Origin of the sequence: Micromonospora sp. NPDC048169 (assembly GCF_040652815.1) — a bacterium.
GTDB lineage: Bacteria > Actinomycetota > Actinomycetes > Mycobacteriales > Micromonosporaceae > Micromonospora.
In genome coordinates this window covers 173015-229421 of the sequence record NZ_JBEZMS010000001.1, presented here as the reverse complement: position 1 = coordinate 229421, position 56407 = coordinate 173015, and the positions used below count along the sequence as shown (strand labels likewise).

The 56407-nt window shown below is 74.0% G+C and carries 55 protein-coding genes (2 of these 55 cut by a window edge); 12 read left to right on the top strand and 43 right to left on the bottom strand.

The annotated features are described in order from the left end of the window. A protein-coding gene (locus AB0D28_RS01020; protein ID WP_357380855.1) for a DUF2470 domain-containing protein crosses the window boundary here: on the bottom strand, window positions 1-629 show its 5' portion. The gene continues 103 nt to the left of window position 1, outside the view; the window shows 629 of its 732 coding nt (coding positions 1-629); its start codon is at window positions 627-629; its stop codon lies off the left edge, out of view. Window positions 630-696: 67 nt separating this feature from the next. On the opposite strand from AB0D28_RS01020, the gene rpsD reads away from it, so the two are divergent. Continuing rightward, window positions 697-1305, top strand: coding sequence for a 30S ribosomal protein S4 (gene rpsD, locus AB0D28_RS01015; RefSeq protein WP_357380853.1), 609 nt, complete (start codon window positions 697-699; stop codon window positions 1303-1305). Window positions 1306-1371: 66 nt separating this feature from the next. Here rpsD and AB0D28_RS01010 read toward each other — a convergent pair whose 3' ends face one another. Next, window positions 1372-3162 carry an ABC transporter ATP-binding protein gene (locus AB0D28_RS01010; RefSeq protein ID WP_357380851.1) on the bottom strand — a complete coding sequence of 597 codons (1791 nt, stop codon included), beginning with the start codon at window positions 3160-3162 and terminating at the stop codon, window positions 1372-1374. Continuing rightward, window positions 3159-5003 carry an ABC transporter ATP-binding protein gene (locus AB0D28_RS01005; RefSeq protein WP_357380849.1) on the bottom strand — a complete coding sequence of 615 codons (1845 nt, stop codon included), beginning with the start codon at window positions 5001-5003 and terminating at the stop codon, window positions 3159-3161. Before AB0D28_RS01005 ends, AB0D28_RS01010 begins: the two co-directional genes overlap by 4 nt. 215 nt (window positions 5004-5218) lie before the next feature. Between AB0D28_RS01005 and AB0D28_RS01000 the strand changes: the two genes are divergently transcribed. Continuing rightward, window positions 5219-5848 (top strand): TIGR03085 family metal-binding protein, encoded by a 630-nt coding sequence (locus tag AB0D28_RS01000; protein WP_357380846.1) that lies wholly within the window; start codon window positions 5219-5221, stop codon window positions 5846-5848. Window positions 5849-6115: 267 nt separating this feature from the next. Next, window positions 6116-7942, top strand: a complete 1827-nt coding sequence (locus AB0D28_RS00995) for a long-chain fatty acid--CoA ligase (protein ID WP_357380844.1) — start codon at window positions 6116-6118, stop codon at window positions 7940-7942. Between the two features lie 53 nt (window positions 7943-7995). Here the strand turns inward: AB0D28_RS00995 and AB0D28_RS00990 are convergent, their stop codons facing one another. Both AB0D28_RS00990 and AB0D28_RS00985 read right to left on the bottom strand, forming a co-directional pair. Then, window positions 7996-9306 (bottom strand): low temperature requirement protein A, encoded by a 1311-nt coding sequence (locus tag AB0D28_RS00990; RefSeq protein WP_357380842.1) that lies wholly within the window; start codon window positions 9304-9306, stop codon window positions 7996-7998. A 72-nt stretch (window positions 9307-9378) separates the two neighbouring features. Continuing rightward, complete coding sequence (locus AB0D28_RS00985; RefSeq protein WP_357380840.1) at window positions 9379-10830, bottom strand: PLP-dependent aminotransferase family protein; 1452 nt, start codon at window positions 10828-10830, stop codon at window positions 9379-9381. A 59-nt stretch (window positions 10831-10889) separates the two neighbouring features. Here AB0D28_RS00985 and AB0D28_RS00980 point away from each other — a divergent pair, with 59 nt between their 5' ends. Further along, window positions 10890-11525: a hypothetical protein gene (locus AB0D28_RS00980; protein ID WP_357380838.1), complete on the top strand. Its 636-nt coding sequence runs from the start codon at window positions 10890-10892 to the stop codon at window positions 11523-11525. 115 nt (window positions 11526-11640) lie between these two features. Continuing rightward, window positions 11641-12102 (top strand): hypothetical protein, encoded by a 462-nt coding sequence (locus tag AB0D28_RS00975; protein ID WP_357380836.1) that lies wholly within the window; start codon window positions 11641-11643, stop codon window positions 12100-12102. Window positions 12103-12108: 6 nt separating this feature from the next. Here AB0D28_RS00975 and hisF read toward each other — a convergent pair whose 3' ends face one another. From hisF to hisD, 12 genes are all read right to left on the bottom strand, one after another. Beyond that, complete coding sequence (gene hisF / locus AB0D28_RS00970) at window positions 12109-12876, bottom strand: imidazole glycerol phosphate synthase subunit HisF (protein WP_357380834.1); 768 nt, start codon at window positions 12874-12876, stop codon at window positions 12109-12111. Between the two features lie 88 nt (window positions 12877-12964). Further along, complete coding sequence (locus AB0D28_RS00965) at window positions 12965-13972, bottom strand: NADP-dependent oxidoreductase (protein WP_357380832.1); 1008 nt, start codon at window positions 13970-13972, stop codon at window positions 12965-12967. Window positions 13973-14024: 52 nt separating this feature from the next. Then, window positions 14025-14450 (bottom strand): organic hydroperoxide resistance protein, encoded by a 426-nt coding sequence (locus tag AB0D28_RS00960; RefSeq protein ID WP_091045350.1) that lies wholly within the window; start codon window positions 14448-14450, stop codon window positions 14025-14027. A gap of 1 nt (window position 14451) precedes the next feature. Then, window positions 14452-14898 carry a MarR family transcriptional regulator gene (locus AB0D28_RS00955; protein WP_357380830.1) on the bottom strand — a complete coding sequence of 149 codons (447 nt, stop codon included), beginning with the start codon at window positions 14896-14898 and terminating at the stop codon, window positions 14452-14454. Between the two features lie 81 nt (window positions 14899-14979). Next, window positions 14980-15396, bottom strand: a complete 417-nt coding sequence (locus AB0D28_RS00950; RefSeq protein ID WP_357380828.1) for a Rid family hydrolase — start codon at window positions 15394-15396, stop codon at window positions 14980-14982. After that, complete coding sequence (priA, locus tag AB0D28_RS00945) at window positions 15393-16121, bottom strand: bifunctional 1-(5-phosphoribosyl)-5-((5-phosphoribosylamino)methylideneamino)imidazole-4-carboxamide isomerase/phosphoribosylanthranilate isomerase PriA (protein ID WP_018785235.1); 729 nt, start codon at window positions 16119-16121, stop codon at window positions 15393-15395. Before priA ends, AB0D28_RS00950 begins: the two co-directional genes overlap by 4 nt. Before the next feature lie 19 nt (window positions 16122-16140). Next, complete coding sequence (locus AB0D28_RS00940; RefSeq protein ID WP_357380826.1) at window positions 16141-16461, bottom strand: hypothetical protein; 321 nt, start codon at window positions 16459-16461, stop codon at window positions 16141-16143. A 31-nt stretch (window positions 16462-16492) separates the two neighbouring features. Then, window positions 16493-17113, bottom strand: coding sequence for an imidazole glycerol phosphate synthase subunit HisH (gene hisH / locus AB0D28_RS00935; RefSeq protein WP_357380824.1), 621 nt, complete (start codon window positions 17111-17113; stop codon window positions 16493-16495). Next, the gene (locus AB0D28_RS00930) at window positions 17113-17274 is read right to left on the bottom strand and encodes a hypothetical protein (protein WP_357381191.1); all 162 of its coding nucleotides are present in this window, start codon (window positions 17272-17274) and stop codon (window positions 17113-17115) included. The genes hisH and AB0D28_RS00930 overlap by 1 nt, the downstream gene beginning before the upstream one ends. A gap of 5 nt (window positions 17275-17279) precedes the next feature. Further along, complete coding sequence (gene hisB / locus AB0D28_RS00925; RefSeq protein ID WP_357380822.1) at window positions 17280-17891, bottom strand: imidazoleglycerol-phosphate dehydratase HisB; 612 nt, start codon at window positions 17889-17891, stop codon at window positions 17280-17282. Beyond that, entirely contained in the window at window positions 17888-18961 is a 1074-nt protein-coding gene (locus AB0D28_RS00920) for a histidinol-phosphate transaminase (protein WP_357380820.1), read from the bottom strand. The genes hisB and AB0D28_RS00920 overlap by 4 nt, the downstream gene beginning before the upstream one ends. After that, window positions 18958-20283 carry a histidinol dehydrogenase gene (hisD, locus tag AB0D28_RS00915; RefSeq protein WP_357380818.1) on the bottom strand — a complete coding sequence of 442 codons (1326 nt, stop codon included), beginning with the start codon at window positions 20281-20283 and terminating at the stop codon, window positions 18958-18960. The genes AB0D28_RS00920 and hisD overlap by 4 nt, the downstream gene beginning before the upstream one ends. A gap of 108 nt (window positions 20284-20391) precedes the next feature. Here hisD and AB0D28_RS00910 point away from each other — a divergent pair, with 108 nt between their 5' ends. After that, a complete protein-coding gene (locus tag AB0D28_RS00910; protein ID WP_357380816.1) occupies window positions 20392-21096 on the top strand; it encodes an LON peptidase substrate-binding domain-containing protein in 705 nt (234 codons plus the stop codon). Here AB0D28_RS00910 and AB0D28_RS00905 read toward each other — a convergent pair. The 25 genes from AB0D28_RS00905 to mraZ form a co-directional block, all read right to left on the bottom strand. Next, entirely contained in the window at window positions 21062-21949 is an 888-nt protein-coding gene (locus tag AB0D28_RS00905) for a DUF2567 domain-containing protein (protein ID WP_357380814.1), read from the bottom strand. The genes AB0D28_RS00910 and AB0D28_RS00905 overlap by 35 nt on opposite strands. Before the next feature lie 48 nt (window positions 21950-21997). After that, complete coding sequence (locus tag AB0D28_RS00900; RefSeq protein WP_357380812.1) at window positions 21998-23527, bottom strand: ATPase; 1530 nt, start codon at window positions 23525-23527, stop codon at window positions 21998-22000. A 140-nt stretch (window positions 23528-23667) separates the two neighbouring features. Continuing rightward, entirely contained in the window at window positions 23668-24513 is an 846-nt protein-coding gene (locus AB0D28_RS00895; protein WP_357380810.1) for a hypothetical protein, read from the bottom strand. 1 nt (window position 24514) lies between these two features. After that, window positions 24515-25459: an RluA family pseudouridine synthase gene (locus tag AB0D28_RS00890; RefSeq protein WP_357380808.1), complete on the bottom strand. Its 945-nt coding sequence runs from the start codon at window positions 25457-25459 to the stop codon at window positions 24515-24517. Next, window positions 25456-26082 carry a signal peptidase II gene (gene lspA, locus AB0D28_RS00885; protein WP_357380805.1) on the bottom strand — a complete coding sequence of 209 codons (627 nt, stop codon included), beginning with the start codon at window positions 26080-26082 and terminating at the stop codon, window positions 25456-25458. The genes AB0D28_RS00890 and lspA overlap by 4 nt, the downstream gene beginning before the upstream one ends. A gap of 67 nt (window positions 26083-26149) precedes the next feature. Next, on the bottom strand, window positions 26150-26569 hold the full coding sequence (locus AB0D28_RS00880; protein ID WP_091268039.1) for a TraR/DksA C4-type zinc finger protein: 420 nt from the start codon (window positions 26567-26569) through the stop codon (window positions 26150-26152). Between the two features lie 224 nt (window positions 26570-26793). After that, entirely contained in the window at window positions 26794-28299 is a 1506-nt protein-coding gene (locus AB0D28_RS00875) for a potassium/proton antiporter (protein WP_357380803.1), read from the bottom strand. A gap of 22 nt (window positions 28300-28321) precedes the next feature. After that, window positions 28322-28630: a DUF167 domain-containing protein gene (locus AB0D28_RS00870; protein ID WP_357380801.1), complete on the bottom strand. Its 309-nt coding sequence runs from the start codon at window positions 28628-28630 to the stop codon at window positions 28322-28324. Window positions 28631-28632: 2 nt separating this feature from the next. Then, on the bottom strand, window positions 28633-29319 hold the full coding sequence (locus AB0D28_RS00865) for a hypothetical protein (protein ID WP_357380799.1): 687 nt from the start codon (window positions 29317-29319) through the stop codon (window positions 28633-28635). A gap of 72 nt (window positions 29320-29391) precedes the next feature. Next, the gene (locus tag AB0D28_RS00860; RefSeq protein WP_357380797.1) at window positions 29392-30192 is read right to left on the bottom strand and encodes a DivIVA domain-containing protein; all 801 of its coding nucleotides are present in this window, start codon (window positions 30190-30192) and stop codon (window positions 29392-29394) included. A gap of 41 nt (window positions 30193-30233) precedes the next feature. Beyond that, on the bottom strand, window positions 30234-30539 hold the full coding sequence (locus AB0D28_RS00855) for a YggT family protein (protein WP_357380794.1): 306 nt from the start codon (window positions 30537-30539) through the stop codon (window positions 30234-30236). A 25-nt stretch (window positions 30540-30564) separates the two neighbouring features. Beyond that, a complete protein-coding gene (gene sepF, locus AB0D28_RS00850; RefSeq protein ID WP_357380792.1) occupies window positions 30565-31266 on the bottom strand; it encodes a cell division protein SepF in 702 nt (233 codons plus the stop codon). Window positions 31267-31459: 193 nt separating this feature from the next. After that, entirely contained in the window at window positions 31460-32206 is a 747-nt protein-coding gene (locus AB0D28_RS00845) for a YggS family pyridoxal phosphate-dependent enzyme (protein ID WP_357380790.1), read from the bottom strand. Between the two features lie 9 nt (window positions 32207-32215). Further along, on the bottom strand, window positions 32216-33331 hold the full coding sequence (ftsZ, locus tag AB0D28_RS00840; RefSeq protein WP_357380788.1) for a cell division protein FtsZ: 1116 nt from the start codon (window positions 33329-33331) through the stop codon (window positions 32216-32218). 247 nt (window positions 33332-33578) lie between these two features. Further along, complete coding sequence (locus tag AB0D28_RS00835; RefSeq protein ID WP_357380786.1) at window positions 33579-34397, bottom strand: FtsQ-type POTRA domain-containing protein; 819 nt, start codon at window positions 34395-34397, stop codon at window positions 33579-33581. Further along, window positions 34394-35875: a UDP-N-acetylmuramate--L-alanine ligase gene (gene murC / locus AB0D28_RS00830; RefSeq protein WP_357380784.1), complete on the bottom strand. Its 1482-nt coding sequence runs from the start codon at window positions 35873-35875 to the stop codon at window positions 34394-34396. Before murC ends, AB0D28_RS00835 begins: the two co-directional genes overlap by 4 nt. Before the next feature lie 31 nt (window positions 35876-35906). After that, complete coding sequence (gene murG / locus AB0D28_RS00825; protein WP_354870154.1) at window positions 35907-37013, bottom strand: undecaprenyldiphospho-muramoylpentapeptide beta-N-acetylglucosaminyltransferase; 1107 nt, start codon at window positions 37011-37013, stop codon at window positions 35907-35909. After that, window positions 37013-38455, bottom strand: coding sequence for a putative peptidoglycan glycosyltransferase FtsW (locus AB0D28_RS00820; RefSeq protein ID WP_357381166.1), 1443 nt, complete (start codon window positions 38453-38455; stop codon window positions 37013-37015). Before AB0D28_RS00820 ends, murG begins: the two co-directional genes overlap by 1 nt. A gap of 163 nt (window positions 38456-38618) precedes the next feature. Further along, window positions 38619-39746: a phospho-N-acetylmuramoyl-pentapeptide-transferase gene (gene mraY, locus AB0D28_RS00815; RefSeq protein ID WP_357380781.1), complete on the bottom strand. Its 1128-nt coding sequence runs from the start codon at window positions 39744-39746 to the stop codon at window positions 38619-38621. Then, window positions 39743-41152: a UDP-N-acetylmuramoyl-tripeptide--D-alanyl-D-alanine ligase gene (gene murF, locus AB0D28_RS00810; protein WP_357380779.1), complete on the bottom strand. Its 1410-nt coding sequence runs from the start codon at window positions 41150-41152 to the stop codon at window positions 39743-39745. The genes mraY and murF overlap by 4 nt, the downstream gene beginning before the upstream one ends. Continuing rightward, on the bottom strand, window positions 41149-42711 hold the full coding sequence (locus AB0D28_RS00805; RefSeq protein WP_357380777.1) for a UDP-N-acetylmuramoyl-L-alanyl-D-glutamate--2,6-diaminopimelate ligase: 1563 nt from the start codon (window positions 42709-42711) through the stop codon (window positions 41149-41151). Before AB0D28_RS00805 ends, murF begins: the two co-directional genes overlap by 4 nt. A gap of 52 nt (window positions 42712-42763) precedes the next feature. After that, window positions 42764-44977, bottom strand: a complete 2214-nt coding sequence (locus AB0D28_RS00800; protein ID WP_357380775.1) for a penicillin-binding protein 2 — start codon at window positions 44975-44977, stop codon at window positions 42764-42766. A 3-nt stretch (window positions 44978-44980) separates the two neighbouring features. After that, window positions 44981-45562: a hypothetical protein gene (locus AB0D28_RS00795; RefSeq protein WP_357380773.1), complete on the bottom strand. Its 582-nt coding sequence runs from the start codon at window positions 45560-45562 to the stop codon at window positions 44981-44983. Continuing rightward, complete coding sequence (rsmH, locus tag AB0D28_RS00790) at window positions 45559-46668, bottom strand: 16S rRNA (cytosine(1402)-N(4))-methyltransferase RsmH (RefSeq protein ID WP_357381164.1); 1110 nt, start codon at window positions 46666-46668, stop codon at window positions 45559-45561. Before rsmH ends, AB0D28_RS00795 begins: the two co-directional genes overlap by 4 nt. Before the next feature lie 204 nt (window positions 46669-46872). Next, on the bottom strand, window positions 46873-47304 hold the full coding sequence (mraZ, locus tag AB0D28_RS00785; RefSeq protein WP_073831045.1) for a division/cell wall cluster transcriptional repressor MraZ: 432 nt from the start codon (window positions 47302-47304) through the stop codon (window positions 46873-46875). Between the two features lie 355 nt (window positions 47305-47659). Between mraZ and AB0D28_RS00780 the strand changes: the two genes are divergently transcribed. The 5 genes from AB0D28_RS00780 (at window position 47660) to AB0D28_RS00760 (ending at window position 52401) form a co-directional block, all read left to right on the top strand. Continuing rightward, window positions 47660-48907: a MurT ligase domain-containing protein gene (locus tag AB0D28_RS00780; RefSeq protein ID WP_357381162.1), complete on the top strand. Its 1248-nt coding sequence runs from the start codon at window positions 47660-47662 to the stop codon at window positions 48905-48907. Beyond that, window positions 48897-49619: a glutamine amidotransferase gene (locus tag AB0D28_RS00775; protein WP_357380771.1), complete on the top strand. Its 723-nt coding sequence runs from the start codon at window positions 48897-48899 to the stop codon at window positions 49617-49619. Before AB0D28_RS00780 ends, AB0D28_RS00775 begins: the two co-directional genes overlap by 11 nt. Beyond that, window positions 49616-50335, top strand: coding sequence for a VTT domain-containing protein (locus AB0D28_RS00770; protein ID WP_357380769.1), 720 nt, complete (start codon window positions 49616-49618; stop codon window positions 50333-50335). Before AB0D28_RS00775 ends, AB0D28_RS00770 begins: the two co-directional genes overlap by 4 nt. A 118-nt stretch (window positions 50336-50453) precedes the next feature. Then, complete coding sequence (locus AB0D28_RS00765; protein WP_357380767.1) at window positions 50454-51647, top strand: hypothetical protein; 1194 nt, start codon at window positions 50454-50456, stop codon at window positions 51645-51647. 94 nt (window positions 51648-51741) lie between these two features. Next, on the top strand, window positions 51742-52401 hold the full coding sequence (locus AB0D28_RS00760; protein ID WP_357380765.1) for a phosphotransferase: 660 nt from the start codon (window positions 51742-51744) through the stop codon (window positions 52399-52401). Window positions 52402-52446: 45 nt separating this feature from the next. Here the strand turns inward: AB0D28_RS00760 and leuS are convergent, their stop codons facing one another. Beyond that, window positions 52447-55287 carry a leucine--tRNA ligase gene (leuS, locus tag AB0D28_RS00755; RefSeq protein ID WP_357380763.1) on the bottom strand — a complete coding sequence of 947 codons (2841 nt, stop codon included), beginning with the start codon at window positions 55285-55287 and terminating at the stop codon, window positions 52447-52449. 393 nt (window positions 55288-55680) lie between these two features. Between leuS and AB0D28_RS00750 the strand changes: the two genes are divergently transcribed. Further along, window positions 55681-56407, top strand: partial view of a MoxR family ATPase gene (locus tag AB0D28_RS00750; protein ID WP_357380761.1) — the 5' portion only. The gene runs 329 nt beyond the window's last position; 727 of the gene's 1056 nt are visible here — the first part of the coding sequence; its start codon is at window positions 55681-55683; its stop codon lies beyond the right edge, outside the window.

Below are 56407 nucleotides of genomic sequence, written 5' to 3'. Positions count from 1 at the left end.
CCGGGCCGCCCGTGCGCGACCACCAGCCCGTACCTGTCGATCCGGACCACCCGGGGCGTGCGGTCGCCGGTCAGGGCCAGCCGCCGCCGCAGGTAGTCGCCGACCTGTTCGCCGTGGTGGTCGGTCAGGTCGGCCAGCAGCTCGGCCTCGACCGGGTGCAGCGGGTCCGGTTCGGCCTCCGCGTACGCCTCGGGGTCGATCCGGCGCACGCGCCCGGCGCGTTCCCAGCGGGCCTCGGCCACCTCGAATCGGTGCAGGTGGAACCGGCTGCCCACGTCGAGCAGGTCACCGACCGGGTCGGTGGTGGCGAAGTCGACCGCCGCGTCGCGCGCCTCGTCCCCGTCCAGCCGCGTCGCCCAGCCGGACACCCAGGCCCGGCCGAGCGAGGGCGCCCCGGCGGCGGGCGGCAGGTCGAGCACGTCGAGCACGGTGGCCACGTCGGTGTCACCGGACGGCGGCACGAGCGCCGCGGCGAGGTCACTGACGACGGGCACGAGCAGCAGGACCCGCCCGTCGGCGTCGACGGCGTGCCGGGCCTGGTGCGGGCCGGGCTGCCGGGCCAGGTGGATGAGGGCGGGCAACCGGCCCGCGACCAGGGTTCGCACGATCTCCGCCGGGCTGGGTCGCATGATCCCGACCTCCTCAACATAGGTTAGGCTTGCCTAAGTAGAAGGCTAGACGATCGGAGACCTCCGCGTGAACCACCCCCGGCCCAAGGCCCGGCTCTCCCGCGCCCTCGGCATCCCGCTGACCCGCAAGTGCGTGCGGTACTTCGAGCGACGCCCCTACCCGCCGGGTGTGCACGGCCGCTCCCGCCGCACCACCTCCGACTACCAGGTACGGCTGCTGGAGAAGCAGCGGCTGCGCCACCAGTACAACGTCAGCGAGGCCCAGCTCCGCCGGCTGTTCGACGAGGCGGCCCGGGGCGCCGGCAAGACCGGCGAGACGCTCGTCGCGCTTCTGGAGCGGCGCCTCGACGCGGTGGTGCTGCGGGCCGGGCTCGCGCGCAGCGTCTACCAGGCCCGCCAGCTCGTCGCACACGGCCACATCACCGTCGACGGGCGCAAGGTCGACCGGCCGTCGTACCGGCTGCGGCCCGGCCAGGTGGTCGGCGTACGCGAGCGCAGCCGCGCGCTGCCGCCGTTCCAGCTCGCCGCCACCGGTGCGCACGCCGACGCGCAGCCCCGGCCGTACCTGTCGGCGCAGCCGGCCGAGCTGCGCGCCACGCTGGTGCGCGAACCGGCCCGGCACGAGGTGCCGGTGGTCTGCGACGAGCAGCTCGTGGTGGAGTTCTACTCCCGCTGACCGCCGCTCCCGAGCAGACCCGCCAGGATCAGCGGGTCTGCTCCAACCCTGGTGGACCCGCCAGAATCAGCGGGTCTGCTCCAACCAGGACGCGTACAACAGCGCGTACACCGAGTCCGGGTCGCGGACCAGCTCCTCGTGCGGGCCGCGCTGCACGATCCGGCCCCGGTCCACCACGATCACCTCGTCGGCGGCCTGCGCGGTGGACAGCCGGTGCGCGATGGCGAGCGTGGTCCGGCCCCGGGTCACCGCGTCCAGCGTCCGCTGCAGGCGGACCTCGGTGGCCGGGTCGACCGCGCTCGTCGCCTCGTCCAGCACCAGCAGGTCCGGGTCCGCGACGTACGCCCGGGCCAGCGCCACGAGCTGCCGCTCGCCGACGCTCAGCGCCTCCCCGCGCTCGCCGACCGGCGTGTCCAGCCCGGACGGCAGCCCGTCCAGCCAGTCCGACAGGCCCAGCTCGGCGAAGGCGGCGGTGAGCCGCTCGTCGGTCAGGTCCGGGCGGGCGAAGCGGACGTTCTCCCCGACCGTGGCGTCGAACAGGAAACCGTCCTGCGGCACCATCACCACCCGGGAACGCAGCGAGTCGAAGCGCACCTGACGCAGGTCCACCCCGGACAGCAGCACCGCCCCCTCGGTCGGGTCCATCAGCCGGGTGAGCAGCTTGGCGAACGTGGTCTTGCCGCTTCCGGTCTCGCCCACCACCGCCACCCGGCTCTTCGCCGGGATGTCGAGCGTCACGCCGTGCAGCACCGGCGGCCCCCCGGGATAGGCGAACGTCACACCGGCGAACCGGGCGTCCAGCGGCCCGGGCGGCAGCTTCCGGCCCTGCTCGCCCGGGTCTGCCACGTCCGGTGAGACGTCCAGCACGTCGAGCACCCGGCGCCAGCCGGCGATCGCGTTCTGCGCCTCGTTCAGCACCTCGGTGGCGATCTGCACCGGCTGGATGAACAGCGTGACCAGGAACAGGAACGCGGTGAGCTGGCCGACAGTGAGCGTGCCGTCCACGCCGAGGCTGACCCCGACCACCACCACGCCGGCCAGCGCCAGCCCGGCGGCCAGCTCCCCCACCGAACTGCCCATGATGCTGATCCGGATCGCCCGCTGCTGGGCCACCCGCTGCCCGTCGATGGCCGTGTCCAGCCGCCGCGCGGTGCGCCCGGCGATGCCGTACGCCCGGATCACCGGCGCGCCCACCACGCTCTCGCCGATCGCGCCGAGCAGCGTGCCGGTGCGCTGCCGCACCAGCCCGTACGCTCCGGCGAGGCGGCGCTGCAACTGCCGGATCACCAGCACCGCGGGCGCGAACGCGACGAGCACCACGAGCGTCAACTGCCAGGAGTACGCGAGCATCACGGCGGTGGTCACCAGCAACTGACCCAGGTTGACGATCAGGATCACGCCGCCCCACTGGAGGAACTGGGTGATCTGGTCGACGTCGCTGGTGACCCGGGAGACCAGCGAACCGCGCCGCTCGGACTGCTGGTGCAGCATGGAGAGGTCGTGCACGTGCCGGAACGCCCGGGTACGCACCCCGGCCAGCGCGGTCTCGCTCACCGTGAACAACCGGCGCATCATCAGGTAGCCGCACGCGGTGGTGAGCACCAGCACCCCGGCGGTGATCGCCACGGTGAGCGAGATGACGTTCAGGTCGAGGCCGCCGACGATGCCGTGGTCGATACCGCGCTGCACCGCCACCGGCACCGCGACCCGGCCGACCATGTAGACCAGCGCCAGCGCCAGCGTGCCGGCCAGGCCGGTACGCAGCTCCGGGGAGAGCGCCAGCCCGCGCCGCAGCGTCCGCCAGGTCGACTCGGCGGCCTCGGTGTTCCGGTCCGCCTCCGCCGTCGTCGCGCTCACCGGTCCACCTCCAGGCCCGAGGTCAACGGGGTGACCTCGTCGTACGTCCGATTCTGCTCGCGTTCCTGCTCGGCCTGCTCGTACGCGGTGACCAGGTCGGCGTACCCGGGCACGGTGGCCAGCAGCTCGGTGTGGGTGCCGCGCGCCACCACCCGGCCCTGCTCCACGTAGATCACCTCGTCGGCGAGGGCGATGGTGGCCCGGCGGTACGCCACCACCAGGATGGACGCCGGGGCGCCGCCGTCGGCCGGTGCGCGCAGACCGGCCAGGATGGCCGCCTCGACCCGTGGGTCGACGGCGCTCGTGGCGTCGTCGAGCACCAGCAGCCGGGGTCGCCCGGCGAGCGCCCGGGCCAGCGTCAGCCGTTGGCGCTGCCCGCCGGACAGCGACGTGCCCCGCTCGCCGACCATGGTGTCCAGCCCGTCCGGCAGCGCCGCGACGAAGCCGTCCGCCTCGGCCAGCCGCAGCGCCGCCCACACCTCGTCGTCGCCGATGCCGGCCCGGTCCAGCGCGATGTTGGCCCGGACCGTGTCGTCGAAGACGAACGGCACCTGCGCCACGAGTGCCACCGTCTCGGCCAGCGACGCGGCGGTCAGCTCCCGCACGTCCACGCCGTCCAGCATGACCCGCCCGGCGCCCGGGTCGACCAGGCGCACGGCCAGCGAGGTGATCGTGGACTTGCCCGCGCCGGTGGGGCCGACCAGGGCGACCGTCTTCCCGGCCGGCACGGTGAACGTCACCTCGCCGAGCACCTGGGCGCCGGGCAGGTGCGCCTCGGCCGGCTCGTACGCGAAGTGCACGTCGTCGAAGGCGAGGGTGGCCGGCTCCCGGGTGGACCGGTCGAGCGTCCTCGTGCCGTACGGCATCTCGCCGGTCGCGTCCAGCACCCGGCGGACCCGGTCCCATCCCGCGACGCTGCGCGGCAGCTCGGCCAGCACCCAGCCGATGGCACGGACCGGGAAGGCCAGCACGGTGAACAGGAACGCGACGCTGACCAGCTCGGTCACCGTGAGCGCGCCCTGCCGCAGCCGCAGCGCGCCGACCACCAGGACGGCGAGCGTGCCGAGGCTGGGCAGCGTCTCCAGCATCGGGTCGAACACGCCCCGCAGCCGGCCGACCGAGATCAGCGCGTCGCGCAGCTCGCCGGCGCGGGAGGCGAAGCGGGCCGTCTCCTGTGCCTCGCGGCCCATCGTCTTGACCACCAGAGCGCCGTCGAAGCTCTCGTGCGCGATGCCGCTGACCTCGGCCCGCAGCCGCTGCGCCCGGGCCTGGCGGGGTGCCATCCGGCGGGAGTAGACCACGTTGAGCGCGAACAGCGCGGGGAACACCGCGAGGCCGACCAGGGCCAGCGCCCAGTCGGTGAAGAACAGCGAGACCACCGCGCCGACGAGCATCACCAGCGTGCCGACCGCGAACGGCAGCGGCGCGATCGGGTACCAGGCCGCCTCCACGTCGGAGTTGGCGTTCGAGAGCAGCGTGCCGGTGGAGTTGCGGTGGTGCCAGGAAAGCGGCAGTTCCAGGTAGCGGCGGGTGACCCGGCGGCGGTAGGCGGCCTGGAGCCGGTACTGCATGTAGCCGGCGCCGAGGCGGCGGCCGAAGATGCCGACGACCCGCAGCACGCTGATGCCGAACAGCGCGGCGGCGGCGAGCGCCAGCCCTCCGCCGGCCACCTCGCCGCGCTCCACGGCCGGCACGACCACCTCGCCGACCACCGCGCCGACGACGTACGCGCTGGCGATCACCAGGAGGCCGAACAGCACGCTGCCGCTGACCGCGACCGCGAAGATCCGCGGCTGTTCCCGGATGGCCCGGCCGAGCACCCGTAGCCCTCTGCCGAGCACGTCCCGACTTGTCCCGCTCGCCACGCTGTCCCCCGCCGTAAGCCGCAGTTTTCTCCCCCATCCTTACCGTTCTCCGGCGCTCACGCCGACCCGGCCGGGATATGTCCGCCGTCACGTTCGCACGGAGCTGGGCGGACACCGGCCGGATCGATCGCGCGCCGGGGTCCGGCCGGGCGTGGCGCGCCGATCGGCCGGGACGGGCCTACCATCAGGGGATGCCGCGGTACGCCCGAACGGAGCGCGAGGCGCTCGCCGACCTGATGCTCGAACTGGGACCGGACGCGCCGACCGTCAACGAGGGGTGGACCACCCGTGACCTGGCGGCGCACCTGCTGGTGCGGGAGCGCCGGCCGGACGCGGCCGGCGGGATCCTGCTGCCGCCGCTGCGTGGATACGGCGAGTCGGTGCGCCGGCGGATCGCCGCCGGGCCGTACGCCGACCTGATCGCCCGGGTACGCCGCCCCCCGGTGTGGAGCCCGGTGAGCAATCCCCTCACCGACGAGCTCGCCAACGGGATGGAGTTCTTCATCCACCACGAGGACGTGCGACGGGCCCGGCCCGGCTGGCACCCGCGCGAGCTGCCGGCCGGGCAGCAGGCGGTGCTGTGGAAGCGGGCGTCCCTGCTGGCCCGGATGGCGCTGCGGCGGTTCCCGGCCGAGGTCCTGGTGCAGGCGCCGGGGCACGGCGAACTGCGGGCCGGCGGTGGCGGCGAACGGCTGCGGGTGGTGGGCGCGCCGGGTGAGCTGGTGCTGTTCCTCACCGGGCGGCAGCGGGTGGCCCGGGTGCAGGTGGACGGCCCGGCCGAGAGCGCCGAGCGTCTGCGTACCGCCGAACTGGGCCTGTGACCGACGAGCGGTGACCGCTCGCCCGCCGGCTGTCGGAGGTGGACGCCGGGAGATCGACGACTGTCACCGCGACGCCGCGCCCCGGGCCACCGGCGACCGGTTCCGCGCCGCCCGGCCGGCACGCCTGAGCCGGTTCCAGCAGGCGGGACCGGCGGCTACGCGGCCGATCAGGGCTAGCCGCTGGCCGGGTGCAGGCAATACCCTTCGGTAACCGCAGACCGACGTGACCCCCGTCACGTCCCTCCACCCCTGAAGGCGGCTACAGCGATGGCTCTCGATGTACCGTACCGTTCCGTACCGGACATGTTCCTCAAGCGCGTGGCGGACTCCCCCGACCGGCACGCCTTCGCCCACCCCGCACCCGACGACTCGGGCCCGGTCTGGCTGACGTGGGAGCAGGTCGGGCAGCGCGCCAAGGCGATAGCCGCCGGGCTGCACGGGCTCGGTGTCGGCCTGGAGAACCCGGTGGCGATTCTGGCCAACACGCGCCTGGACTGGGTGCTCGCCGACTTCGGCATCATGTGCGCCGGTGGTGCCACCACCACCGTCTACCCCACCACCGAGCCCGAGGACGCGGTCTACATCATCGCCGACTCCGGCTCGAAGGTGCTGTTCGCGGAGAACGAGGCGCAGGCGGCGAAGATCGCCGGGGCGGATCTTCCCGCGTTGACCCACGTGGTGCTCTTCGACGGCACCCCCGACCCGGCGGCGGCCGTCCCGCAGCTCACCCTGGCCGAGCTGGAGGAGCGCGGCGCCGCGGCGCTGAGCGCCGAGCCGGACCTGATCGACACGCTCGTCGCCGGCATCGGCCCGGACCACCTGGCCACGCTCATCTACACGTCGGGCACCACCGGCCGCCCGAAGGGCGTGGAGCTGCTGCACGGCGGCTGGTGCTGGGAGGGCGTGGCGCAGGCAGACCTGGGCCTGCTGCGCGTCGACGACCTGCAATACCTGTGGCTGCCGCTGTCGCACTCGTTCGGCAAGACGCTGCTCTGCGGCGCCACCCACGTCGGCCTGCCCACCTACGTCGACGGCCGGGTGGACAAGCTCGTCGACCTGCTCGGCGTGGTGCAGCCGACGCTCATGTGCGGTGCGCCCCGGGTCTTCGAGAAGGTCTACAACAAGGCGGTCACCACCGCGCAGGGCGCCGGTGGCGCCAAGGCCAAGATCTTCGCCTGGGGCGTCGGGGTGGGCAAGGAGAAGGTCGCGCTGGAGCAGGCCGGCAAGCCGGTCCCGGCCGGGCTGCGGATGAAGTACGCGCTCGCCGAGAAGCTCGTGTTCAGCAAGCTCCAGGCACGGCTCGGCGGCCGGATGCGGGTGCTGGTCTCCGGCGCGGCGCCGCTGAGCAAGGAGATCGCCACCTTCTTCGCCGCCGCCAACCTGCCCATCTCCGAGGGCTACGGGCTGACCGAGACCAGCGCCGGCGCGTTCGTGAACCCGCCCGACGGGCTGAAGATCGGCAGCGTGGGCCGGGCCATGGGCGACCTGGAGTGCCGGATCGACACCGACGGTGAGGTCCTGCTGCGCGGCAAGCCGGTCATGCGCGGCTACCACAACCTGCCGGAGGAGACCGCCGCCGCGTTCACCGATGACGGCTTCTTCCGCACCGGCGACATCGGCACGCTCGACGCCGACGGCTACCTGCGCATCACCGACCGGAAGAAGGACCTGGTCAAGACGTCCGGCGGCAAGTACGTCGCGCCGTCGCACATCGAGGGCATGTTCAAGGCGGTGTGCCCGTACACCTCGCAGGCGGTGGTGATCGGGCAGGCCCGCAACTACTGCACCATGCTCGTCACGCTCGACCCGGACGCGATCAAGGGCTGGGCCGCCGGCACCCCGCTCGATGGCAGCGACTACACCACGATCGTCACCTCGCCGCAGGCGCGGGAGATGGTCGAGGGCTACGTCGCCGAGCTGAACGGCAGGCTCAACCGCTGGGAGACGATCAAGAAGGTGACGATCCTTCCCCGCGACCTCACCATCGAGGACGGCGAGGTCACGCCGTCGCTGAAGATCAAGCGCCGCAGTGTGGAGACGAACTTCGCCTCCGAGATCGACAAGATGTACGAGGGGACGCTCGCCGAGCTGTAGTCCGCACCGCGCCGGCCGTGCCCCACCGTCCCGGGGCACGGCCGCGTGCGTTCTCAGAGGTGCCCCTCCCGCCACCGGCTCTGCTCGGCCTCGGCGGCGATCTGCTCCTCCAGCGCGAGCCGGCGTACCCGGCGCCGGCGGTCGTCCTCCCCCCGGGTCTCCCAGGCGACGCCGGCGCAGGTGAGCACCGCCAGCGCGGCGAGCGCGTTCAGCTCGTGGAGCCGGGCGACGGCCGGGACGGCCGCGGCGAGCACCAGCACCGTCACCAGCAGCGGCGTCCGTGCCCGGCGCTCCGCCAGCCACCAGCACCCGGCGAGGCTGAGCAGGTAGATCCCGACGCCGCCGAACAGGACCCCGGCCCAGAGGACCCCCAGCTCCGGACCCCACGCGGGCGTCGTCGGTGAGGCGGCCTCGGCCAGCAGATCCTTGAGGCCGAGGGCGAAGAAGATGATCCCGGCGACCATCGGCAGGTGCAGGAACGTGTAGACGGTGCGGGCCAGCCGCAGCCGTGCGGCGGGGTCCCGGGCCTGGTGCAGGGCCTGTTCCAGCGCGAACCTCAGCGTGTCGAAGTACGCCCACCACAGCGCCGCCACGATCACCACGCCGAGCAACGCGGCGACCGCCACCGGGCCGGTGAGCGGCAGCCCGCGCTTCGGGCCGAGCCCGAGCGCGATGAGCGACTCGCCGAGCGCGACGAGCACGATCAGCGCGTGCCGCTCCGCCCAGTGCCCGGCCGAGATCACCACCCACCACTGGCGGGCGAGGATCGCCCCGGCGATGTACTCGACGAGCAGCGCCAGGGTCCAGAGCGCCAGTTGCAGCCCCACCGCGAAACGCCCGTGCGCCAGCCGGCCGGGCAGGGTGCCGGCGACGACCAGCAGCACCGTGGCCACTGTCGGGGCCAGGAAGCGTATCCGCAGTCCCCGGCGCCGGGCCGGGTCGGCGCGGTCGGCCCAGGCGAAGACGGTGAGCTGGGCGGTCCGGATCACGAAGTAGCACGCGGCGAAGACGAGCGGCCCGGGCAGCCAGCCCTCGCGGTTGGTGGCGAACGCGCTGGGTGTGCTGAGCACGAGCAGGAACGTCGCCGCCACGGTGACGACGCCGACCAGCGGCAGCATCCCCTGGTCGGCGCGGAACGCGTTGCCCATCCGGGCGAAGCCGGTCCACGACCACCAGAGCAGCGCCAGCACCAGCAGGAACCGGTAGAGGTTGACCGGCGTGAACACCGACGCGGTGAGCGTGGTGACGCTCAGGAACGCGAAGACGAAGACCAGGTCGTAGAAGAGCTCCACCCAGGTGGTCCGGGAACCCGGCGCGCTGCGCCGCACCGCCAGCGACCACCGGACCGCGTCCCCGTCTCCCACCCGGGCAGTGTGCGGGCACCGGCCCGCCCTCAGCCGGGGTTCGAGCGGATCACCACCGGATCGGGCGGGCGGTCAGGCGATGACGCTGGGTTCCCGCCACTGCGGGCGGCTGGTCCGGTCCAGGTCGTAGCGGACCGCGGCGAGCCGCCCGACCGCCTCCACCAGCTCGGCGGCGGGAAGCGTGAAGGGCAGCCGCAGGAAGCGCTCCAGCGTCCCGTCCAGGCCGAACCGGGGTCCGGGCGCCAGTCGTACGCCGACCTCCTCGGCCGCGCGGGCCAGCGCGCTGGAGATGGGACCGTCCAGCTCGGCCCAGAGCGTGACGCCGCCGCCGGGCACCCGCACCCGCCAGTCGGGCAGCCGGTCGGCGAGCGCCGCGACCAGGGCGTCCCGCTGTGTGACGAGCTGGGCCCGGCGGGCGGCCACGATGGCCGGCGCCTCGGTGAGCAGGTGCACTGCGACGAGCTGGTCGAGCACCGGGCTGGCCATGTCCACCCCGACCCGGGCCGCGGCCAGCCGCTGCACCTGGGGCGCGGAGGCGCGTACCCACCCGATCCGCAGCCCACCCCAGTAGGGCTTGCTCATGCCGCCGATGCTGATCACCCGGGAGTGCCTGTCGAAGACCGCCACCGGGGGCGGCAGCGTGGTGTCGTCGAGCGGCAGGTCGACGAAGGACTCGTCGACCACCAGGTCGGTGCCGGCCGCGTGGGCCGTCCCGACCAGCCGCTCGCGCAGGTCGGCCGCCATCAGGTGGCCGGTCGGGTTCTGGAACTCGGGAATCACGTACGCGAGCTTCGGCCGGGTCTGCCGCAGGCTGCCGAGCAGCAGTTCGGCGTCCCAGCCCTCGTCGGACAGGCCGTGCGTGGCGATCCTGGCCCGCCGGGCGGAGAGCGCGGCGAGCGCGTTGGGGTAGGTGGGCGACTCGACGAGCACCGCGCCGCCGGGCGACAGGGCCAGCCGCAGCACCAGGTCCAGCGCGTGCTGGGTGCCGTTGGTGACCATGATCTGCTCCGGGCTGGTGGGCAGGCCACGTTCGGTGTACCCGCGCGCCACCGCCTCGCGCAGCTCGATGATGCCGGTCGGGTGGTAGCCGGCGCCGCTGAGGTAGCGGGGCAGGTCCTCGGCCGCGGCCCGGGCGGCGGGGACGAGCTGCGGGGGCGCGGACAGCGCGGCCACCCCGAGGTCGATCATGTCGCGGTCGTCGAGCGGCGTCCACAGCCCGGTGCTGGCCACCCGGTGCCCGCCGGGCAGCATGGTCCAGCTGCCCGCGCCCCGGCGGCTGGCCAGGTGGCCGCTCTCCCGCAGTTCCCGGTACGCGGCGGTGACAGTGGTCCGGCTGATCCGCAGCGCCTCGGCCAGTTCCCGCTCGGCCGGCAGGCGTACCCCGAGGGGGAGGCGCCCGTCGGCGAGCAACCCGCGGACGGCGCCGGCGAGCGCGGCGTAGTCGGGGCTGCGCCGACGGCCTGGCAGTGCGTGCCACTGACCGAGGAGTCGCGCCAATTGGACGCCGCGCACCTGGCTGGTCATGGCCACACCCCCGAAATTGGCACCCTCGACAACCACGATTGGCACCTAGGGTGGCATGCATGGCACAGCTTGGCAATCTCCGGCACCGGCCGGTACGACGGCTCGCCCAGCTCTACGCCGGACTGGTCCTCTACGGCCTGAGCATGGCGCTGATGATCCGCTCCGAGCTGGGACTGGACCCGTGGGACGTGTTCCATCAGGGACTCGCCCGGCAGACCGGCCTGTCCTTCGGGACCGTCACCATCGCGGTCGGCGCCCTCGTGCTCGTCCTCTGGATCCCGCTGCGGCAGCGACCCGGCCTCGGCACGGTCAGCAACGTCGTGGTGATCGGCCTGGTCGTCGACGCTGCCCTGGCCGTGCTGCCGGCCGGCGACGGCCTGCCGGCCCGCGTCGCGCTGCTCGTCGCCGGGATCGTCGCCAACGGCGCCGCCACCGGGCTCTACCTGGGCGCCGGGCTCGGCCCCGGCCCACGCGACGGGCTGATGACCGGCTTCGTCGCCCGCCACCCCCGCTTCTCGGTCCGGCTGGTCCGCACCGTCATCGAGGTCACCGTGCTGGCGCTCGGCTGGCTGCTCGGCGGCACCGTCGGTCTCGGCACCGTGGCGTACGCGCTGACCATCGGCCCGCTGGCCCAGTTCTTCATCCCGGTCTTCGCGCTGCCGCCACGCCCGGCGGCCGGTGCTTACGCTACGTGATCATCACCGGGCCGACCGCCACGGCCGGGACGCCGCGCAACGCGTTGAGCTGCGGCGACACACAAGCGGGAAACCAGGTGTTTCCTCCGCCGTCGCGGCCGGGCATCATTCCTGCATGGGGGAGAACGGATGGCGTTGGAGCGACGCCTGGATCTTCGTCGCGCTTGTCATCGCCAGTGGCGCCGGCCGGCACCGGCGGGCCGCCGCGACACGCAGGCCGGAGGGTGTCCGCCTGGCCGACGTCCTCTCCACCGCCGACCACCTCAACCAGGCCATCCCCGAACGGCACGAGGTGGAGGGCGCGGTCCGGCGGCTGGTCGGCGCGGGTCTGGTCAGCGTCGCCGACGGCTGGTTCCGGGTCACCGCCGACGGTGAGCGGCTCTGGCGCACCCGCCCCAGCGCCGGGCTCGGCACCACGGTGGACACGGTGCAGGGCGTGCTGACCCGGCGGCACCCGCCCGCCGAGAGCGAGTGGCACCTCGACGAGAACGACCACGCCGCCGCCGTGCAGGAGTACGTGGTCCGGTCGATCCCGATGCCGCGCCGCTCCCCCGAGGGGCACCCCGGCCGGCAGTGACCCGCCTCAGCGCACCGGGTGCCCGGCGCCGCGCAGCGCGTCCTTGACCTCGCCGACGGTGAGTTCGCCGAAGTGGAAGACGCTCGCCGCGAGCACCGCGTCCGCACCCGCGCCGACGGCCGGCGGGAAGTGGGCCACCTCGCCCGCGCCGCCGCTGGCGATCACCGGCACGTCGACCACCTCGCGGACCGCCTGGATCAGCGGCAGGTCGAACCCGGCCTTGGTGCCGTCGGCGTCCATCGAGTTGAGCAGGATCTCGCCCGCGCCCAGCTCGGCGCCGCGCGCCGCCCACTCGACCGCGTCCAGGCCGGTGCCCCGCCGTCCGCCGTGCGTGGTCACCTCGAAGCCGCTCGGCGTCGTGCCGTGCGGTGCGCGGCGCACGTCCAGCGAGAGCACCAGCACCTGCCGGCCGAACCGGTCGGCGATCTCGGCGATCAACTCCGGCCGGGCGATGGCGGCGGTGTTCACGCCGACCTTGTCCGCCCCGGCGCGCAGCAGCGTGTCGACGTCGGCGACCCGGCGGACACCACCGCCCACGGTGAGCGGGATGAAGACCGACTCGGCGGTGCGCCGCACCACGTCGAGCATGGTCCCCCGGTCGCTGGACGAGGCGGTGACGTCGAGGAAGGTCAGCTCGTCCGCGCCGGCCCGGTCGTAGGCCGCCGCCAGCTCCACCGGGTCGCCGGCGTCGCGCAGGTCGAGGAAGTTGACCCCCTTGACCACGCGCCCGGCGTCCACGTCCAGACACGGGATGACCCGTACCGCCACCGTCATGCCCCGAGCCTAACGAACGCGCGGGCGGTGGTGACCCGCCGGTGAGGCCGGTCACCACCGCCCGCTGCGGTGTGTGCGTTCGCGCCGGTCAGAGACGGACCAGCATCTTGCCGAGGTTCTCGCCGCGCAGCAGGCCGAGGAACGCCTCGGGGGCCTGCTCGATGCCGTCGACGATCGTCTCGTCGTACGACAGCCGGCCCTCGCGCAGCCAGCCCGCCACCTCCCGCACGAACTGCTCTCGCAGGTGACCGTGGTCACTGACGAGGAAGCCGCGGAGCGTCAGCCGCTTGCCGATCACCAGCGCCAGGTTGTGCGGCGCGGCGGGCGGCTCGGTGGCGTTGTACTGCGCGATCATGCCGCAGATGGCGGCCCGGCCGTGCGGGTTCATCGCCCCGATCGCCGCCTCCAGGTGCTCGCCGCCGACGTTGTCGAAGTACACGTCGACGCCGTCCGGGGCGGCGGCCTTGAGCTGCTTGGACACCGGCCCGTCGTGGTAGTCGAAGGCGGCGTCGAAGCCGAGCGCGGTGAGCCGCTCGACCTTCGCCGCCGAACCGGCGCTGCCGATCACCCGGCCGGCGCCGCGCAGCTTCGCGATCTGGCCGACCATGCTGCCCACCGCACCGGCCGCGCCGGAGACGAACACGGTCTCCCCCGGCTTCATCGCGGCCACGTCGAGCAGCCCGGCGTACGCGGTCAGCCCGGTCATGCCGAGCACGCTCAGGTGCGCGGTGACCGGCGCCAGGTCGGGATCGACAGTGCGTACGCCCTTGGCGTCCACGAGCGCGTACTCGCGCCAGCCGAGCCCGTGCAGCACCGTGTCACCGGGCTTGACGCCCCCGGCCTCACCGGACACGACCTCACCGATCGCGCCGCCGTCCAGTGGGGCGTCGAGCGCGAACGGCGGCACGTACGACTTGACGTCGTTCATCCGCCCGCGCATGTACGGGTCGACGGACATGAACCGGTTGCGGACCACCACCTGTCCCGGGCCCGGCGTCGGCACCTCGGTGGTGACCAGCCGGAAGTTCTCCGCGGTCGGCCAGCCGTCCGGCCGGGACGCCAGGTGGATCTCCCTGTTGACGCTCGCCTCGCTCACCAGACCTCCTCGGTTCGCACTGCGGGGCTCCGCTGCGCCGCGCTCCTCGTGCTCACCGGGCCTCGCGGACCGTGCGCGTCACCTCGACGTTGCCACGGGTCGCGTTGGAGTAGGGGCAGACCTGGTGGGCCGCGTCGACCAGCTGCTCGGCGGCCGCGCGCTCGACCGCGGGCAGGTCCACCACGAGCGTCACGGCGAGGCCGTAACCGCCGCTGCCGTTCGGGCCGATGCCCACCTCGGCCTCGACGACCGAGCCGGAGACGTCCGCCTTGGCCTGGCGGGCCACCACGCGCAGCGCGGAGTGGAAGCAGGCCGCGTAGCCGGCCGCGAAGAGCTGCTCCGGGTTGGCCGCGCCGCCGGCGCCGCCCATCTCCTTCGGTACGGCGAGGTCCAGCTCGACCGTGCCGTCGGAGGTCCGGACGTGACCGTCGCGGCCGTCGCCGGTGGCGCGGGCGGAGGCGGTGTAGAGCACCTGCATGTCACTGCTCCTTCTGTCGGTGGATCGTCTCGGTGACCCGGGTGAGGATGCCGTGGAGGAAGACCAGCTCGTCCTCGGTGAGCCCGGTGGCGGCGGCCACCCGCCGCGGCACGTCACCCATCCGCTCCCGCAGGGCCCGGCCCCGGTCGGTGAGGCCCACCTCGACCCGGCGCTCGTCCGCCGCCGATCGGGTACGCACCACCAGACCGGCCGCCTCCAGCCGCTTGAGCAGCGGGGAGAGGGTGCCGGAGTCGAGCCGGAGCTGACCGCCGAGCTCGGAGACCGTGGGGGCGTCGTCGTCGCGCTCCCAGAGCACCAGCAGCACCAGGTACTGCGGGTAGGTCAGGCCGTGCTCGTCGAGGATGGGCCGGTAGACGTCGGTCAGGGCGCGCGACGCCGCGTAGAGCGCGAAGCACACCTGCCGGCGCAGCACCAGATCATCGGTCACCGTGGAACCGTAACGCACAACTAAGTTGTGCACAACCGATCGGCGCGTGGTCCGGGGCGCGCGACGCGCCCCGGACCACCGTCAGCCGACGGGGAGATACGCCTCCAGCTCGACCTCGACCAGGAGATCCGGGTCGATCAGCCCGGCCACCACCACCATCGTGGCCACCGGGCGCACCGGGCCGAACACCGCGTTGTGCGCCCGGCCCACCTCGTCGGCGTAGAGCCGGTCCGTGACGTACATCCGGGTCCGCACCACGTCCGCCGGCCCGGCGCCGACCTCGGCCAGCGCGTCCAGACCGATCCGGATCGCCTGCGCGGTCTGCGCCGCCGCGTCACCGGCGTGCGCCACCCGGCCGTCAACTGTGGAGGTGCAGCCGGCGGTGATCGCCAGCGCGCCGGCCCGCACCACCCGGGAGTAGCCGTACAGCGCCTCCCACGGGCCGCCCGAACCGAGCCGGGTCACCACCCCGGCGTCGGCGGGCGGCTCGGTCGTCACGCGCCGGCCCGCAGCGTCGCCAGCGCCTCGGCGACGGTGAACGCGCCCGCGTAGAGCGCCTTGCCGGCGATCACGCCCTCCACGCCCACCGGCTCCAGCGTGGCCAGCGCCCGCAGGTCGTCAAGCGTGGACACGCCGCCGGAGGCGATCACCGGCGCGTCGGTGCGGGCGCACACCTCGCGCAGCAGGTCCAGGTTCGGCCCGCGCATGGTGCCGTCCTTGGTGATGTCGGTGACCACGTACCGCGCCGCGCCCGCGGCGTCGAGCCGGGCCAGCACCTCGTACAGGTCACCGCCGTCGCGGGTCCAGCCGCGCGCCGACAGGGTACGGCCGCGCACGTCCAGCCCGATCGCCACCCGGTCGCCGTACTCGCCGCAGATCCGGTCGCACCACTGCGGGTCCTCCAGCGCGGCGGTGCCGATGTTGACCCGGGCCGCCCCGGTGCCCAGCGCCGCCCGCAGCGACTCGTCGTCGCGGATGCCGCCGGACAGCTCCACCTTCACGTCCAGCTTGCCGACCACCTCGGCGAGCAGCGCGGCGTTGGAGCCCCGCCCGAACGCGGCGTCCAGGTCGACCAGGTGGATCCACTCCGCACCGTCGGACTGCCAGGCCAGAGCCGCGTCCAGCGGGTCGCCGTACGCGGTCTCGCTACCGGCGGCGCCCTGCACGAGCCGGACGGCCTGGCCGTCGGCGACGTCCACGGCGGGCAACAGGGTGAGGCTCAACGCTTCTCTCCTCGGGTCCTCAACGACGGTCCAGCGCGATCACCACGATCGCGGGCAGGACCAGCAACAACAACACGACCAGCACCAGCCGCAGCGCGAGGTCGTCCACCAGACTCCAGATGGCGACCACCGCGGTCGCGGTGAGCACCAGGATCGTCGCCCGCTCGCGGCGGGTGTGCCGGCGCAGCCGGCCGGTACGCCCGCGCCGCAGCGACGGCGTCAGGCGGCGTACCAGAGAACGACGCCGCTCCCGGCGTGCCACCCGGCGGGCGCGGACGGCGCGCGCCCGCTCCTGCTCGGCCTCGCGCTCCGCGCGGCGGCGGGCCCGCTCCTTGCTCACGCCGACGCCCGCGTGCCCGCCAGCGGGCCGGTCACAACGTGCCGAGCCAGTTGCGCAGCAGCGCGGCCCCGGCGTCGGCCGACTTCTCCGGGTGGAACTGCGCGGCCGAGAGCGGCCCCCGCTCCACCGCCGCGACGAAGTCCGCGCCGTGGTGCGCGGTCGTCACCGTCGCGCCCGCCTCGGCCAGCGCCGCCGGGTCGGTCACCCCGTAGGAGTGGACGAAGTAGAACCGGGTGTCCTCCGGCAGGCCGGCGAACAGCGCCGAGCCGGCCGGCGGCCGCACGGTGTTCCAGCCCATGTGCGGCAGCCGCCGCGCGGGCAGCCGGGTCACGCCCCCGGGCAGCAGCCCGAGCCCCTTGGTGACCACGCCGTGCTCCTCGCCGTGCCCGAAGAGGATCTGCATGCCGACGCAGATGCCCAGGACCGGCCGCCCGGCGGCGACCCGGTCGGCGATGACCGGCCCGGCGCCCAGCGCCTCGATCCCCGCCATGCACGCGGCGAACGCGCCGACGCCCGGCACCACCAGGCCGTCGGCCGACGCGGCGGCGTCCAGGTCGTCGGTGACTGTCACGTCGGCGCCGGCCCGCGCCACCGCGCGCTCGGCCGAACGCAGGTTGCCCGAGCCGTAGTCGAGCACCACCACCCGTGCCATCAGCTCTCCCCCGGCAGCAGCCAGAGCACCCCGGCGGCGGTGGCGAGCACGGCCAGCAGGCCGGTGATCACCACGGCGGCGCGGGGGGCGCCCTGCTTGAGCAGCGACCACGTCCCGCCGAGCAGCAGGCCGGCCAGGATCAGCAGAAGAGTGGGCAGCACCTTCATTAGAGAGCGCCCTTCGTCGACGGCACCACACCCGCGTTCCGCGGGTCCAGGGCGGTGGCCTCCCGCAACGCGCGGGAAACGGCCTTGAACTGCGCCTCGACCACGTGGTGGGCGTCCGGGTGGCCGCCGAGCCGGGCCGCGCGCAGCACGTCCACGTGCAGCGTGATCCGGGCCGACTGGCCGAACGACTCCCAGATGTGCCGGGTCATGCTCGTCGGGTAGACCGGCCCGATGTACGGCGCCAGCGCCGGCTCGTCGTGCACCACGTACGGGCGGCCGGACAGGTCGACGGCGGCCCGGACCAGCACCTCGTCCATCGGGACGGTCGCCGATCCGTACCGCCGGATGCCGGCCTTGTCGCCCAGCGCCCGGTCGAACGCGGCGCCCAGCGCGAGCGCCGTGTCCTCCATCGTGTGGTGCGCGTCGATCTCCAGGTCGCCGACGGTGTGCACGGTCAGGTCGAAGCCCCCGTGCCGGGCGATCTGGTTGAGCATGTGGTCGTAGAAGCCGACTCCGGTGGAGATGTCGGCCTTGCCGGTGCCGTCGAGGTCGATCTCGACGAGCACCTTCGTCTCGTTTGTGACCCGCTCGATCCGGGCGATCCGGCTCATGAAACTCTCTCCATCGCGGTGAGGAATGCGTCGGTCTCGGTCGGGGTGCCGGCGGTGACGCGCAGCCAGCCGGGCAGGCCGACGTCGCGTACCAGGACGCCGGCATCGAGCAGGGTACGCCAGGCCACCGCCTGGTCCCCCGCGACGGCGAACAGCACGAAGTTGGCGTCGCTGTCGGCCACCCGGTGGCCCCGGGCGCGCAGCTCGGCGACGATCCGGTCCCGCTGCTCCTTGATCGCGGTCACGGTGCCGAGCAGGGCGTCCCGGTGCGCCAGCGCCGCGCGGGCCGCGGCCTGGGTGAGCGCGGACAGGTGGTAGGGCAGCCGGACCAGCTGCACCGCGTCCACCACCGCCGGGTCGGCGGCCAGGTAGCCGAGCCGGCCGCCGGCGAAGCCGAACGCCTTGCTCATGGTGCGGGTCACCACCAGCCGCGGGTGGCCGGGCAGCACGGCGAGCGCGCTGACCGTGCCGGGGCGGGCGAACTCGGCGTACGCCTCGTCCACGATCACCATGCCTGGTGCCTCGTCCAGCACGGCGGCGACCACCGCCGGGTCCAGCGCGGTGCCGGTCGGGTTGTTCGGCGAGCAGAGGAACACCACGTCGGGCCGGTGCTCGCGGACCTGGGCCACCGCCTCGTCGGCGGTGAGCCCGAAGTCCGCGCCGCGCGGGGCGGGCACCCACCGGGTGCCGGTGCCGAGTGCCAGCAGGGGGTGCATCGAGTACGCCGGGATGAAGCCGAGCGCGGTGCGCCCGGGACCGCCGAACGCCTGGAGCAGCTGCTGCTGGATCTCGTTGGAGCCGTTCGCCGCCCACACGTTCTCGGCGGTGAGCCCGTGGCCGAGGTAGGCGGCCAGGTCGGCGCGCAGCGCCACGGCGTCCCGGTCCGGGTAGCGGTTGAGGTCACGCAGCTCGGCGGCGACCGCCTTGCCGATCGCCTCGACCACCGGCTCGGGCAGCGGGTAGGAGTTCTCGTTCGTGTTCAGCCGTACCGCCACGTCGAGCTGCGGCGCCCCGTACGGCATACGCCCGCGCAGGTCGTCGCGGATCGGCAGGTCGTCGAGCGTGGTCACGACGCGCCGCCCTCGCCGAACCGGACGCTGACCGCCTGGCCGTGCGCGGGCAGGTCCTCCACCGTCGCCAGCGTCACCACGTGCGGCGCCACGTCGCGCAGCGCGTCCTGCGTGTATTCGACCAGGTGCACGCCGCGCAGGAACGACTGCACGGACAGCCCCGAGGAGTGCCGCGCGCAGCCGCCGGTGGGGAGCACGTGGTTGGAGCCCGCGCAGTAGTCGCCGAGCGACACCGGCGACCAGGCGCCCACGAACACCGCCCCGGCGTTGCGGACCCGCAGCGCCCACTCGCGGGCGTTCTCGGTCTGGATCTCCAGGTGCTCGGCCGCGTACGCGTCGACCACCCGCAGTCCGGCCTCCAGGTCGTCGACCAGGACGACGCCGCTCTGCTCGCCGCGCAGCGCGGTGCCGATCCGCTCGGCGTGCTTGGCCGCCGGCGCCTGCCGGGCCAGTTCGGCGTCGACCGCGTCGGCCAGCGCGGTGGACGGGGTGACGAGCACGCTCGCCGCCAGCGGGTCGTGCTCGGCCTGGCTGATCAGGTCGGCGGCGACGTGCGCCGGGTCGGCGGTGTCGTCGGCCAGGATCGCGATCTCGGTCGGGCCGGCCTCGGCGTCGATGCCGACCACGCCGCGCAGCAGCCGCTTCGCGGCGGTGACCCAGATGTTGCCCGGACCGGTGATCATGTCGACCGGCTCGCAGCGCTCGTCGCCGGCCGGGTCGACGCCCGCGCCGTAGGCGAGCATGGCGACCGCCTGGGCGCCGCCCACCGCGTACACCTCGTCCACGCCGAGCAGCGCGCAGGCCGCGAGGACCCGGCGGTCCGGCAGGCCGTCGTTGTCCTTCTGCGGCGGGCTCACCACCACCAGCGAGCGCACCCCGGCCGCCTGGGCCGGGACCACGTTCATCACCACCGTCGACGGGTACATGGCCAGGCCGCCGGGGACGTAGAGGCCGACCCGGTCGACCGGCACCCACCGCTCGGTCACCGTGCCGCCGGGCACCACAGTCGTGGTGTGGTCGGTGCGGCGCTGGTCGGCGTGCACCTTGCGGGCCCTGGTGATCGACTCCAGCAGCGCGGCGCGGACCTGCGGGTCCAGCTCGCCCTCGGCGGCGCGGATCGTCTCGACCGGCACCCGCAGCCGCTCCGGGGAGACGCCGTCGAACCGTTCGCTGGCCTCCCGGATCGCCGGGTACCCATGGTCCCGGACCGCCTCCACGAGCGGGCGGATCCGCTCGACCGCCACGGAGACGTCGAGCTGGGCACGGGGCAGCAGGCGGCGCGGGTCACGGACCCCGCCGCGCAGGTCGATCCGATTCAACACGCCTGCGAGTCTAGGCCGCCGACCGGGCCACCGGCCGGGCCCGCCCGCACGCCGGGACGGTGAGCCGGGACACGCGCGGGCGGGCGCGTTGGCGATACGCTCGATCACGTGAGCGCACGGCTGCCGGTGTTCCCGCTCGGGACCGTCCTCTTCCCCGGGCTGGTCCTTCCGCTGCACATCTTCGAGGAGCGCTACAAGGCGCTGGTGCGCCACCTCGTCGGGCTGCCCGAGGGCGCGCCGCGCGAGTTCGGCGTGGTGGCGATCCGGGCCGGCTGGGAGGTGGCGCCGGCCGGGCCGCCGGGGCTTTCCGGGCCGGCCGGTGGCGAGGTCACGCTGCACGAGGTCGGCTGCACCGCCGAGCTGCGGCAGGTCACCGAGCTTGCCGACGGCGGCTTCGACATCGTCACTGTGGGGCGGCGACGGTTCCGGGTCGCCGAGGTCGACGCCTCCACCGAGCCGTACCTCACCGCCGAGGTGGAGTGGCTGCCGGAGCCGGACGGCCCGGACGAGACCGCCGACCTGCTCGCGGCCCGGGTGATCTCGGTGTTCCGGCAGTATCTCGGGCTGATCCGGCCCGAGCAGCAGGAGATCACCGAGCAGCTGCCGGAGGATGCCACGGTCCTGTCGCACCTGGTCGCGGCGACCGCCGCGCTGACCGTCGCCGACCGGCAGCGGCTGCTCGCCGTCGACGACACGGCCGGCCGGCTCCGCGCCGAGCTGCGCCTGCTCAACCGGGAGACGGCGTTGCTGCGGCGGGTGCGCGCGGTGCCGGTGCCGCTCAGCGAGCTGGCTGGTCCCCCGGCGCCGAACTGAACCCGGGCGGGGGCGGCGGCCAGGCGGCGTCGGGCTCCGGCTCCGGCCGCAGCGACGGCCACCGCGACCAGCCCGCCAGCAGCGTGTACGTGACTGCGGCGCCGAACGCGGCGAGCAGCAGGTTACCGTGCGGCAGCGGCAACGGGCCGTACCAGTCGACGCCACCGGCGCGCAGGTCGACCGGCTTGGTGAACGCGGTGCCCGGCGGCGCGGTCTCCACCAGCCGCTGGAACGTCGACAGCCCGATCCGGCGGCCGACCTGCCAGGCAACCACCGCCGCGCCGATGCCGCCGAGCGTCACCGCGAGCAGGCCCGCCGGGCCACGCCGGCGGCGCAGCAGCACCCACAGTGCGATGGCGGCGAGCACGCCGAAGCCGAGCGTCAGGAGGCTGAACCAGCCGTCCGCGGCGATCGGCTGCTCCGGCTGCGGCGTGGTGTAGACCGCGCCGGCCGGGGTCTGGCGTACCGGGGTGGCCGGCGCCAGCCACGCCCAGAGCAGGCCGAGCGGTACGCCGAGCGCGGTGAGCAGCCCGACCACGCCGAGCGCGGTGAGCAGCGGACGGCGCGACCGGGCGGCACCGGGCAGTTCCGCCGCCACGAACGGATGCCCGGCGAGCGGGTCGGCGCCGGGGGCGGTGACCGGTGTGCCGGCCGGCACCGGCAGGCCGCCGGGCCAGCCGGGCGGCTGAGCGGCCCCGGGCCACACGTCGCCGCCGGGACGCGGGGCGGTGCCGGGCAGCGGGGCCTCGCCCGGCCGCGGGGCCTCGCCGGGACGCGGGGCGTCGCCCGGCCGCGGGGCCTCGCCGTCGCCGCGCTCGCGCGCCCGCTCGGGCTCACTGGTGTCCGGACTCACGCGTTGATCCTCTCAGGCCCGGGCACGACGCGGGGCGGTGGTCGGCGCTCAGCGCGCGAACGGTTCCAGCATCACCGCTGCCGCCTTGAGCCAGGCGTCGCGGGTCTCGGCCTGGAGCTGGTGGTACTCGATCGAGGATCCGGTCTCCAGCGCCGGGTCGTACGGCACCACGGCGACCGCGCGGGTACGGGTGGCGAAGTGCCGCTCCAGGTCGTCCTGCAGCGAGGTGCGCCCCGGCGTCGGGCAGGAGATCAGCGTGACCGCGTTGTCGGCCAGCTCGCCCATGCCCACCTCGTGCAGCAGGTCGAGCATCCAGTCCGCGCTGAACGCCGCGTCCTCACGCGGCACGGTGGTCACCACGAGCTGGTCGGCGGCCTGCATGACGGTGCGCCAGTTGGGGCTCTCCACGTTGTTGCCGGTGTCCACGCAGACCACCTCGTGGGTGCGGCGCAGCAGCTCCAGCACCCGCTTGACGGTGAACTGGTCGAGCCGCTGGGCGAAGCGCGGGCTCTCCTCACCGGCCAGCACGTCGTACGAGCCGTCGGAGGCGTGCCGCAGGTAGTCGTCGAGGTGCGACAGCAGCGTGTTGCCCTCGAGGATCTCGATCTGCGCCAGGTCGTGGATCAGGTGGCGGATGGTGCGGGCGTGCCGGGCGCTGCCGGCCCGCAGACCGAGCGTGCCGCGCAGCTCGTTGTCGTCCCAGGCGAGCACGCCGCGCCCGCGTACGCTGCCCACCGTGGCGGCGGCGAGCACCGTCGCCGTGGTCTTGTGCACCCCGCCCTTGGGGTTGGCGAAGGCGAGCACCCTCGGGGTGCCCAGCTCGCGGCGCAGCACGCTGGTCGCCCGTTCCACCTCCGGGTCCGGCTCCGGGGCACGCCACTGCGCGTGGGACGCCTCGGCCCGGCCGGAGCGCCCCTCCAGCGGGCGGCGTGGCGCGGGCACCACCGGCTCCGGGGCCGGCGGCGCGTCGGGCCGGTAGCGGCCCCGGTCGAGCAGCGCGTAGCGGGACTCGGCCGGCGGCGGCGCGGGCCGGTAGCCACCGTCGAGAAGGGAGTACCGGGACTCGGCCGGCGCCTCGGCCCGGCCGAGCGGCTCCGGGCGGGCGGGCTCGGGCCGCCAGGACGGCTCCGAGCGCGGCTCGGCGGTGAAGGGCTGCTCGGGCGCGAGCGACGGGTCGGCACGCCGGGGCGGGTCGGGCGGGTAGGGCTGCCCGGCACGCCAGGACGGCTCCGGGTCGCTGCGGTAAGCCGGGTCGGCCCGGTAGGCCGGCTCGCCGTCGCGGCGGGGATCGGCGCGGAAGGCCGGGTCGACCCGGAACGTGGCCTCGGCCCGGTAACCGGGCTCGGCGCCGTACGACCCGTCGGGGGCGCGACCGACGGCTGTGGCGCGACCGGTCCAGCCGGTGCCCGCGCCACGACGCGGCAGCGGGTCGGGCGGCGGGGCCGGTTGCTCCTCGACGTGCCGGTCGGCGTCGGCGTGCTCCGCGCCGCGACCGCCGAGCCGGGCCCGGTCGAGCAGCGCCCGCCACCGCGGTGCCGGCTCGCCCTGCCGACCCCAGCCGGTCTCGCTGCCGTCCAAGGATTCGCCCTCCCCCAGCCCATCGATCTCCGCCTGACAGGCTACGAACGAAACCCTATTCGGACCACTCCCCGCGCCGCACATCGCCCGTCGGCCCGCCGCACGATGGGATCCGCCGGGTCGCCGCGTGCCTGGACGTCTCAGGAGGTGGGAGCGGGATTGGGTGCCCCGGAACCGGCGGGTGGCGCGGGGGCGGTCGGTGAAGGTCCGCTCACCGTCCGTGCGGCTTCCGACGAATCGCCCATTCCGCCTGCCTCCGCGTGCCAGGTGTCGGCCGGTGGCCGGGCCACGTCACGCTGCTCGGGCAGCGGCGGGGTGAACACGCTCCGGTCCAGGCGGCGCACCTCCGGCGCCGGGTCCACCACCCGGACGCCGGGCCGGCCGGCGAGCGCCCGCAGGGCGTCCGGCGCGGCACTCACCACCGCGGCGTAGACGCAGGCGCAGCCCGTCCGGTACGCCGCCGCCTCGCGGACGGCGACGTCGGCGCCGCCGTCGTACACCCGGCGCAGTTCCGGATCGGCGGTGGCGGCGGCGCGGGAGCGGTAGTCGGCGGCCTCCCGGTCCTTGCGCCCGGCGACGCCGGCCATCCCGGCCACCACGTCCCGCGGCAGGCGCAGCGCCGCGATCCGGACGATCTCGGTCTGCCGGCCGGGCAGCGGCACCCGCGCCACCACCGCCGAGACCCGCGTGCCGTCCAGCACGGCGGCCGCCCGCGCCGGGGTCAGATAGTCGCCGAACGAGACGAGCGCGTAGCCGTCGGGCGCGTCGAGGCGGGCCAGTTCGTCCCCGGCGGCGCGCAGGTACTCCGGGATGCTCGCGCCGCCGGTCACGCCCACCCTCGTGACCTCGCCGACCGTGCGGTCGCTCGCCGGACGGTCCCGCCGCTGCGCCACGGCGACCACCAGCACCACGAGCGCGCAGGCCAGCGCGAGCCAGGTCAGCGCGGCGGACCGGGACCGGCGCGGCGGCGCGGGATGGTCGCTCACGTCAGTCGCGCAGGATCTCCAGCGCCCGGGCCAGGTCGTCCGGGTACTCGCTGACGAACGTCACCGCGTCGCCGGTGCCCGGGTGCGCGAAGCTCAGCGAGCGGGCGTGCAGCCACTGCCGGGACAGCCCGAGCCGGGCCGACAGCGTCGGGTCCGCGCCGTAGGTCAGGTCGCCCACGCAGGGGTGCCGCAGCGTGGAGAAGTGCACCCGGATCTGGTGCGTACGCCCGGTCTCCAGCCGCACGTCGAGCAGGCTGGCCGCCGGGAACGCCTCGATCGTGTCGTAGTGGGTGATGCTCGGCTTGCCGCCGGAGACCACCGCCCAGCGGTAGTCGTGGTGCGGGTGCCTGTCGATCGGCGCGTCGATGGTGCCGCTCGACGGGTCCGGGTGGCCCTGCACCACGGCGTGGTAGCGCTTCTCCACCTCGCGGTACTTGAACGCCCGCTTCAGCGAGGTGTACGCGCGCTCGCTCTTGGCCACCACCATGATCCCGGTGGTGCCCACGTCGAGCCGGTGCACCACGCCCTGCCGCTCGGCGGCGCCGCTGGTGGAGATCCGGTGGCCGATGCCGGCCAGCCCGCCGATCACGGTGGGGCCGGTCCAGCCCGGGCTCGGGTGCGCCGCCACCCCGACCGGCTTGTCCACCACCACGATGTCGTCGTCGGCGTACACCACGGTCAGGCCGGGCACCGCCTGCGGCACCACAGTCGGCGGGGCGGGCGGCGCGGGCAGCGTGACCTCCAGCCACGAGCCCGCCTTGACCTTGTGCGAGTTGGGCCGGGCGACGCCGTCGACGAGCGCGTCGCCGGCGTCGATCAGACCGGCGGCGGCGGTGCGGGAGAGCCCGAACAGGCGGGACACGGCCTGGTCCAGGCGCATGCCGTCGAGGCCGTCGGGCACGGGCAGGGAGCGGGTGTCGCCGCCGGCGGCGAAGGCGGAGGTCATGCGCTCTCCCGCTGCTCGGCCGTGGTGGCGTCGTCGCGCTTGTCGTCGCGCTTGTCGTCGCGCTTCTGGTCACGCAGCCGGGAGCCGTCGCGCTGCCGGCCGGTCAGCTCCAGGAAGACCGCGAGCACCACGCCGCACACCAGCGAGCTGTCGGCCAGGTTGAACACCGGGTAGTACTCGCCGTACGGCCCGAACAGGCTGATCATGTCGACGACGTGGCCGACGAAGTGCCCCGGCGCGCGGAAGATCCGGTCGATCAGGTTGCCCAGCGCGCCGCCCAGCACCAGGCCCAGCGACACCGCCCACGGCAGCGAGCGCAGCCGCAGCGTCATCCAGGCGATCCACCCGATCACCACGAACGTGATGATCGGGAAGACCCAGGTGTGGTCGGAACCGATGCTCCAGGCCGCGCCGCTGTTGCGGGTGAGCGTGAAGTAGACGGCGCCGCCGAGCACCGACACCGGCTCCCGGCCGGGCAGCTCGCTGAGCGCGAGCTGCTTGGTGCCCAGGTCCGCCAGGAGCGAGAACAGGGAGACGCCGAGCAGCAGCGTGACCGCCCTGCGGCGGGGCGTGCCGGCGCCTGTCTCGGTGGTGCCGGACCCGGCGGGCGGTGCTGCGGTCATCTGCTCCCCATCGACGCTCGCGACGGTGGCGGTCACCGTCTGCCGTTCGGCCGCCGGGGAGCGGTGATCAGCGCCGCTCCTCCAGCTGCTTGCAGCTCACGCAGAGGGTGGCCGACGGGAACGCGGCGAGCCGCTCCACCGGGATCGGGTTGCCGCACCGCTCGCACCAGCCGTAGCCACCCTCGTCGAGCCGCTCCAGCGCGCGCTCGACCTGCGTGATCCGCTCCTTGATGCTGTTGGCGAGTGAGATCTCCTGCTCGCGCTCGAACGTCTTGGTCCCGGTGTCGGCCTGGTCGTCCCCGGCCGAGTCGGTCAGCCGGTCGCGCTGCAGCTCGGTGATCTCGCTCAGCGTCTGATCGTACTCGGCGTTGAGCTCGTCCCGCCGTGCCGCCAGGGCGGCCCGGATCTTCTCGGTCTCCGCCGCGCTGCGGGTGGCCTTCGCCACCGGCTTGCGACCGGCGGTCCTGGTGTCGGCTGGCTTCGCCATCGTCAGCTCCCTCAGCCGCATGGCGCGGCGGTCAGCGGTACGTGGGCGGGGACGCCCTCGTCGGCGTCTCCGCGTACGGAAGGGTGCACGGCGAACGGGACCGCCGTGCACTCCGGAGGTTGGCAAGAATACGGAACGTACAGGCGTCCGACAACGTGCCGCACCGTCGTCCCACGTATCCGCCCCGGACTGCCATCAATCGGGGCAAAAGGAACCGTAGCAGATCAGCGGGCCGGTTCCTCGCCGTACTCCCCGAACCACCTCGCCAGCCGGCCCCGGCGGCTCACCGCACGCAGCCGCCGCTCGGTCTCGTCCCGCACGCCCGCCGTGGCGACGATGAGCAGGCTGTCCCCGATCTTGAGCCGGGTGTCCGGGCCGGGCACGAAACCGGCACCGTCGCGCAGCACCAGGGTGACGGCGGCCCCGACCGGCAGGCGCAGCTCGTCCACGTGCACCCCGGCCATCCGCGACCCGGCGGGCACCTCGAGCTGGAGCAGGTCGGCTCGCATCCGTTCCAGCGGGGCGGTCTCCAGCAGGATCTCGCTCGCCTCGGCCGGCGCGGTCACGCCCAGCCGGCGGGCCGCCGGCGCCAGCGTGCCCGCCTGGAGCAACGTGAAGATCACCACCAGGACGAAGACCGCGTCGAACAGGCGGCCCGCCCCCGGCACGTGCAACGACAACGGGATGGTCGCCAGCACCACCGGCACCGCGCCGCGCAGCCCGGCCCAGGACAGGAAGAGCTGCTCGCGCAGGTTCACCCGGAACGGCAGCGCGGAGATCGCCACCGACAACGGCCGGGCGAGCAGCAGCAGCGCCAGCCCGGTGATCACGGCCGGCAGCACCGCCGCATCCAGCCGGCTCGGCGACACCAGCAGGCCGAGCAGCACGAACAGGCCGATCTGGGCCAGCCAGGCCAGCCCGTCGGCGAAGCCGAGGATGGCCTGCCGGTGCGGCAGCCTGGAGTTGCCGAGCAGCACGCCCGCGACGTAGACGGCGAGGAAACCCGAGGCGTGCAGCACCGACCCGGCCGCGTACGCCAGCACGGTGAAACCGACCACAGCGATCGGGTACAGGCCGGCCGACGGCAGCGCCGCCCGGCGCAGCGCGTACCGGCCGGCCAGCCCGGCGCCGACCCCGACCGCCGCGCCGGCGCTCAGCTCGTAGCCGAGCAGCAGCACCTCGTACCACCAGGGGTGGGCCACCTCGGCCCCGGCGCGGGACAGCAGCAGCACCAGCAGCACGACCGGGGCGTCGTTCACCCCGGACTCGGCCTCCAGCGCGGCCACCAGCCGGGGCGGCAGGCGCAGCCGGCGCAGCGTGGCGAACACGGCCGCCGCGTCGGTGGAGGAGAGCACCGCGCCGTAGAGCAGCGCCAGCCGCCAGTCCAGGCCGAGCAGCAGGTGTACCACCACGCCGACGACCACGATGCTGACCACGACACCGACAGTGGACAGCGCCGCGGCCAGGCCGAGCACCGGCCGTAACGTGCTCCACCGCGCGGTCAGACCACCCTCCGCGATGATCACGATGAGCGCGCAGAAGCCGAGCACCCGGGTCAGCTCGACGTCGTCGAACCGGATGCCCAGACCGGCCTCCCCGAGCAGCACGCCCAGTGCCAGGTAGACCAGGAGACTCGGTACGCCGAGCCGGGTGGAGAACCGCACCGCGCCCACCGCGACCAGCAGCACGGCGGCGCCCACGAGCAACGCGACGTCGAGCCCCGGGGTCATCGCCGGCCGGCCCGACCGGACCTCACGCCGTGCTGCCGTCGCGCAGCCGGCGCAGCACCTCCGGCAGCCCGTCGTGCGGGCGCTCCACCAGGAAGAGCTTGTCCCGGCTCGCCGCGCCGGAGCGCAGCGACACGGTCGCCGGCCGGACGCCGAGCGCGTCGGCGAGTGCCCGGCGGGCCGCCTCGGTGGCGCGGCCGTCCACCGCCGGCGCGTGTACCGCGACGACGAGCGCGGGCCCGTACGGGCCGTCGAACCGGCCGCCCACCCGGGCGCGGGCCGCCCCGGGCTTCACCCGCACCGCGACGGTGAGCGTGTCGTCAGCGGTCGTCATGGTCAGCGCGGAGCCTCGGCGAGCAGGGTGGTGGCGGCGGCGCAGTGCGCGCACGGGGTGAAGCCCAGACCGACCGCCTCGGCCACCGGCAGTGGCTCGTCGTCCCGGCCCACCAGGTGCGGGCAGTCGGGCAGATGGAAGCGGGGGTGCCCGTCCACCACCAGGACGTCGGCGGGCAGCCGGACCAGCCGGGCGACCTCCCCGGAGGAGAGGAACTCGGCCGGCGGGTCGCCGTCGAACGCCTCGCCGGGTGCCGGCGAGGTGGGGCGCGGGGCCTCCGGGACGCGTGGGCCGGGCGGCGAGTAGGGCGCGGGTTCCTCGTCCGGCCCGGCGTCGAACGGCGGCGAGTACGCGGCCGGCGGCGGTGGGTCGTCCGGCTCGGTCACCGGCGACCCGGGCGGTTGCCGCCACCCGGGTCCGCCGGCGCCGACCGTGGACGTGTGGTGCGGGACCGGGCTCACCGGTTCGTCAGGGGACGGAACGGTGTGCGGGGTCCGCAGCCGCGGCCCGGTCTCCCGGCCGGCCGTGGCCCGCGCCGCGGCGGCCTGGCGGGCGAACGCGACGAAGGCGACGGCGGACAGCAGGCTGGCCGCGATCGAGACGATGAGAAGGAGGCTGGATCCGCCGGCGAGGCCGGCGATCAGCAGCACGACCGCGACGAGGATGAGCAGGATGCTGGCGGCTACCACGGCTCACCCCCGGCCGCGTCGTGTCGGTCTGGGCGGTCGGTGGCCGTCACTGGGACGGCCACCGACGCGGGATCAGCGGCCGGACTCGAGCGAGCCCGCGCGGCCACCGCCGTAGGAGCCGGCCAGGCCGGCCGCGGCGAGACCGTTGCTGCCGGTGGCGCGGTTGCCCTCGCGGTTCATCTCCACCTCGAGGCCCTGGCCGCGACCGTCGAGGTCACGCAGCTGGCTCTCCAGGTAGGCCTTGAGGCGGGTGCGGTACTCGCGCTCGAACTGCTTGAGCTCCTCGATGTGCTTCTGCAGCGCGGTGCGCTTGGCGTCCAGGCCGCCCATGGCCTCCTGGTGCCGCTGGCGGGCGTCCCGCTCCAGGGCGTCGGCCTTGGCGCGCGCCTCCCGGGTGACCTCCTCGGCCTTGGAACGGGCCTCGGAGAGCAGCTGGTCGGCCTCGCGACGGGCGTCGGAGACGTGGTCGTCGGCGGTGCGCTGGGCCATCATGAGCACCCGCAGCGCCTGCTGCTCGCCGTCGCCGGTCACGCCGGCCGGGCCACCCTGCGCGCGTACCTGCTCCAGCTCGGCCTGCATCGCACGGGCCGCCTGCTCGGCGGCCGCCTTGTCCCGCTGCACCCGGTCGAGCTGGGCCTTGACGTCGTTGAGTTCCGCCGCGAGGCGGGCGTCACCGCCGGGGCCGGCGGGAGCGCCACCCCGACCGCCGCGCTCCACCTGGGCGCGCAGCTCGTTGTTCTCCTCGATCAGACGGGCCAGCTCGCGCTCGACCTCGTCCAGGAAGGCGTCGACCTCCTCCTCGTCATACCCCCGCTTGCCGATCGGCGGCTTTTTGAAGGCGACGTTGTGAACGTCGGCCGGGGTCAGCGGCATCGAAACTCCTCGGGTCAGTTGCGGCCGCGAAAGCGCTCTGGTCAGGCAAACGCGAAGATCAGGCGCCTAAACACGAACTCCATCAGCACGAACAGGATAACCAGGAGCACAAGGGAGGCCAGGTCGATGCTCACGGTACCAATTCGCAGTGGCGGGATCACACGCCTCAACGCTCGCAGGGGCGGATCAGTGACGCTCCACACGACTTCCAGTCCCGCCGACGCTCCCCGGCCCGGCTGCCAGCGGCGACCGTAGGCCAGCACCGCGCCCAGCACGAAGCGCGCCAAAAGGACAATTAGGAAGATGTACAGCACCAGGTAGAGCACCTGGAACAGGATCGACAACACGGCAGGCGACGTCCCTCGGTCATGGTCAGCTCAGGCTGAAGAAGCCGCCCTCAGCGATCTTGGCCTTGTCCTCAGCGGTGACCTGGACGTTGGCCGGTGAGAGCAGGAACACCCGGTTGGTCACGCGCTCGATCGTACCGCGCAGACCGAACGCGAGCCCGGCGGCGAAGTCGACGAGCCGGCGGGCGTCCGCCTCGTCCATCTCGGTGAGGTTGATGATCACCGGTACGCCGTCGCGGAAGTGCTCGCCGATGGTCCGCGCCTCGCGGTACGTGGTCGGGTGCAGCGTGGTGATCTGGTAGCGCTGCTCGTCCTCCGGCGCCACGCGCTCCCGCTCGCGCGGCTGGGCCTGCGGCGCGAGGGCGAGATTGTCCCGGGTGTGGTAGGTCAGGGCACCCGACGTGTCCCCGGCGGAGGACCGGGTGATCGACCGTACGCTGGAGCGATCGACCCGCTCCGGGCGCTCGGTCTCGCCCCGGTCGGTGTCGGCCGGGCGACTGGAGGCGCGCTCGGACAGCCGGCCGCGCTCGCCGAGCCGGCTACGCGTGGTCGGCGGCTCCTCGGCCTCGTCGTCGTCCTCGTCGGCGAACTCCTCGGCGTACCGGCTCGACCGGTAGCGCGACGAGTCCCGGTAGCCACCCTTGTCGTAGCCACCGTCCTCGTACGCCCGCTCGTCGTCCTCCTCGACGAGACCGAGCCAGACCCCCGCCTTGCGCAGTGCACCCATCCCCGCGCCCTTCCGTCCGCCGTGCGGCACGCGCCCCCGTGCCGTGTCGCTTGATCACGAGTGGACGATCATGCCCACCGGACCGGATCGGCAATCCCCTGACGTGCGGTTCGCGGTCCGCCCGTCACGGCCCCCGGCTACGGGAACGCCGTCCTGAACAACACTGATGTAATTTGCTTCCGTCGTGGTGAGGCTACCGCAGCGCAGGGCGCATTCCGAGCAACGCGCTGCCGACACGGACATGTGTCGCGCCGTACCCGATCGCGCTCTCCAGGTCTCCGCTCATGCCCGCCGACAGCGCCGTGGCGCCGGGTTGGTCGGCCCGCAGGGCCGCCGCCACCTCGGCCAGCCGGGCGAACGCCCGGTCCGGCTCCCAGCCCAGCGGCGCCACCGCCATCAGGCCGGCCAGCCGCAGACCGTCGGCGCCGGCCACCGCCGCGGCCACCGGGTCGAGCCCGCGCTGCGGGTCGGCCGCGCCCGGCAGCGCCCCGCCCCGGGCCGCGTCGCCGTCGATGCTCACCTGCACCAGCACGTCCAGCGGCCGGTCCCGGAGGGCGCCGGCCGCGGCGTCCAGCGCGGCGGCCAGCCGGACGCTGTCCACCGACTGGACCACGTCGGCGTACCGGACCACCGAACGGGCCTTGTTGCGCTGCAGCTGGCCGATGAAGTGCCAGCGCGGCGACGCCCCGGCCGCGGCCACCGCCTCGGCCTTCGGCGCCGCCTCCTGGTCGCGGTTCTCCCCGACGTCGGTCACGCCCAGACCGGCCAGCGCGACCACGTCCGCCGCCGGGTACGTCTTCGTCACCGCGACCAGTGTGACCTCGTCGCGCTGCCGCCCGGCCGCCGCACAGGCGTCGGCGATGCGGGCCCGGACCCGGGCCAGTCCGGCCGCGAGTTCGGCGCGCCGCTCGGGCCGCACCGCCGTCTGTGACTCCGTCATCGGCGCGGCTCAGGACCCGTTCTTGAGGAAGTCGGGCACGTCGACGTCGTCGAAGAGCACCCGGCGCGACGGCTGCTGCGGCGCCGGCATGGTGGCCGGCGGGCTCGCCGGCGCGTTCGGCTGGGCCGGCGGGTTCTGGTTGCTCTTGCGCGGCGGCTCCACCGCCTTGTACGCCGGCGTGCCCCCGTCGAAGCCGGCCGCGATCACCGTGACCCGCACCTCGTCGCCGAGCGCGTCGTCGATGACCGCGCCGAAGATGATGTTCGCGTCCGGGTGGGCCGCGTCGGTGACCAGCTGCGCCGCGTCGTTGATCTCGAACAGGCCGAGGTCCGACCCGCCCGCGATGGACAGCAGCACGCCGCGCGCGCCGTCCATGCTCTGCTCCAGCAGCGGGCTGGAGATGGCCGCCTCGGCCGCCTCCACGGCGCGGTTCTCGCCGCGGGCGCTGCCGATGCCCATCAGCGCGCTGCCGGCGCCGCTCATCACGCTCTTGACGTCGGCGAAGTCCAGGTTGATCAGGCCCGGCGTGGTGATCAGGTCGGTGATGCCCTGGACACCGGAGAGGAGCACCTGGTCCGCGGTGCGGAACGCGTCCATCATGGAGATGTTGCGGTCGCCGAGCGCGAGCAGCCGGTCGTTCGGGATCACGATGAGCGTGTCGCACTGGTTGCGCAGCTCCTCGATGCCCGCCTCGGCCTGGACCTGCCGGCGCTTGCCCTCGAACGAGAACGGCCGGGTGACCACGCCGATGGTGAGCGCGCCGAGCTTGCGGGCGATGTTCGCCACCACCGGCGCGCCGCCGGTGCCGGTGCCACCGCCCTCGCCGCAGGTCACGAACACCATGTCCGCGCCCTTGAGGACCTCCTCGATCTCGTCGCGGTGGTCCTCCGCGGCGTTCTTGCCGACGTCCGGGTTGGCGCCCGCGCCCAGTCCCCGGGTCAGCTCCCGGCCCACGTCGAGCTTGACGTCGGCGTCACTCATCAGCAACGCCTGCGCGTCGGTGTTGATCGCGATGAACTCGACGCCCTTGAGCCCAACCTCGATCATCCGGTTGACGGCGTTGACGCCGCCGCCCCCGATGCCGACGACCTTGATGACCGCCAGGTAGTTGTGCGGAGGTGTCATCTCCGGTCCTTTCCCTTCGAGATTGGCATGGGCCGACCCCACACGGCTTGGCCGGATCAGCGGTCGAACATGTCCTTCGTCGCCTCCGACGGGCTGAACCCTCACCCTCTACTAGAGGCTTAGAGTTATGTCAACCACTGATCTCTTCGGGGCAACGTATGCGCCGCCGCGCCAGGAGCCAAGGACCTGTTCCGGCGTGTCGCCGACCGAGCGACAGGGGACACAGCCCAGCTCGTTGAGCCACGGGTCACTCGAACGTGACCACGTCCGGCGCGCTGACGTCGATCCGGTCCGCCTTGCGGCTCAGCAACGCGGTAGCCACTGTGGACTTGTCCGCGCCCCGGGAGGCGTCGCCCCAGAAGACCTGACGCTCGCCGCGCAGCAGCAGCGTGATCCGCGCCAGCCCGGCCACGTCCACCGCGACCAGCTCCGCGCGCAGCTTCCCGCCCAGCGCGGCGAGCACCGCCAGGCCGGCCCGCGTGCCCGGGTCGTCGGGGCCCGGCCGGGCGACCCGGATCTGCGGCAACCCGTCCGGCGCCCGGTCCAGGCGCTGGAAGACCACGCCCGAGCCGTCGACGACGACGAAGCCCTCCCCCTGCGGCACCGCCGCCACCGGCGTGCGTTCCCGCACCCGGATCACCAGCGTGCCCGGCCAGTCCCGCTCCACGGTGGCGCTCTCCACCGGCGGCAGCGTGCCCACCCGGCGCGCGGTCGCGGCCAGGTCCACCCGGGCCAGCGGTTCGTCGTCCGGCACCGCCGCCGCGTCGCGGATCTGCACCGGGGTGACCAGCCGCGCGCCGACCACCCGTACCTCGCGCACGCCGAACAGCCCGGTGCCCAGCACCGTCCACGCGACCAGGCCCGCGACGGCAAGCACCGCGGCGGCCACCGCCCAGGGCAGCGCGGCCCGCATCCGCCGCTGCCGGGCCCGGGCCATGAACCGGCGGGTCGACGGCGGCACGGCGTCCGCGTTGGCCCGCACCAGCTGCCAGCGCCGGGCCGGGCTGCGCCGCCCGCCGCCGCCGTCCGGTCCGGGGGTACGGCCACGGGCCGGACCGGGACTCATCCGGCCGGGGTCGCCGCGCCGTCCGGGTCGACGCCGGCGCCGAGGCCCGCGCCCCCGCCGGAGCGGGCGAGCAGCGCGTCGAGCAACTGGTCACCCATCAGCGAGATCGGCGGCGCGCCCATGGTCACCACCACGTCGCCGGTGCGCGCCCGCCGGGCCACCTCGCCCGGCACGTCGTCCCACGACTCGACGAACACCTTCCGCTCGGCCGGCAACGGCACCACCTCGATCAGCGCGGCCGAGCCCTCACCGGGGCGGCGCGTCTCACCGGGACCGAAGACCTCAAGCAGCACCGCCTCGTCGGCGATGCCGAGCGCGGCGGCGATCTCCGCCTGGTTGTCGCGGGTGCGGTAGAGCCGGTACGGCTGGAACACCACGATCAGCCGGCCGTCGCCGGCCACCTCGCGCAGCGTCTGCAACGCCAGCGTCATCGAGGTCGGGTGGTAGGCGTACTCGTCGTAGACGAGCACGCCGTCGGCCACGCCCTTGCGCTCGAAGCGGCGCCGCACGCCGGGGAACGCGCCGAGCGCGGCCTCCGCCGCGGCCACCGGCAGTTCCAGCAGGTACGCGGTGAGCACCGCGCCGGCGCTGTTGAGCGCCATGTGCCGGCCCGGTACCGGCAGCCGGATCTCGCCCAGCGGCCGGCCCTCGATCTCGGCCTGGTAGCGCACCCCGTGCGCGGACGAGACGACCTCGCTCATCCGCAGGTCCGCGTCGGCGGACTCGCCGTACGTCCAGACCCGGCGGCCCTCGGCCCGCAGCGTCTCGGCCAGCCGGCGCCCGCCCGCGTCGTCGGCGCAGGTGATCACGAAGCCGGCCGGGTCGGTGAGCCGGGCGAACTCCGCGAACGCCGCCTCCAGGGTGGCCAGGTCGCCGTAGGTGTTGAGGTGATCCGCCTCGATGTTCGTGATGATCGACACGAACGGGCGGTAGATGAGGAAGGAACGGTCGCTCTCGTCCGCCTCGACCACGAAGTGCTCGCCGGTGCCGTGGTGCGCGCCGGAACCCACCTCGGAGATCTCGCCGCCGATCACGAACGACGGGTCGGTGCCGGCCTGCTGGAGCACCATGGTGACCATCGACGTGGTGGACGTCTTGCCGTGGGTGCCGGCCACCGCCACAGTGCGGCGGCCGGTCATCGCGGCGGCGAGCGCCTCGGAGCGGTGCAGCACCCGCAGGCCCCGGCGACGCGCCTCGACCATCTCCAGGTGGTCCTGCGGGATGGCGGAGGAGTAGACCACCGTGTCCACCCCGTCGAGGTTGGACGCCTCGTGGCTGGAGTGGATGGTGCCGCCCAGCGCCCGCAGGCCGGCCAGCGACGGCCACTCCCGCAGCTCGCTGCCGGAGACCGGCAGACCCCGGGTGAGGAAGAGCCGGGCCAGCCCGGCCATCCCGACGCCGCCCACCCCGATCAGGTGGATCCGGCCCAGGTCCTCCGCCGTCATGGTGCCGGCGGGCGTGAACTGCGCGGTGTTCATGAGACGTACCTTCCCGTCGCGGTGTCCCACATCAGCGGGCGACCGCCTCGTAGACGAAGTTCAGCAGCGCCACGTCGCCGTCCCGGCGGCCGTACCCGGCCGCGGCGGCGCCCATCGCGTGCAGCCGCTGCGGATCCCGGATCAGCGGGATCACCGTCCGCTCCAGCCACGCCGGGGTCATCTCGGCGTCGTCGACCAGCAGCCCGCCGCCGGCCTCCACCACCGGCAGCGCGTTGCGCTTCTGCTCCTGGTTGCTGTGCGGGTAGGGCACGTAGACGGCGGGGAGGCCGATCGCGGCCACCTCGGCGCAGGTCATCGCGCCGCCCCGGGCCAGCATCAGGTCGGCGGCGGCGTAGCCCAGCTCCATCTCGGACAGGTACGGCAGCGTGACGTACGGCACCGGCAGGTCGGTGGGCACCGAGACCGGCTCGTTGCGGGCGCCGATGACGTGCAGCACCTGCACGCCGTTGCGGGCCAGTTCCTTGGCCGCGCCGGAGACAGCCAGGTTGATCGAGCGGGCGCCCTGCGAGCCACCGGCGACGAACAGCACCGGCAGGTCGGGACGGAGTCCGAAGTGGGCGCGGGCGGCGTCGCGCAGCGCCGCCCGGTCCAGCCCGGCGATGCCCCGGCGCAGCGGCACACCCACCACGCGGGCGTCGCGCAGCGCCTCGGCCTGGGCCGGCTGGTGCGGGAAGCCCACCGCGACGTTCTTGGTGAACTTCATCCCGAGCCGGTTCGCCACGCCCGGCGGCACGTTCACCTCGTGGATGACGATGGGCAGTTCCCGCCGCCACGCGGCCAGGTAACCGGGCACCGAGACGTACCCGCCGAAGCCGACCACGGCGTCGGCCTGGACCTCGTCGATCACCTTGCCTGCCGCGCGCGCCGCCTTCCACATCCGGTCCGGGGTGCGCACCAGACTCATGTTGACCGACCGGGGAAGCTGGTAGGCCGGGATCTGCCGCAGGTCGTAACCGGCCGGCGGGATCAGCTCGTTCTCCAGCCCCTTCGGTGTGCCCAGGCAGGTGATCCGGACGCTCGGGTCGTGTCGGCGCAGGCAGTCGGCGAAGGCGAGCAGCGGGTAGATGTGCCCGCCCGTACCCCCTCCGCAGAGCACCACCGAACGCAGCGGACCCATCAGCGTCTCCTCTCGCTCGCCGCGCCGGCGCGCGCCCGGTCGGACCGGGCGCCGCGGGGCGCGGCCTGGTCGTCCTGCCGCCGCTGCCGGGACCGGGGCACGGACCCTCGGTCGGCCGGAGGCGGCGCCGGTCGGCGGCGCCGGCCGGGAAGCGGCGGCAACGGGGCCCACACTAGCCGGACCCATCGGGCGGGCGGACGGGCGTGCAGCGCTCGCGCCGCGTCCGGCTCGGCGCGGGCGAACGAGGCGAGCATGCCGATCGCGGCGAGCGTCACCACCAGGGCGCTGCCGCCGTCGGAGATGAACGGCAGCGGTACGCCGGTCAGCGGCAGCAGGCCGGTGACGCCACCGATGTTGATGACGGCCTGGCCGACCAGCCAGGCGGTCACACCGGCGGCGGCGAGCCGGCGGAACGGGTCCTCGACCCGGCGGGCGATCCGCATCCCGGTGTACGCGAGCACGGCGAACAGCGTCAGGACCACTGTGCAGCCGACCACGCCCAGCTCCTCCGCGACGATGGCGAAGATGAAGTCGTTGTGCGCCTCGGGCAGGTAGTTCCACTTCAGCGAGCTCTGGCCCAGGCCGACGCCGAACCAGCCGCCGTTGCCGATCGCGTAGCGGGCCTGCACGAGCTGGTAGCAGTAGTCCAACTGCTGCTCGAAGCAGGTCTTCGGATCCGGCGGGTCGAGCCACATGGTGAGACGGCCGAGCCGGTAGTTGTCGGCGTCCCGGGAGCCGGAGCCGGCGCCGAGCGAGGCGGCGGCCACCAGCAGGCCGATGCCGGCCAGACCGATCGCGGAGAGCGCGGCGAAGACCCGGCCCCGCACGCCGGCCGCCCAGAGCAGCCCGACCACGAGCGCCAGCAGGCAGAGCATGCTGCCCAGGTCGTTGAAGCCGACCAGGACGAACAGCAGGCCCACCACCGGGAACAGCGGCGTCGCCAGTTCCTTCCACCAGCCCAGCGCGGCACCCTTGCGGGCCAGCACGTGCGCCGCCCACAGCACCAGCGCGAACTTCGCCACCTCGACCGGTTGCAGCGAGATCGGGCCCAGGGAGAGCGAGAGGAGTTCGGCCTTCAACGGCCCGATCGACGTCACCCCGAACAGCGAGTTCAACGCGACGAGCAGGTTGAGGGTGAGCAGCAGCGCCACCGCCACGCCGACCGCCGGGCGGCTCACCGCCCGGAACGTGCGCGCGGGCAGCCGCTGACAGGCCCAGAACGCGCCGATGCCGATCACCGCGAACACGGCCTGCTTGGTCAGCGACGCGGACGCGTCGCCGCCCTCGGCGAAGTCCTTCACGCTGGTGGCGGAGAAGACCATGGTGAGGCCGATCAGCAGCAGCAGGCCGGCGCTGGACAGCAGCAGGTAGTACGAGGCCAGCGGCCGGGCCAGCAGACCACGCAGCGCGGCCAGGCCACCGGCCGGATCCCAGCGCGCCACGGGCGGGTCGGCCGGTGGCGTGGCCGCCGGGGCACGGCGGGCCGGCGGGTCGCTGGTCACCTGGATGTCTCGTCCCTCCCCCACAGGCCCATCATGGCCGCTCCACCCGCCCGCCCGTGGCGCAACGGCCCGGTCGGCGTGTCGGATCCGCACACCCCCGGCGTCAGCTGACCGCGGCGAGGAACTCGCTGTAGAACAGCCCCAGTGCGATGGCCACGCCGATGCCCGCGATGATCCAGAACCGGACCACGATGTTGACCTCGCTCCAGCCGGCCAGCTCAAAGTGGTGCTGCAACGGCGACATCCGGAACACGCGCTTGCCGGTGGTACGGAAGGAGATGATCTGGATGACCACGGACATCGTGACGATGACGAACAGGCCGCCCAGGATCGGCAGCAGCAGGATGGTCCGGGTGGACATCGCCATGCCGGCGATCAGGCCGCCCAGCCCGAGCGCGCCGGTGTCGCCCATGAAGATCCGCGCCGGGGACGTGTTCCACCACAGGAAGCCCACGCAGGCACCGGCCGCCGCGCCCGCGATCAGCGCGATCTCCAGCGGATCGCGCACTGTGTAGCAGTACGCCTCGGTGTAGTTCGGGTCGGCGCACCAGTGCCGGTACTGCCAGAACGCGATGAGCGCGTACGCCGCGAGCACCATCACCGAGGCGCCGGTGGCCAGGCCGTCCAGGCCGTCGGTGAGGTTCACGCCGTTCGTGGCCGCCATCACCACCATGATGATCACGATCACCGCGCCGATCTTGCCGATCTCCAGCGCCGGGATGTCCCGGATGAAGCTCAGCGTGGTGCTGCCCACCGTCTCGGTGTTCGTCGCGTTGCCGCCGGCGTCGGTCATGCTGGACGGGAAGTAGACCGCCACCGCGCCGAAGACCGCGCCGACCAGGATCTGCCCGGCCAGCTTGCCCCGCTTGTTGAGGCCACCGCTGTGCCGCTTGCGCACCTTGAGGAAGTCGTCGATGAAGCCGACCGCGCCGGAGAACACCATCAGCCCCAGCAGCACCAGCGCCGTGATGGTCGGCTCGACCTGGGCGATCTGCGCGTCCGGCAGCGTGGTCAGAGCCAGGTGCCCGGCCACGTACGCGATGACGGTGGCCAGGATGAAGACCACGCCGCCCATCGTCGGCGTGCCCTTCTTGCCCTCGTTGCTGGCGAGCCCGAGGTTCGACCGGATCGGCTGGCCGGCCTTGAGCCGGGCGAACACCTTGATCGCGATCGGGGTGCCGAACAGCGAGATCAGGAACGCGACGCCGACGGCGACGATGACCGCCCTCATGCCGCGCCGCCCTCCGTGGCCGTCTCCCGGGCGTCCGCGCGCAGCGCGTCGGCCACCTCCCAGGTCCGGTACCGGGAGCCCTTAACCAGCACCACGTCTCCCGGACGCAGCTCGCTCCGCAGCACCTCGACGGCCGCCGCCTGATCGGTGAGCAGCACCGACTCTCCTCCCCAGTTACCTACCGCTGTCGCGCCCTCGTGGATCGGCGCCGCCGGCTCGCCCACCACGAGCAGCCGGTCCACGCCCAGGTCGGCCGCGAGCCGGCCGACCTGCTGATGCCCCTGAAGTTCGAAGTCGCCCAGCTCGGCCATGTAGCCGAGCACCGCGACCGTACGCCCCTCGCCGCGCATGCTGGCCAACGCCCGCAGCGCCACGCCGGTGGAGGCGGGGTTGGCGTTGTACGAGTCGTCGATCACCGTCACGCCGTCGGGGCGCTCGAAGACGTCCATCCGCCGGGTGGAGACCAGGCCCAGCTCGTTCAGCGCCGCCGCCAGCTCGGGCAGCGGCAGGCCCAGCTCCCGGCCGACCGCCGCGGCGGCGAGCGAGTTGGAGACCTGGTGCCGGCCGGTCAGCCCGAGCCGCACCGGCGCGCTGCCCTCCGGGGTGACGAGGATGTACGACGGCCGTCCCCGGCCGTCCAGCGTCACGTCCACGGCGCGCACGTCGGCGCGCTCCGACTCGCCGTAGCGGACCACCCGGGCCCGGGTCCGCGCCGCCATCGCGTCGACCCGCGGGTCGTCGGCGTTGAGCACGGCCAGCCCGTCGGACGGGAGCGCCTCGACCAGTTCCCCCTTGGCGAGCGCGATGGCCTCCACCGAGCCGAACTCGCCGAGGTGCGCCACGCCGACGTTGAGCACCACCGAGATCCGCGGCGGCACCACGTCGCACAGGTAGCGGACGTGCCCGACCCCGCGGGCGCCCTTCTCCATCACCAGGTAGCGGGTCTCCGCAGTGGCCTGCAACGCGGTGTACGGGTGTCCCAGCTCGTTGTTGAACGAGCCGGGCGGCGCCACCGTCGGGCCGAGCCGGACCGCGATCTGGGCGATCAGGTCCTTGGTGGTGGTCTTGCCGGACGAGCCGGTCAGCCCGATCACGGTGAGCGCGGGCAGCCGGTCGACCACCGTACGGGCCAGCCGGCCCATCGCGTCGAGCGTGTCGCCGACGAGCACCATCGGCACGCCCGGCACCTCACGGGTGCCGAGCACCGCCACCGCGCCGGCGTCCACCGCGCCGGCCGCGTAGTCGTGGCCGTCCACCCGCTCGCCGGGGAAGGCGACGAACAGCCCGCCCGGGCCCACCTTGCGGGAGTCGAACTCGACGGTGCCGGTGATCCGGGCGTCCGGGTCGGCGCCGGCCAGCCGGCCGTCGACAGCTGCGGCCACCTCGGCCAGCGTCAGCGGGATCACCGCTGACCCACCAGGTCACCGAAGCGGGCGCGCAGCGCCGCCGCCAGCTCCACCCGGTCGTCGAACGGCAGCACCTCGCCGCCGATCTCCTGGCCGCGTTCCTGGCCCTTGCCCAGCACCGCCACCACGTCACCCGGTTCGGCCACCCGGACCGCCTCCTCGATCGCCGCCCGCCGTCCGGGCACCTCGATGACGCGGGCCGGGGTCGCGGCGGCGTACGCGCCGGCCAGCACCTCGGCCCGGATCGCGGCCGGGTCCTCGGTCCGCGGGTTGTCGTCGGTCACCAGCACCACGTCGGCGCCGCGCGCGGCCACACCGCCCATCACCGGCCGCTTGCCCCGGTCCCGGTCGCCGCCGGCGCCGAGCACGCAGATCAGCCGGCCGGTGGTCAGGCCACGCAGCGCGGTCAGCACCGCCTCGATCGCGTTTGCCTTGTGCGCGTAGTCGACCACCCCGCGCACCGGGGCGTCGCCGCTGACCAGTTCCAGCCGCCCGGGTACGCCACCGCAGGCGGCCACGCCGCGCGCCGCGGTCCGCGGGTCCACCCCGGCGGCGACCAGCAGCGCGACGGCCAGCAGCGCGTTCGCGACGTTGTGCCGGCCGGGCAGCGCGACGCCGGTGGGCAGCGTCAGGCCGTCCGGCCCGTGCAGCGCGAAGCGCTGCGCGTACCCCTCGCCGTCGACGCCGTCGGCCCACCAGGTCGCGTCCGGGTCGCCGGCCGCCGAGTAGGTGACGGTGCCCGGCCTGTACAGCGGGCGCAGCGCCGGGTCGTCGTGGTTGAGCACCTCGACCCGGCAGCGGCCGTCGAACAGCTTGGCCTTGGCCGCGAAGTAGTCCGCCTCGTCGGCGTGGAAGTCCAGGTGGTCGGAGCCGAAGTTGGTGTAGCCGCCGACGTCGAACCGGACACCGCCGACCCGGCCCATGGCGAGGGCGTGGCTGGACACCTCCATGACCACGGTGTCCACCCCGTGCTCGCGGGCAACCGCGAGCATGGCGTGCAGGTCGGTGGCCTCCGGAGTGGTCCGGACGCTGTCGATCACCAGGTCGCCGAGGCGGGTCTCCACGGTGCCGATCAGCCCGGTGACGTGCCCGGCGGCGCGCAACCCGGACTCGACCAGGTAGCTGGTGGAGGTCTTGCCGGCGGTGCCGGTCACCCCGATCACGGTCAGGCCGGCGGTCGGGTCGCCGTAGATGGTCGAGGCCACCTCGCCGAGCGCGTCGCGCGGGTCGTCGACGACGAGCACGGGCAGGCCGCTCCCGGCGGCCAGCTCCGCGCCGGCCGGGTCGGTCAGCAGGGCCACCGCGCCCGCCCGCGCGGCGGCGGCGGCGAACTCCGCGCCGTGGCGCCGGGCGCCGGGCAGGGCGGCGTACAGGTCGCCGGGGCGTACCTCCTGGCTGGCGTGGGTCACGCCGGTGACGGCCGGCTCGGCGGCCTCCTCCGGCGCTGTCGCCGCCACGCGGGCGGCGAGGTCGCCGAGCCGTACGGGACGCACGGTTGTGGGACGTGGATTGCCGGGCACGGCGTCAGACCCTACCCGGTCGTCCGGTTCCGACCGCACAGCCGCCCCGGTGGTTCGTCGCCACTCACCGATGATGTCCCGCCGTTCCCGCTCAGCGCGGAAAGACCTCGAACTTCGGGGACTTGTTGGTGAGCGACGGCGGCACCCGGTAGTGGCGGAGAGTGAAGCCCATCATCTCCCGGAACGCGGGCGCGGCGACCGCGCCGCCACCGCCGCCGGGGCTCCACACGAAGACCGCCACCACGTACCGGGGGTTCTCCGCCGGGGCCATGCCGATGAACGAGCCGACCTCGCCGGGCTGGAGCTTGCCGCCGTCGTAGCGCAGCCCGGTGCCGGTCTTGCCGGCCACCCGGTAGCCGGGCACGGCGGCGGCCAGTCCGGTCCCCTGGCCGTCCGGGCCGTCGACGGTGGTGACCGCCTCCATCATCTGGCGCAGCGCCGCCGCGTTGGCCGGGCTGAGCACCGACCGGGTGGTGGGCGCCGCGGCAGGGCTGCGCTCGCCGTCCGCGCCGATGGTCTCCTTGACCAGGTGCGGCTGCACGTACGTGCCGTTGTTGGCGATCGCGGCGTACGCGGCGGCCATCTGCAGCGGCGTGGCGTCCACGCTGTGCCCGATCGGCACCGACCCGTACGCCGAGCCGCTCCACTGGTCCGGCGGGAGAAGCCGGCCGGAGGCCTCGCCGGGCATGCCCTCGCCGGTCGCCGCGCCCAGCCCGAACCGCTTCTGGTAGTCGAACAGCCGTTCCTTGCCCAGTTTCTCGGCGATCTCGATGGTGCCGACGTTCGACGAGAAGGCGAGCATGCCGGGGATGCTCATGGTGCGGCCGCCGACCGGGTGTGTGTCGCGGAAGGTGACACCGCCCCGCACGATCGTGTCGGAGACCGGGAACTTGGTGTCCGGCGTGATCACGCCCTCCTGGAGCGCCGCGCCGTACGTGATCGCCTTGTGGATCGATCCGGGGTCGACCACGAACGTGGTGGCCGCGTCGTCCCGGTCGGCCGGCGAGGTGACCTTGGTGGGGTTGGCCGCGTCGTACGTGGGCTGGCTGGCCTGCGCCAGCACCTCACCGCTCGGCACCTCGATGATCACCGCCGCGCCGACGCTGCCCTTCACCTTCGCCGTCTGCCGGGCAAGGATCCGCTGCGTCATGAACTGGAGGTCCCGGTCGACGGTGAGCTTCAGCGAGCTGCCCGGCTGCGGCTGGGTGGTGCGGCTGTAGCCGCCCGGGATGGGTGCGGCCAGGTCGCCCAGGCCCACCTCGTAGGTCCGTTTGCCGGCCTGCCCGCGCAGCACGTCGTCGTACTTGGCCTCCAGGCCCTCCAGGCCGTTCATGTCCTGGCTGACGAAGCCGATCAGGTTGGCGGCCAGGTCGCCGCCGGGCACCTCGCGGCGCTCGTCGCGGTGCACGTTGATGCCGGCCAGCTCCAGCGCCATGATCTTCTTCGCGGTGCTGATCTCGACACCACGGGCCAGGTAGACGAACTGCGACGGGGTGTCGCTGCCGGGCAGGGTGCGCTCGCGCATCTTCTCGGCCAGGTCGGAGGCGGGCATCCCGAGCAGCGGGGAGAGCAGGCGCGCGGTGGCGAACCGGTCCTTGACCCGGGTCGGGTCGGCGAACACGTACCGGGCCTCGACGCTGTGCGCCAGCGGCTCTCCGCCGCGGTCGAGGATCGCCCCGCGCGCGGCGGGCAGCTCGACCACGGCGAGCCGGTTGGGCAGGCCGCCGTCGGCGTACGCCGGGGTGTCCACGGTCTGGAGGTAGACCAGCCGCACGCCGATGCTGGCGAACAGCGCCAGCGCCAGCACGGTGCCGAGCCGCAGGCGTCGGCGCGGGTCGCCCAGCCGCGGCGGCCGGCGCGGCTTGCGGACCGGGCGGCGGGGCTGGGCGGCCGGGCGGCGCGGCTGGGACCGGCGGCGCGGCGGCGGCGCGTCGTCCTCGTCGTCGAACGGTTCCCGCACCGGCCGGGACGAGACGGTCCGCACCACGCCGGCCCGGCCGCCAGCGGCGGCGGACCGGCGACCGGACCGGGCGCCGTCGGTGGCGGGCTCGCGCGTGCCGGCCCGCCCGGCCCGGCCGCCGTCGAGCACCTGCAACGCGGGCCGGAACGGGTCGCCGGACCGGTTGCTCCGGGGGGTACGCCGTTGCTCGGCGCCGCCGCCCTCGCGCACGGTCCGCCCGCGCGGGGTGTACGCGCGGGCGTCGGAGATCCCGCCGAGGCCCGGCTCGCGCGGCTCCGACCCCCGCGACGATCCGCGCCGGGAGCCAGTGGCGTCCCGGCGCGGATCCTCCGATCTCGGCGGCATCGCTCAGCCTCCGTTGCCCTGCTGGCTGGTGACCGACGGGGCGCCCTGCGCGGGGTGCGGCACCCCGATGGTCTGCCCGTCCGGCAGCCGGATGTACGCCGGGTCCTCGGACTCGACCAGGCCGAGCTTGCGGGCGTTCGCGGTGAGGTTGCCGGGCGCCTTCTGCTCGGCGATCTGCTTCTTCAGCTCCTGCTCGTCGACGTTCAGCTTGTTCTGCTGCTGCTGGAGCTTCTCCAGCTTGAAGGCGTTCTCGTTGATCTTGGTGTTGACGGCCAGGATGCCCAGCACCCCACCGACCACGAGCACCAGGATCAACGCGACGAAGGGCGCCCGGGGAACCCGGATCGGCGCCGGCGGGGCGACCCGCAGGCGCGGCGCCGGCGTGCCGGCGACCCGGGTACGCTCGGCCGGCCGCAGGGCGGCGCTGCCCTGCGTCGGGAACTCGCGCGCCCCCCGGGCGCGAGCCTGCTCCCGGCGGTCGGCCGCCGTCGTGTCCGGCGTGGTGCGCTGCGCCGCGGTCCGGCCCCCCGACCGCGGTGCGCGCTGCCCGACGGCTCCCCGGCCGTCGCGCTTCTCGACGTTCATGTCCCCTCCCCCTCCTCGTCCGTCCCGTTCGCGTCCCCCGGGGCCGACCGCGGGTCCTCGTCGGACCCCGGTGACCCCGTCCCCGGTTGGTGCATCGCCTTCACCCGGCGGCGGTACCGTTCGCGGTCGGTACGCCCCTGCCGGGCCGCCTCCGGGTCGAGCCGTTCCGCTGCTCTCAGCCGTACCGAGGCGGCACGCGGGTTCGCGGCCACCTCCGCCTCCCCGGGCAGCTCGGCGCCCCGGCTCAACAGCCGGAACGTCGGGCCCGACCCGGGCAGTTCGACCGGGAGGTCGATCGGGCCCTTACTGCGGACCCGGTCGGCGAGCGCCTGCTTGGTGAGCCGGTCCTCCAGCGAGTGGTAGGACAGGACCACCATGCGGCCGCCCACTGTGAGCTTGTCGAGAGCAGCCGGCAGCGCCGTCTCCAGCGCTGCCAGTTCTCTGTTTACCTCGATCCGCAAAGCCTGAAACGTTCTCTTTGCCGGGTGTCCACCGGTTCGTCGGGCCGGTGCCGGAATGGCGTCGCGGACCAGCTCGGCCAGCCGGGCCGAGGACGTGATCCGGGTCCGCTCCCGCTCCCGGATGATCGCCGAGGCGATCTTTCCGGCGAACTTCTCCTCGCCGTACACCCGCAGCAGGCGGGCCAGGTCCGGGTGGGAGTAGGTGTTCACCACCTCCTCGGCGGTCACCCCCCGGGTCTGGTCCATCCGCATGTCCAGCGGCGCGTCCTGCGCGTAGGCGAACCCGCGGTCGGGCGCGTCGAGTTGCAGGGACGAGACGCCGAGGTCGAACAGCACCCCGTCGATCGCCGGGTAACCGAGCCGGTCGAGCACCTCGGGCAGCTCGTCGTAGACGGCGTGCTCCAGGTGGATCCGGTCGGCGAACCGGGCCAGGCGGACCCGCGCGTGGGCCAGCGCCTCGGTGTCCCGGTCCAGGCCGATCAGCACCGTGTCCGGGTGCGCCGTGAGCACCGCCTCGGCGTGCCCGGCCAGGCCGAGCGTGGCGTCGACGTGCACGGTGCGACCGGGCCGGCCCAGTGCGGGGGCCAGCAGCTCGAGACACCGCTCGAGCAGCACCGGCACGTGCGTGCCGCGTAGCTCCCCCATGTCGACCCCCACCCCGTTCGCCAGCCGTTCCGTCACGTGTCCGTCGTCGCCACGACGCCTCGCCATACCGCCAGATCCCCATCCGCTCCCGCCCGCCGGAGGCCGCGGCCCTCCGTGTCGGATCGTGCGCCTGGCACCGGGGAAGGGGTGCCAGGAACTCGAAAGCGGCTGGAGATCTCGCAGTACGTCGGGCGCCGTCACGCCCTACAGACCGCCGGGCAGCACCCCCTCCTCGATGTCGGCGAAGTCGTCTTCGCTCTCCGCGAGGTAGGCCTCCCAGGCCGCCCTGTCCCAGATCTCCACCCGGGTGCTCGCTCCGATCACGACCAGATCCCGGTCCAGTGCCGCGTACGACCGCAGGTGGCCGGGAATCGTGACCCGCCCCTGCTTGTCCGGCACCTCGTCGTGCGCGCTGGCGAAGAAGACCCGGCTGTAGGCCCGGGCCGCCTTGCTCGTCATCGGCTGCGCGCGCAACTGGTCGGCGATCCGCTGGAACTCGGGCATCGGGAAGACGTAGAGGCAGCGCTCCTGCCCTTTGGTGATCACGACACCCCCCGCCAGTTCGTCCCGGAACTTCGCCGGAAGGATCAACCGGCCTTTGTCGTCCAGGCGCGGAGTGTGGGTGCCGAGGAACATCGGCCCAACCCCCTCGCCCTGAGCGGCGTTCGCGGCGCCGCTGACCCCCCGGGCCGGTGTGGCCCTCCCGGCCTCACCATCGCGCCCCACTCTACTCCACTTCCCTCCACCTGCAACCAGAATCGCCCGCGTGGCGTGGCGTTTCGGCGCGCAAAACCGCACGTCAACGCGGGTGGGGCCGAGTGGAGGGGGTGGAGGGCGCCCCACACCGTCCGCTACCCGACATCGACCGCCGCCGTCCGGCCCGGCGCGCTCCGGCCGTCCGCCGCGCCGTCCCCGGCCGAACGGTTCGCCGTCGGCGGCGATCTGGTGGAGGTGGCGGTCCGGTAACCTCGCTCGCGTGACGGACGCGAAGATGCCCTTGCGGGCGAAGGTGGCCAGCTCCGTGTCGCGCACCGCCGCGGCGCTGTCGCGGGCCGCGGGTCGCGGCGACGGCTCGGTGATCGGCGGCTGGATCGGCCTCAAGATCGACCCGGACCTGCTCGCCCACCTCTCGGCCGGGCGCGCGATCGCCCTGGTGTCCGGCACCAACGGCAAGACCACCACGACCCGGCTCACCACCGCCGCGGTCGGCGTGCTCGGCCGGGTCGCCACCAACTCCTTCGGCGCGAACATGCCCACCGGCCACACCTCGGCGCTCGCAAAGGCCGGCAGCACGCCGTACGCGGTGCTGGAGGTGGACGAGCACTACCTCGCCCAGGTGCTGGAGGCGACCGAGCCGCACGTGGTGGCGCTGCTCAATCTCTCCCGCGACCAGCTCGACCGCGCCAAGGAGGTCGCCATGATGGCGCAGCTCTGGCGCGCCGCCCTGGTCCGGCACCCGCGGATACGGGTGGTCGCCAACGCCGACGACCCGATGGTGGTGTGGGCCGCCTGCCCGCCGGCCGACCCGGCCCAGGGCCACGTGCCGCCGCACGTCACCTGGTTCAGCGCCGGGCAGCGCTGGCACGACGACTCCTGGGTCTGCCCCGAGTGCGGCTCCACCATCCAGCGCTCCGGTGAGCAGTGGTGGTGCACCGGCTGCCCGCTGCGCCGTCCCGAGCCGAACTGGACGGTCGAGGACGACGGCGTGCTCGACCCCACAGGCGCCTGGCACAAGATCCAGCTCCAGCTCCCCGGCAAGGTCAACCTGGGCAACGCGGCCACCGCCCTCGCCGTCGCCGCCGAGTTCGGCGTACGCCCGGTGGACGCGGTCTCCCGGCTCGGCAGCGTCACCTCGGTGGCCGGCCGCTACGCCCAGGTGGACCGCGACGGGCGCAACATCCGGCTGCTGCTGGCGAAGAACCCGGCGAGCTGGCTGGAGGCGTTCGACATGGCCGACGTCGCGCCGACACTGCTGTCCATAAACGCCCGCGACCCCGACGGGCTGGACACCTCCTGGCTGTTCGACGTGGACTTCTCCCCGCTGATCGGCCGGCAGGTGCTGATCACCGGTGACCGGGCGTACGACCTGGCGGTGCGGCTGGAGGTCAACGGCGTGCCGTTCCAGCACGTACGCGCCTTCGACGAGGCGGTCCGCGCGGTGCCGCCGGGCCGGCTGGAGGTCATCGCCAACTACACCGCCTTCCAGGACATCCGAGCGGAGCTGGACCGTGTCAACTGAGAGCCTGCGCATCGTCTGGATCTATCCCGACCTGCTGTCCACGTACGGCGACCGGGGCAACATGCTGATCCTGGCCCGCCGGGCCCAGCTGCGCGGCATGCCGGTCGAGGTGCTGGAGGTCCGCTCCGACCAGCGGCTGCCCGCCACCGCCGACATCTACCTCATCGGCGGCGGCGAGGACGGCCCGCAGGCGCTCGGCGCCCAGCGCCTGATCGCCGACGGCGGCCTGCACCGGGCGGTGGCCCAGGGTTCGGTGGTGTTCGGCGTCTGCGCCGGCTACCAGCTGCTCGGCACCTCCTTCTTCGCCAAGGGCACCCGCTGCGCCGGGCTGGAACTGCTCGACCTCTCCTCCGACCGGGGCCCCACCCGCGCGGTCGGCGAGCTGGCCGGCGAGGTCGACCCGCGGCTGGGCATCCCGCACCTGTCCGGCTTCGAGAACCACGGCGGCCGTACCCACCTCGGCCCGGGCGTGTCCCCGCTGGCCCGGGTCACCGCCGGGGTCGGCAACGACGGCGCCACCGAGGGCGCGTGGCGGGGCAAACTGCTGGGCACCTACTCGCACGGCCCGGCGCTGGCCCGCAACCCGGACCTGGCCGACCTGCTGCTGCGCTGGGCGACCGGCATCCACCAGCTGCCCCCGCTCGACGACACCTGGGCCGACCGGCTCCGCTCCGAGCGCCGCGCCGCGGTGGCCGCCGCACCGAGGCCGTGACCGACGCCGCCCGGCCGGGGCGGCGACCGGTGGCCCGCCGGCTCGCCGGGTTGCTGCGGCAACCCTCGGCGCGCCGGTTCGGGCTGCTCCTGCTGCTGCTCGCCGGGTTCGGCGTGACGCTGCTGCTGGTGCCCCGGCCGGACCCGGCCGACCTGCCCCGGCTCGCCGACTCGCTCGGCGGCTACGGCCCGCCCGCAGCGGTGATCGGCGGCGCGCTGCTGCTGGTGGCGCTGGTGCCGCGCACGTTCGTCACGCTGGCGGCGGGCGCGATCTTCGGCCCGGTGCAGGGCGCCGCGTACGCGCTCGGCGCGGCGCTGCTCGCGGCAGCCATCGGCTTCACCGTCGGCCGGGTGCTCGGCCGCGACTTCGTCGCCGAGCGGGTGCGCGGCCGGCTGGCCCGCCTGGACGGCTGGTTCGCCCGGCAGAGCGTCTTCGGCGTGGTCACCGTACGGCTGCTGCCGATCGCCGGGTTCGGTCTGGTCAGCTACGGCTACGGCACCACCGCCGCCCGGGTGCTGCCGTTCCTGGCCGGCAGCGTGATCGCCTCCGCCCCGACCGCCGTCGGGTACGCGGCGATCGGCGCGGCCGCGACAAGTCCCGGTTCGATCAACTGGTACGCGGCCGCGCCTGCGAGCCTCGGCCTGATCGCCAGTGTGCTGATCATCCACCGCTGGTGGCGGGCCGAACGGCGCCGGTCTGCCGGACCGGCCGGCTGACCCGGCGGCGAAGGCGCACAAGCACGCGGAGGACCTCCGGACCGGCCCGGTAACGACCGCACGACGATCCCGCCCGCCGGGCACCGCGCGGCACCGGCGCTCCCTAGCATTCGCGAGCATGAGGCCCTCGTCCCGAGCCCGCATCCGGAGCGCCGCCGTCCTCGCTCCGGTCCTCGCGGCGGCGATGCTCGCCGCCTGCACTCCGGGAGACCCGACGGCCGCCCCGGTCACCGAGGGAACGCCGTCGACGCAGGTGACCGCCCCGCCGCGTGCCGACTTCTGCCTGGTCACCGTGCCGCAGAGCTGGCAGGACGCGGTCCGGGAGAGCCGGCTGCCGAAGGAGCCCGGGGAGAGGTGGTCAGGGTTCGCCCCGGCACCGGACGGCCGCTCCGCGTTCGCCACCGTGCAGCGCGACGGTCTCCCGATGCTGCTGGTCAAGCAGGAGAAGAACGGCGACCGACGGGTCGTGGCCACCATGCCGGACCTGTTCACCTTCCCGCTATGGGGCGACTTCGACGGGCGCTGGCTGGTCTACGCGCGCACCGACCTGTCCCGTGCGGCGCCGCACGGGGAAGGAAGCGCCGAGCTCTTCGTCTGGGACGCGGAGACCGGGGCCGAGCCACGGCAGGTCGCGAACACCGGGCAGAGGGCCGTCCCGTTCCTGTTGCAGGACGGGAAGCTCGCCGTGACCCGGATCCTCGACAAGGACCGGGCCGAGCTGACCCTGCACGACCTGGCGGCCGGAACGGTCCGCACTGTGGCCACCGGCCCGGTGAGCACTGTCGGGTTCCGCGGCGCCGACCTGATCTGGTTCGACAGGGCCACGGGCCGCCTGAACGCGATCGGCCCGGACGGGACGGCGGGCGCTTCCGCACAGCCGGCCCTGGGGCCGGGTGCGGTGGACGTGACCACCGACGGCCGTACCACCGCCTGGGTGTCCCGGGACGAGCGCGACCTGACCGTCTGGCGGCCGGACTGGACGACACCCGTGCGGATCCTGCGGGTCACTCCTCCCCCGCCGACCACGCCCTCGCTGCCACCCGGCGCCAGGCCACCGACCGTCGATCCGTTCCACCGGATCGCCGGGCCCACTGCGGTCGGCGACCTCTTGCTCTTCGACTACCACCTGGGCTGGTACGTGGCCGACCTGCGGACCGGCTCGTACGTCCGGCTGACCGCGGACCACGCCGACGCGATGGTCTCGGGCCCCGCGCTGCTGATGGACCCGGAAGACAACTCGGTCCCCGCGGAGCGGCACGCGTACTCGCTGCTGCGCCTGGACCGGCTGCCGCCACTGCCGGCGTGCCCGTGACGGAGCACGGGCAGCCGCTGCCGGGCGGGTTCGTCGCCGAGGTGGTCCGCGTCGGTGACACGTCCGACGTACGGCCCCGCCGAACGCGGGCTTCGTGGCCGCGCTCCTGCGGCACCTGGAGCCCGTCGGCCTGGCGCCCCGGTACCTCGGCGTCGACGAGCGAGGCCGGCAGGTGCTGACCCACATCGACGGGCGGGTGCCCTGGCGGGACCGGGAGGAACCGGCCTACTTCGCCGCCCCCGCGCTCACCCGGCTGGCCGGCCTCATGCGGGCGCTGCACGACGCCTGCGCCGGCACCGGCCTGGCCGGCGACGCGGAGACGGTCTGCCACCGGGACCTGTCGCCGAAGAACACCGTCTACCGGGACTCGCCGGCCGGGCCACTGCCGGTGGCCTTCCTGGACTGGGACCGGGCCGGGCCGGGCCGCCGGATCGAGGACGTGGCGTTCGCGGGCTGGCACTGGGCCGCGCTGGGCGGGGACGCCGACCCGGCCGAGCTGGCCCGGCGCTGCCGGCTGCTCTGCGACGCCTACGAGGCTGCCGGCCCCGGGGTGTCGGTGCCCCGGTCCGAACTGGTCGCCGTCATGCTCGACCAGCTCGACGGCACATGGCGGGGCATCGACGTCGGCGCCGAGCGGAACGAGCCGGGCATGCGCCGGCTCCGCGCGGCGGGCGTGGTCGACATGGTGCGCGGCTGGCACGGGTGGCTGCTCCGGCACCGCCCGACGGTCGAGGCGGTGCTGGAGGCCGGTTGAGGCGCGTCCCGCGAACAGGACGCGCCTCAAGCACACGGCCGCCGGTCAGGCGACGACCGAGACCATCCGGCCCTTCACCACGATCACCTTGCGCGGCTCCTTGCCGGCCAGCGTGCCGGCCACCGCCTCCAGCGCCGCCGCGCGCACGGTCTCCTCGGTCGCGTCGGCCGGCACCTCGACCCGGCCGCGGACCTTGCCGTTCACCTGAACGGGGTACGTGACCGACTCGGCCACCAGCAGGGCCGGGTCGGCGACCGGGAAGTCCGCGTACGCCAGTGAGTGCTCGTGGCCCAGCTTGTGCCACAGTTCCTCGGCCATGTGCGGGGCGAACGGCGCGACCATCAGCACCAGCGGCTCGGCCACCTCGCGCGGGGTACGCGCCAGCCGGGTCAGGCCGTTGGTCAGCTCGATCAGCTTGGCGATGGCGGTGTTGAACCGGATCCCGTCCATGTCGGCGCGGACCCCGTCGATCGCCTTGTGCAGCAGCCGCCGGGTCGCCTCGTCGGCCGGCTCGTCGGTGACCCGCAGCTGGCCGGTCTGCTCGTCGACGACGGTGCGCCAGACCCGCTGCAGGAAGCGGTACGAGCCGACCACCGCCCGGGTCTCCCACGGGCGGGACACCTCCAGCGGGCCCATCGACATCTCGTACACCCGGAACGTGTCCGCGCCGTACGCCGCGCACATGTCGTCCGGGGTGACCACGTTCTTCAGCGACTTGCCCATCTTGCCGTACTCACGGCGGACCTCGGTCTCGCCGTGGAACCAGCGGCCGTCGACCTCGACGACCTCCTCGGCGGGCACGTACGCGCCGCGCGGGTCGACGAACGCGTACGCCTGGATCATGCCCTGGTTGAACAGGCGGCGGAACGGCTCGAACGACGAGACGTGGCCCAGGTCGTACAGCACCTTGTGCCAGAAGCGGGCGTACAGCAGGTGCAGCACGGCGTGCTCGGCGCCGCCGACGTACAGGTCGGTGCCACCGCAGTCGCCCGCGCCGCGCGGCCCCATCCAGTACGCCTCGTTCTCCGGCGCCACGAAACGCTGCGACTCGGTCGGGTCCAGGTAGCGCAGCTCGTACCAGCAGGAGCCGGCCCACTGCGGCATCACGTTCGTCTCGCGGGTGTAGCGCTTGGGCCCGTCACCCAGGTCCAGCTCCACCTCAACCCAGTCACGCCGCCGCGACAGCGGGGTCTCCGGGTTGCTGTCGGCGTCGTCGGCGTCGAACGTCTTCGGCGAGAAGTCCTCCACCTCGGGCAGCTCGACCGGCAGCATCGACTCGGGCAGCGCGATCGGCGCGCCGGAGGAGTCGTAGACGATCGGGAACGGCTCGCCCCAGTAGCGCTGCCGGGAGAACAGCCAGTCGCGCAGCCGCCAGGTGACCGCGCCGGCGCCGTGGCCGCCTGCCTCCAGCCACTCGATGATGCGGGCCTTGGCGTCGGCCACGCCCAGGCCGTCCAGGTCGATGCCGCGCTCCGGCGCGGCGCTGTTGATCGCCGGGCCGTCCCCGGTGTACGCCTTGCCGTCGAAGCCCTCCGGCGGCTGCACGGTCCGCACGATCGGCAGCTCGAAGACCTCGGCGAACTCCCAGTCCCGCTCGTCCTGGGCGGGCACCGCCATGATCGCGCCGGTGCCGTACCCGGCCAGCACGTAGTCGGCGATGAAGATCGGGATCTGCCCGCCGGTCACCGGGTTGGTCGCGTAGGCGCCGACGAAGACGCCGGTCTTCTCCTTGCTGTCCGCCTGCCGCTCCACGTCCGTCTTGGCCGCGGCGGCCTTCCGGTACGCCTCGACGGCCTCACGCGGGCCGGCGTGCCCACCGGTCCAGGCGTCCTTCGTCCCCTCCGGCCAGGCGGCCGGCGTCAGCACGTCGACCAGCTCGTGCTCGGGCGCCAGCACCATGTAGGTGGCGCCGAAGACGGTGTCCGGCCGGGTCGTGAACACCCGCACCGGGGCCGCGTCGGTCGGGAAGTCGATGTGCGCGCCCGTCGACCTGCCGATCCAGTTGCGCTGCTGCAGCTTGATCGGCTCGGGCCAGTCCAGCGTGTCCAGGTCCTCCAGCAGCCGGTCCCCGTACGCGGTGATCCGCATCATCCACTGCTTCAGGTTGCGCTTGAAGACCGGGAAGTTGCCGCGCTCGGAGCGGCCGTCGGCGGTGACCTCCTCGTTCGCCAGCACCGTGCCCAGCCCCGGGCACCAGTTCACCGGCGCCTCCGAGACGTACGCCAGGCGGTGGTCGTCGACGACCTTGCGCCGCTCCCCCACTGTCAGCTCGGCCCAGCCACGCCCGTCCGGGGTCGCGCGGGTGCCGCCCTCGAACTCGGCGATCAGCTCGGCGATCGGCCGGGCCCTCTTCGCGTCGGTGTCGTACCAGGAGTTGAAGACCTGCAGGAAGATCCACTGCGTCCAGCGGTAGAAGTCGGTGTCGATGGTCGCCACCGAACGCCGCTCGTCGTGGCCCAGCCCCAGCCGGCGCAGCTGCGCCCGGTACCGCTCGATGTTGGCCTCGGTGGTGGTCCGGGGGTGGGTGCCGGTCTGCACCGCGTACTGCTCGGCGGGCAGGCCGAACGCGTCGAAGCCCATCGCGTGCAGCACGTTGCGCCCGGCCATCCGCTGGTAGCGGGCGTAGCAGTCGGTGCCGATGTAACCCAGCGGGTGCCCGACGTGCAGGCCGGCGCCCGACGGGTACGGGAACATGTCCAGCACGTACAGCTTCTCGGCGCCCGCGCGCGGGTGACCCGGGTCGGCCAGCGGGCCGGCGGGGTTCGGGGCGTGGAAGGTGCCGTCGCGCTCCCAGGTGTCCTGCCAGCGGTGCTCGATCTCGTCGGCCAGGGCGGCGGTGTACCGGAACGGGGGAATGTCGGTCGCCGGTGCGGCTGCCTCACTCATGGCGTCTCCTCGGCGCGGATCGATACGAAATATGTGGGCGGTCTGCTGCGGGCACAAAAAAGCCCCTCGCGCAGGAGGGGCGGCCGTGCTGTCGCGCTTTTCAGCGCATCAACACGGCTCGGTAAGAAGCAGGAAGAACCCGGCCATGCACGCAGTGTACCTCGCGCCTCTCCGCACCCGCGCGCCAGTTCCGGCCCGCGCCGGTCCCCCGGTCTGGCGAATATTCCGGGCGTAACCGACCGACCACCTGCGGGAGTCGGCGATAACGACAAACATGGTTAGCCTGAGAGGCCAGTGAGATTACTGCGGCAGACGTGGCTCGGCGTCGCGAACCCAACGGCGGGTCCAGGTGCTCTATAAAGAGCTGCCGTCCAGGCGACGAGGAGGAGGCCCGTGACACAACAGACCTGGGACGAGGTGGGCGGTCTGCTGCCGCACGACGAGTTCCGCGCCGCCAGCGAGGCCATCGTGGCCAACATCGAGCAGGTCATCGAGGGCAAGACCGCCACCGTCCGGCTCGCCCTGGCGGTGCTGCTGGCCGAGGGTCACCTGCTCATCGAGGACGTGCCCGGCGTCGGCAAGACCAAGCTCGCCAAGGCGATGGCCCGCTCCATCGACTGCTCGGTCCGGCGGATCCAGTTCACCCCCGACCTGCTTCCCAGCGACGTCACCGGCGTCAGCGTCTACAACCAGGAGACGCACGACTTCGAGTTCCGCCCCGGCGCGGTCTTCGCCAACCTGGTCGTCGGCGACGAGATCAACCGGGCCTCGCCGAAGACCCAGTCGGCGCTGCTGGAGTGCATGGAGGAACGGCAGGTCACAGTCGACGGGGTCACCTACCAGTTGCAGACGCCGTTCATGGTGATCGCGACGCAGAACCCGATCGAGATGGAGGGGACCTACCCGCTGCCCGAGGCGCAGCGGGACCGGTTCACCGCCCGGATCGCCATGGGCTACCCGGACCCGCGGGCCGAGCTGGCGATGCTCGACGGGCACGGCGCCACCGACCCGCTGCCGGGGCTGCGGCCGGTCTCCGACGCGGCCACCGTCCGCCGGCTGATCGGCCACGTCCGGCAGGTACACGTCGCCGACGCCGTCAAGCAGTACGCGATCGACCTGG

What these genes read in the sequence shown, in the direction of transcription:
- AB0D28_RS01000 (WP_357380846.1), top strand. Translation starts at nt 5,219, where the DNA reads ATGCCGCGGTACGCCCGAACGGAGCGCGAGGCGCTCGCCGACCTGATG.
- AB0D28_RS00995 (WP_357380844.1), top strand. Translation starts at nt 6,116, where the DNA reads ATGGCTCTCGATGTACCGTACCGTTCCGTACCGGACATGTTCCTCAAG.
- AB0D28_RS00985 (WP_357380840.1), bottom strand. Translation starts at nt 10,830, where the DNA reads ATGACCAGCCAGGTGCGCGGCGTCCAATTGGCGCGACTCCTCGGTCAG.
- AB0D28_RS00980 (WP_357380838.1), top strand. Translation starts at nt 10,890, where the DNA reads ATGGCACAGCTTGGCAATCTCCGGCACCGGCCGGTACGACGGCTCGCC.
- AB0D28_RS00975 (WP_357380836.1), top strand. Translation starts at nt 11,641, where the DNA reads ATGGGGGAGAACGGATGGCGTTGGAGCGACGCCTGGATCTTCGTCGCG.
- hisF (WP_357380834.1), bottom strand. Translation starts at nt 12,876, where the DNA reads ATGACGGTGGCGGTACGGGTCATCCCGTGTCTGGACGTGGACGCCGGG.
- AB0D28_RS00960 (WP_091045350.1), bottom strand. Translation starts at nt 14,450, where the DNA reads ATGCAGGTGCTCTACACCGCCTCCGCCCGCGCCACCGGCGACGGCCGC.
- hisH (WP_357380824.1), bottom strand. Translation starts at nt 17,113, where the DNA reads ATGGCACGGGTGGTGGTGCTCGACTACGGCTCGGGCAACCTGCGTTCG.
- hisB (WP_357380822.1), bottom strand. Translation starts at nt 17,891, where the DNA reads ATGAGCCGGATCGCCCGGATCGAGCGGGTCACAAACGAGACGAAGGTG.
- AB0D28_RS00890 (WP_357380808.1), bottom strand. Translation starts at nt 25,459, where the DNA reads ATGACCTCCGCCTTCGCCGCCGGCGGCGACACCCGCTCCCTGCCCGTG.
- lspA (WP_357380805.1), bottom strand. Translation starts at nt 26,082, where the DNA reads ATGACCGCAGCACCGCCCGCCGGGTCCGGCACCACCGAGACAGGCGCC.
- AB0D28_RS00880 (WP_091268039.1), bottom strand. Translation starts at nt 26,569, where the DNA reads ATGGCGAAGCCAGCCGACACCAGGACCGCCGGTCGCAAGCCGGTGGCG.
- AB0D28_RS00875 (WP_357380803.1), bottom strand. Translation starts at nt 28,299, where the DNA reads ATGACCCCGGGGCTCGACGTCGCGTTGCTCGTGGGCGCCGCCGTGCTG.
- AB0D28_RS00870 (WP_357380801.1), bottom strand. Translation starts at nt 28,630, where the DNA reads ATGACGACCGCTGACGACACGCTCACCGTCGCGGTGCGGGTGAAGCCC.
- AB0D28_RS00860 (WP_357380797.1), bottom strand. Translation starts at nt 30,192, where the DNA reads ATGCCGCTGACCCCGGCCGACGTTCACAACGTCGCCTTCAAAAAGCCG.
- sepF (WP_357380792.1), bottom strand. Translation starts at nt 31,266, where the DNA reads ATGGGTGCACTGCGCAAGGCGGGGGTCTGGCTCGGTCTCGTCGAGGAG.
- AB0D28_RS00845 (WP_357380790.1), bottom strand. Translation starts at nt 32,206, where the DNA reads ATGACGGAGTCACAGACGGCGGTGCGGCCCGAGCGGCGCGCCGAACTC.
- ftsZ (WP_357380788.1), bottom strand. Translation starts at nt 33,331, where the DNA reads ATGACACCTCCGCACAACTACCTGGCGGTCATCAAGGTCGTCGGCATC.
- AB0D28_RS00835 (WP_357380786.1), bottom strand. Translation starts at nt 34,397, where the DNA reads ATGAGTCCCGGTCCGGCCCGTGGCCGTACCCCCGGACCGGACGGCGGC.
- murC (WP_357380784.1), bottom strand. Translation starts at nt 35,875, where the DNA reads ATGAACACCGCGCAGTTCACGCCCGCCGGCACCATGACGGCGGAGGAC.
- murG (WP_354870154.1), bottom strand. Translation starts at nt 37,013, where the DNA reads ATGGGTCCGCTGCGTTCGGTGGTGCTCTGCGGAGGGGGTACGGGCGGG.
- mraY (WP_357380781.1), bottom strand. Translation starts at nt 39,746, where the DNA reads ATGAGGGCGGTCATCGTCGCCGTCGGCGTCGCGTTCCTGATCTCGCTG.
- AB0D28_RS00800 (WP_357380775.1), bottom strand. Translation starts at nt 44,977, where the DNA reads ATGCCGCCGAGATCGGAGGATCCGCGCCGGGACGCCACTGGCTCCCGG.
- AB0D28_RS00795 (WP_357380773.1), bottom strand. Translation starts at nt 45,562, where the DNA reads ATGAACGTCGAGAAGCGCGACGGCCGGGGAGCCGTCGGGCAGCGCGCA.
- rsmH (WP_357381164.1), bottom strand. Translation starts at nt 46,668, where the DNA reads ATGGGGGAGCTACGCGGCACGCACGTGCCGGTGCTGCTCGAGCGGTGT.
- mraZ (WP_073831045.1), bottom strand. Translation starts at nt 47,304, where the DNA reads ATGTTCCTCGGCACCCACACTCCGCGCCTGGACGACAAAGGCCGGTTG.
- AB0D28_RS00780 (WP_357381162.1), top strand. Translation starts at nt 47,660, where the DNA reads ATGCCCTTGCGGGCGAAGGTGGCCAGCTCCGTGTCGCGCACCGCCGCG.
- AB0D28_RS00765 (WP_357380767.1), top strand. Translation starts at nt 50,454, where the DNA reads ATGAGGCCCTCGTCCCGAGCCCGCATCCGGAGCGCCGCCGTCCTCGCT.
- leuS (WP_357380763.1), bottom strand. Translation starts at nt 55,287, where the DNA reads ATGAGTGAGGCAGCCGCACCGGCGACCGACATTCCCCCGTTCCGGTAC.